This window comes from Falcatimonas sp. MSJ-15, from assembly GCF_018918265.1.
Taxonomy (GTDB): Bacteria; Bacillota; Clostridia; order Lachnospirales; family Lachnospiraceae; genus Falcatimonas.
The window spans coordinates 1-57,671 of record NZ_JAHLQC010000008.1 but is presented as its reverse complement, the minus strand read 5'-3'; the positions used below and the strand labels follow the sequence as shown (position 1 = coordinate 57,671).

The window sequence follows — 57,671 nt, the reverse complement described above, 5'->3', positions numbered from 1 at the left end:
ACCTTCAATCTCGCCCATCTCCATTGCTTTTGCAGTACCAATGGCATGTGATGCAGAACCGATTGCAAGCCCTTTGGCAACAGGTTCGTGTATCTTAAATATTTTACATATAATCTCTGCAAATATATTACCAAGAACACCTGTAATTATAATTACAGCAACTGTTATAGTTACATATCCACCAAGTTCTTCAGATACACCCATTCCAATTGCAGTGGTTATTGATTTTGGTAAAAGTGTTACATATTCTTCATGTGATAATCCCATAACAGATGACAATGCAAGCACTGTTACAAGGCTTGTTATAACACCGGCAAGTATTCCCGAAAATACTGCTTTAAAATTACTCTTTAACAGTTCAAACTGTTCATACAATGGAATTGCAAGACATACAGTTGCAGGTGTTAGAAGCCAGCTTAGATACTTAGCTCCTTCGTTATAAGTATCATAATCAACATGTGCAACAGCAAGAACCACTATTGTTGCAATTATTGATACAAGAAGTGGATTAAAAAGTCCAAGCTTCAATTTTTTCTTAAGATATACACCTGCCATATAAGCCATAAGGCTGATTGTTACTCCTGCAAACGCAGAAGTTTCAAAGAATTCTTTCATAATTACATCTGCTCCTTATTTTTTCCTTTTTTAATAATAATCTGTGCTACATGACCACTGACTATCATTACTGTTACAATTGTAAGACATGTTATTATACTCACCGGAATCAGAAGAGGTTTTAATACATTCCATGAAGCTATAAGCCCAACACCGGCAGGAATGAACATAACAGGCATAATCTCTATAAGCAACTTTCCTGTCTCTCTAACTGAATCAAGCTTTATAATGCCACTTAACAGACATACAAACAAAATTACCATACCATATATACTGGCTGGAACTGGTAATGGAAGTAATTCTTTTAAAATCTCACCAATAAATGAAATAGTAAGAATTATCAAAAACTGCTTTAAATATTTCATCATATCTCCTCTTTCTATATAAATATATAAATTGGTACTACCAATACACCATTATAATATAATGAAAAAATTTGTCAATGTTTTAGAATTTAGGATTGTATTTTTTTTCTCATAAGTGTATACTAAACCCGCAGAAGAAAAAATGCAATAAAATTTATTTAACGAATTAACCAGGTAAAGGAGGATACTTATATGGACAGTTGTGATGGTTCTGGTAATGGGCATATTATAGGCAGACAAACATCAGATATATGTGCTGTAGATAGTGTATATCCTCCGCCCTGGAGTCTATAGATTATATACAGTTTGTTTTTGTTTGCCACTTTTTCAAAAAAAAGTGGCATTTTTTATGCAGACAATGTGTTAAAATCCATGCCCTTATAAAATAATATATAACACTTACTGCACTGATAATATTGTTATCAGTAATATGATGTCAGGGGCAAAAGCTCCGACTTTGATACCTACGAATTGCGCCGTGCTACGCACTTCCACAATTCTATTAGATATCTTAATATTATATTATCAGAATTACAGATGCCACAGAAAGCGTGGATGAATATGAGAGACGAAATCAGAAAGATTATTGAGAGCGGTCTTAGAGATACTGAACTAAGAGAGGCTCTTAAAAAATATCATGAGAATGATATTGCTGAGATATTTGTAACACTTGACAAGGACACAAGAATACATCTGTATAATGCTCTTGGTCCGGAGATGATGGCTGAGATATTTGCATATATTGAAGATCCATCTGAGCTTTTAGAAGAGATGGGCATTGAAAAAGCTGCCGATGTCATCGAGCAGATGGATGCTGATGATGCAGTTGATGTATTAGAGAATGTTGATGAAGATGTAAGAGATCAGATTATGTCTGAGATAGAAGCTGATTCTAAAGATGACATTAATCTTATATCATCATATGAAGATAATCAGATTGGTAGCCGAATGACAACTAATTTTATAATTATCTCACAGGGAAGCACTGTTAAGATGGCTATGAGAGAGCTTATCTCACAAGCCAAAGATAATGATAACATCAATACAATCTATGTAAAAGACAGTAATGACAGATATTATGGTGCAATAGATCTAAAGGATCTGATACTTGCCAGAGAGCATGATGATCTTGAGAAGATTATAAGTACTTCATATCCTTATGTTATGGCTGATGAGATCGTAAGTGATACACTTGATATGCTTCGTTCTTATGAAGAAGATTCAATTCCTGTTCTTGATGATGACAAGCATATAATCGGTGCAATTACAATGTCAGATATTGTTGAAGCTATTGATGATGAGATGGGTGATGACTATGCAAAACTTGCCGGTCTTACTGCAGAAGCTGATCTTAAAGAGAATATCTTTGAGAGTATGAAAAAAAGACTTCCTTGGCTTATATTACTGCTTTTCCTTGGAATAGGTGTATCTTCGGTTGTAGGTGTCTTTGAAAAACTTGTTTCAAAGGTTGCACTTATTGTATGTTTCCAATCATTAATACTTGATATGGCAGGCAATGTCGGAACACAGTCACTTGCTGTTACTATCAGAGTATTAATGGATGAGAATATATCTGCCAAAGAAAAATTTGGTTTTGTATTAAAAGAGATGAAAATCGGCTTTGTCAATGGCTTGCTTCTTGGCACTTTGTCATTTGCATTTATAGGTCTGTTTATATTCTTTATAAAAGGAAAGACTTTCACTTATGCATTTGCAATATCTGCATGTGTTGGAATATCTTTAATAGCAGCTATGGTTATATCAAGCCTTGTCGGAACATTAATACCAATGTTCTTCCATAAGATCAAAGTAGATCCTGCAGTTGCATCAGGTCCACTTATCACAACAATCAATGATCTTGTAGCTGTCATAACATATTACGGACTTTCCGGAATGGTCTTACTTAAGATATTCAAGATAGCATAATTATACTCAAGCGAAACTCTAGCAAGGTTATCTAAGCTTGTCAGAGTATGAATAACATCAACAAAAACACGCTCTCGCTAAGTGTACATCGTAACGGTACTAAGTTTGTTACACACCTATGGTGTATAACGCACTAAGTGCCGACGATTACCACATTGTTTTCTTATGATGTTATTCATACTCTGACAAGCTATTTTACGTTTTCTTAGAGTTTCGCAGGTACACTTTCGCATAAATTTTATAAGTTTCTGATTTTTTATCTTTGTTCTAAAATAATAATATTTTCATAACAAAATGCAATATTGAACATCCTAAAAAATATTCAAATAAGCACTTGGATACGAATTAGAAAAGAGAAACATTACATATTGTATATCGTAAGCCAATAATCCATTTAAAAATCTCTTAAAAACGTAAATTAGCTCCGGCAGGCTTAATATATATCAAAAGAAAACAATGTGGTAATCGTCGGCACTTAGTAAGCTACACGTCTATGACGTGTGGCGAACTTAGTACCGCTACGATGTACACTTAGCGAAAGCGTGTTTTTGTTGATATATATTAAGCCTGCCGGAGCCTAGATAATCTTCCTTATGAGATTTTTAAATGCATTGTCACCTATATTTATTCGTTTCTGAGAGCTGTGACAGGATCACTTTTGGCTGCTTTTTTTGATGGGATAAGACCACCTATAAAAGTAAGGATTATGCTTAATATGATAAGGATAAATGCCGGTAATACCGGTAATACTGCATTAATTGTATCAATACCTGCAAGGTGATGTATAAGTGCATTGATTGGTAATATGAATAGGATTGTAAGTCCGATACCAATAAATCCGGCACATAGGCCGATTATACAAGTCTCAGCATTAAATACTTCAGATATATTACGTTTTGATGCTCCGATTGCTCTTAATATACCAATCTCTTTGCGTCGTTCAAGAACACTTATATAAGTTATAACACCAATCATAATCGATGATACAACAAGTGATATTGCTACGAATGCAATAAGAACATAGCTTATTACATTAACAATATCTGTTACAGATGACATAAGAGTTCCAACAACATCCGTATAAGCTATTACTTGTTCTTCATTACCACTTTCCTCCATCTTATCATTATAAGCATCGAGAATCTTAATTATCTCATCTTTACTCTCAAAGTCTTTAGGATATATATCAATCTCAGAAGGAACTAATATATCTGCATAACCAAGTTTTTTCATATTATTATCATACGAAGTAGCATTATTGCCTAGTAAAGACATCATAAGTTCTGAAAGTTCATTAGGATCCATATTAATCTGAACTGCCTGTGCAAAGACTTCAGGATCTATTGATAATGCACCTGCAAAACTCTCACCAAGCGAACCCATCGATGAGGACATAGTTCCTGCCATCTGAGTCATTATCTGGGTGATTGCGCTTGTCATACTGCTTCTTATAACGTCAGTTAGTTGTTCTGACATAGTCTGCATACCTGCTGCTATCTGTTCTTCAATCTGACTGGCTACAGATTCCATATATACATTCATGATATTAGTAAGTTGTGACTCAAGATTATTAGCTGTAACTATCTGAGACATAGCATTGGCAATGCGTCTTTTGCCATCTTCTGACTGTAGATATTCCAGAAAATAATCCGACATATTCTCTGGATTAGGATAACCATTCTTCGCTGCAAAATCCGGATATGAAGCCATTATATTCTGAGACAGAATCTTCTTCATATCCTCTCTTGATATATTAATCTTAACACCGTCTTTAACAATCTTTGTTGCATCATCTACAATCAGCTGCCTAATCTCAGGTTGGCTTAAAAATGCTGCCAGTGTCTCTTCATTGCCTGATGTAATATTGTTATCTTTAAGATACTTGGTATACATATTACTAATCTTGGCAACTTCAGCGAGTACCTGTTCTTGTGATATATCAACAGTTATACCATTCTTAACAGCATCTTCAATCTGCTTCATCATAGCAGATGCAACTTCGTCTGATGTAAGATAAGCACTTATGCCCTCTCCAAGTCTTGTAATATCCGCCTGTGGATTATCTTTGATACTCTCAAAATATCCATTAAGAATATCTGTTGCTATCTTCTCCATCTGCTCAGATGATATAGAAAAATTAATCTGTTTAAGAATCTCATTCATATCCGGCAGTTTTGATGTATCAATAGAAAAATTATTCATATTAAACATATTCTCAAAATCAAAACTATTAGAAAGTGCCGACATATCAATATTTAACATATCAGGATTGATTGATGACATATCAATATTAATTGCATTCTCATCAATCTTAAATGCCTGTGAGAGTGTTTCTGTATCAATTTTAAACATTGATGCAAGATCTAACTTACTCTCAGAACTTTCTTTTCCAAATTCTTTACCTGTAAAAACATTAATATTCTTAGATGCCAGCTGTTTTTTTACAATATCACTGTTAGAAGCATATTCCATAATATGTGTTGTGAGATCTCTTGTATACCATATACCAGAACGGAGCATAGTAGCTGTCGCATCTTCTACAGGCTTTACAATACCTACAATCTTAAGAGCATCACCCTTTTTTACAAGTTCATTCACATATTCTTCATTATCAGACTTATCTTTCCATACATTATAAGTAGAATCATATTCATACATATCAGAACTATTAACTACTCTAAATGTCGTTCCAAGTATATCATCATACGAATATTGGGCAGTATCATCATTGACTGTTACATTCTCTTCTGCCATAAACTGAGATATCATCTTCTCAAGTTCAGAACTATCTTTTAATCCTAATGTATATTGTAAAAAATCACTTATATTCCCCTGAGAAGTAAGAACAAGTACACATTCATTATAATTATCAGGCCATCTTCCGGCTTTTATATCATATTGATCTTCATATAAAGCTTCATTACCAGGCAGTTCATAGAATACATCTGTACTCATCATTGATGACATAACACTTTGAGTTGTAGCACCTGAACCAAGTCCCATTGCTGCAAATGTATTATCAGGATTAACTTTTTTTACTTTATCATTATTAATACTATATATCTGCGGTGTAACTGAATATTGATATTCTACAGAAGTTGCATAATCATTAATATTGTCACCATCAGTCTCAAGATAATTCTTAAGTGATGCCAAATCATTGCTGTTTAACTGTGAGAACATTCCTGTAATCATTGGTGTGACACCTATATCTTTTTGCCTGTCACTCTTTTTCTCTCCTGCTGCAGTCATTCCAACCATCATTGATGTAAGATCTAAGCCGGTGCTTTGAATCTGAAGCGGATATTCCGACAGAGTATCTCTTTCCATATATTTAATATATTCATTAACACCGGTTGATATTGACAAAATAAGTGCGATTCCTATAATACCGATAGAACCGGCAAATGATGTTAATAAAGTTCTTGCTTTTTTAGTTCTTAGATTTTGAAAACTTAAAGCTGTAGCAGTAATAAAAGACATAGATGATTTTCCCATATTCTTATGTACAGGCTTTACAATGTCTTTTTTATCCGGCTCATAAGGATCTGAATCTGCTAAAAGATGTCCATCTTTAACTTCAACAATTCTTGTAGCATATAATTTGGCAAGTTCAGGGTTATGAGTTACCATTACAACAAGTCTGTCTTTTGATACTTCTTTTAATAATTCCATAACCTGAACGCTTGTATCACTATCAAGTGCACCTGTCGGTTCGTCCGCAAGCAGAATATCAGGATTATTAACTAATGCTCTTGCTATGGCAACTCGTTGCATCTGACCACCTGACATCTGGCTTGGTCTTTTATTCAGCTGATTACCTAGTCCTACTTTTTCAAGTGCTTCTTTTGCACGTTTTTTTCGTTCACTTTTACTAATTCCTGATATTGTAAGTGCAAGTTCAACATTAGCAAGAACTGTCTGGTGTGGAATAAGATTATAACTTTGAAATACAAAACCAATAGTATGATTTCTATATGAATCCCAATCTCTGTCAGTATAATTCTGAGTTGATATGCCATTGATTATAAGATCTCCACTTGTATACCGGTCAAGTCCTCCTATTATATTAAGAAGTGTAGTCTTTCCAGAACCACTCGGTCCTAAAATTGCCACAAATTCATTATCACGCAGATTAAGACTTACATCATCAAGTGCTGTCTGCTTAAATTTGTCAATTGAATATTCTTTGTATATATGTTTTATCTGAAGCATATTTTTATTATAACTCTCCTATTCCCTTTACATTAGTATCTATGATAGTATCTGACTTTATACTAGATATTGTATAATTAATTATCTAATCTTATTAAAGCTGATTTATATAAGTTAATTCATTTAAGTTAATTACATCAAGACATATAATCTAATTGAATATATGTCTTGATGTAATATTGACTAACTATATCTTCTTTTTATTCTTATCCAGAGGATTATATCTGATAATCCACTATATACAAGTCCTATTCCAACAATTCTCAAAAGAAGAACTATGCTTTTAAATGGATTAAATACAATTAAAAGGCCTATAATTATCCCTAATGCTGCAAGTATCATAGGAATTGTCTGATTACCACCGGCTTTTTTTATTATACTTGCATCCTGAAATTTGCTAAGACAACTTATAAGTATAAATATTCCAAACAGCAGCGGTATTATTGATATTATAGATTGTTTAAAAGTAAACATCAAAAGTGCAATTATACACAAAATAAGTCCCGGAAGATGATTGACTGGTGATGTATCTGCTCCATGATGTAATACATCAAGTTCCGTAAATGCTCCTATTATCAATATTACAAGTGCTGCAATTGTCGCAACAATATCTAATGTTGATGTTGGTCGTAATAACAATATTATTCCAAAAAATAATGTGAATATAGCTGACCATATTTTGTTGATTGAAAAAATCTTCATAGATAATTCCTCCTATTATTTTGTTATATTTATGTTTTTTAAAGATAGAATCCTTTTATTGTCTCATCTTTGATATCATCATTAATTCCAATGTATCTTAAAGTAATGCTTGGAGATGAATGATTAAATATCTCTTGTAAGATGGCAACATCTTTATTCTGTTTATAATGCCAATATCCGAACGTCTTACGCATAGTATGTGTTCCAATCTCGTCAAGTCCTAATAATGCTGCTGCCTGATTAAGCACTCTGTATGCCTGAACCCTTGAAACAGGCTTATTATCACCTTTTCTTGACTGAATAAGATACTTATCTTCTGATAATTCATTCTTCTTAATATACTCACTTACTTCTGCCTGAAGCTTGTCATTGATAAGAAATCTCTTATTCTTGCGTGTCTTTTGTTCAACGATTACAATATGTCTTTTTTTATAGATATCACTCACTTTAAGTGTCAAGATATCTGATACTCGAAGTCCGGTATTAATTCCAAGAACAAACATTATATAATACTTCTCATCTATCTTTTTTAGTTCTTCTTTTATTTCGGCTATTTGTTTCTGTGAACGTATCGGTTGAACTGTATTCATATAATTCTCACCTGTCTTTCGTATATATTACATAGAATTTCTACGTTATCATTACTTTAATAGTTAAAACGGTCAACTTGCGATCCCGTATACATTACATAGAGTTCTATATCATCACTTATGTTACTGATTATTATATTGTGTTACATTGAAAAAATCAAGAAAATAAATACCTCTTAGTATGGTAATAAAAATTCTAATACAAATTCTTCCATATTAAGAGGTATCTATTAATTATCTTATATACTATTATGTGAATGTTTTCTACTATCAATCTTAGCATAATATGCTGTTATCTTAGTGATTGCGTCATCTATACTTGTATCAACATCAAATACAGTAATTGCTTTTTTCTCGAATTGTTTTTGTGCCTGAAAACCTATTTTTTTACATACAACACACCTACAATCTTCTATAAGCGTTACTCCGGGAATTATTGATTGTGAACCACATCCATTACCATTACCACAACATCTATTATGACTGCTGCCATTAGTGCAGGCATTATTAGTATTATTGGACTCATTAGTACTATTGGTATTAGTATTATCTGAGTTATTAGTACTATTGGTATTAGTATTATCAGCTTTGACACTATTAACTTTACGCTTCTCGATAAGACGTATCTCATCTGTTATCTCATATATGAGGAATTCACTTACCTCACCGAATTTTAAATCTACATTAATTCCATCCAAAGAACCAACTGCAATCTTATATGCCATATCTCTCTCCCTCGTATATAAAAGTAGTAATATATATACCTTCTTAAAGGTCTGTATATTCATTATCAGAGTTATTATAGACTATATCAGTTAAATCTAGAAACTGCAACTGTATATATATCTTCAATCAGTCGTATTCCACCTGCATATCCGGCATAGAAACTGTCAAAAACCACTTTATCCTGTACCGGCCATGAGATATTAAGAAAGTTACCTTTTAACTCTTCTGTAAGCTCTTTCTCATAATATCCTCCAAGAATTAATGGATATCCATGATAATCATGTTCTCTGATTGCTTCGTGAATCTTATAAGTATCTGTTTCAAAAGAGACATCTGCTGCCAGACCATAATTCAACTTATTAAATTCTTTTACGATATCATCTCTCATATTCTTAGGTGTATCATCAGTAATAAACTGTTTCGCAGGAACAAGTCCTAAATCATTAACAAGAAATCTTGTAATTGCTAATGCATAATGTGCATCTGCTACTACTGAAAACTGTTTGTTTATTACTCGGTTTTCAAGAAAAAGATCTGCATATCGTTCTATTAGATAATAATAATAATCTTCATGTTCCTTTATCACAGATTCTACTTTTTCATTGCTGACTCCTGCGAATTCTCCAACTGTACGTAAAAATCTACTTGTTTCTGTTGCACCAATTGGCAAAGTCTTATAATGCAGATAAGGTATTCCTAACTTTTTCTCCATCTTCTTCATATTATTAATACCTACCCATGGCGATACGAGTAGATTATATTTTGCATGTGGAATCTTATTGATATTATCAATCCCACGTCTATAACCAAAGATAGTATTCGGAGTAAGCCCAAGTTCTTTTATCAATCTTTCAAGTTCTCTTATATTACCAAGCCAGAAAAGATCCTGATATGGAACGTCTGCAAAAATATTGATAAGTCCGTCCTGTTTATCATCTGATGGCGTGAGATACTGATCAATTATAGCATCTATTACTTGTTCATGTCCTTTGTAATTATTGCCTTTAAATCCGGCTGTTGGTGCATATATTACCGGTTTATCTGCATCATTAAAACGTGATACGACTTCGCCTGTATCATCACCTACAATCTCAGGAATACAGCCTGTAAGCACTACATACATATCCGCATCTATTACTTTTAATGAATTAGCTATAGTTGAATCTAATTTTTTGACTCCACCAAATACTACATCTTTCTCATTGATACTGGTACATGGGAAAATATTAGGTGAGAAATATCCTGAACTTCCGGTGCTATCTGAAAGTTTCTGTGCACATCCTGGTCCTGAATTAAGTACCGGAAGTGCTCGTTCAATCGCCTGTACTGTCTGCATTGCACCAAGTGCACATTTATATCTCTGTCTGTCAAGAAGTTTTGCCATATTATTTTGCCTCCTCTAAAAATGTATCTACCTGTTGTGTATACCACCAGTCTGTATATGGAAGTTTGGAACGTTTTGCCAGATTCTCTTCAAAACTTCTGTTACGGATTGTATCAAGAATTGTTCTTGCAAATTCTAAAGTATGCTTATATCCAAATATCATATATTCATCTGCAACATATACAGCAGGTGTTCCATTCTTAATTGCCCATACAGTTGAACCCGGATGTCTTGACAGGTACATATCAGGTTTGTATCTGTTAAGGACGTTCATCACTTCATAGTTCTGCTGATCTGCAACACTTGTCTCAAAATCGATATCATTGTCAAGAAGATATTTCATTGATGGCGGAACATCTCCATTTTCATATTTTTTATCATAATGCCATGCTAATGCCCATACAACCTTAATTCCAAGCTCATTAAGAACTCTTGAGACTTCAAATGTATAACCAGGTCCCATTCCAAGTACTGCTGTAAGTCCATTAAGTTCTTTCTTAACTTCCTCAATCTGTGGAATATAGATAGCTCTCTGCTCACTGATATAGCGTTCAACAAGCTCTGTTCTGTCTGTAATTCTTCCTATCTCTCTTAACCATGTCTCAAAGCCTGTAATACCGCACTGATTAATACTTCTTATGTATGGAACATTATATTTTTCTTCAAGTGCATTACCAATATAATTGCCAAGTGTACCACATATACAGGTTGTCGCAAGACTCTCTGACAGATGCGACAACTCTTCGATTGTAGAATTACAATACAAAAATACTGGTTCTAAATCGAAATTCTTAAAAATATCAATAATCTCTGTTCTGGCACTTTCAAAGAAATTCTTAAAATTAATCTTGTTACTCTTAATGCCTTCTCTTGGTGGCTTAACAATCTTTTGCATAATTGCATGGTCTGATATATCAAAGCCTGTTGCCCATATTCTTGATTTGAAGCCCTCACAATGTACAGCTACTACCGGAACATCTATCTCATAACTTACTTCATCAACTATACTGTCGATATCTTCACCGATTATTCCGGTTGCACATGAACTTGATACGAATATCGCATCAGGCTTATATCTGTCATTAACAGTGAGAATAATGTTCCTTAACTTTTCTGTTGAACCGAATATGGTATCTTTTTCATTCATATCTGTTCCAACATAGACTGTATTACTTGTAACATTTCTCTTTTTTGCCATAACTTTTGACATATAATAAGCATTGGCACTTGTAACTGAACATCCTGCCGGACCATGATGAATTATAGCGACATTACGGATTGCTGCAAGCTGTGATAATCCACACATTGACAGACATGTACTTGACTGTGAGAAACATCTTGAACATCCTTTTAGCGTTCCACACTCACTTTTAGTTGCTAAATCTTTTAATGTTCCAACATAGCCTGTAATAGAACCGATTCTGTTCTCTCTTGTAGCAATGTTCGAACTTGTTAGATTGATTGACATATTTATTCACTCCTGACTTATATTACTTTACATAAAATCTAATATTTACACAAAAACCAGAGGTTGTTAATTTACCTCTGGTTTTCCAGTCAGCAGCTCTGATTAATTATGTGTTAGAATAATAACACATCGTTATCTATTTGACTAATTGTTATCATTTATCATCTGTGATAAGTTATTCTTATCTCAGGCTATTAATAGCCTTTTTGATATTACTCTTTATATCGATTGAGTTCTTCGATATATCTTTTGCCTATGTCACTAAGTTCATGATTTTTTCTCATTATATAACCTATTGTAAGTGGATCTTCTTCTCTTAACTTTATTGTTACAAAACCATCCTTTAATGTGACACTCTCTGTCATAATTCCTGTTCCTATTGAATATCCATTGAGTTTTGCCATAATCTCTGATGATGTTGCTCTGTCGTTAGATTTTATAAGTTTATCAAACTCATAGTTACCAAGTGCTTCTTCTGACAGATAGAAGTCGTTGTCACTGCTCTGGTCAAAACTTACACATGGATAATCTCTCAATTCTTCAAGAGATATCTCTGCCCGGTCTGCTAACGGATGATCTTTCCATACATACGCAAATGTATTCTTGACCATTAATGGATAGAATTCAAGATTATATTCTTTAAACAGTTTTTTAAAAATATTCTTGTTGCTCTTTGAATATGCAATTATTCCTATCTCACTTGTCAGATCTCTTACATTACTAAGAACTTCATCTGTTCTCGTCTCATGCACTGAGTATACATATCTGTCTGAATCAAACTGTTTAACTGTATTAACAAATGCATGAACTGCAAATACATAGTGCTGCATCGACACTGAAAAGTGTTTCTTATCTCTGTTTTTGGCAATATATCTATCTTCAATAAGTTCATATTGACTGACTGCCTGTTTGGCATACGTAAGAAATTCTCTTCCGGGTTCAGAAAGTGTAATTCCCTTGTTAGTTCTCTTAAATAGCTTGATTCCAAGTTCCTCTTCAAGTTCACGTATCGCAGCTGAAAGTGCAGGTTGTGATATAAAGAGCTTTCCGGCCGCTTCTCGTATTGAAGATGAACCTGCAATAGCAAGAACATACTTAAGTTGTGATATTGTCATAATTAACGCCTCATTTCCTACTGGTATGATAGGATATATTTTATCTGTTTAACGTAAGTATGTCAACTCTGTTTTTGTAATTGAGTTGTTCTTTTCCTAGTTTTTCTTAAATCTGGCTATAAGTGCTGTTACGAATGATGTAATGAGAAGTGTCAGGTATATTACGGCTGATGTGTTTCTTGTGTCACTTGTCTGTGGTGCTATTATAGTACTATTCTTATTGCTATCTGTACTCTTGACATTTTTATTATCTGTTGATACTTTATCTGGTTTAATTACAGGATCTTGTGTTATTGTACTATTTTCTGTATTATCTGTCTGGTTATTACTAGTCTTATCAGCAGCAGTTACTTTATTATTTCCTGAATCTTCTGCATTGTTATCCTTATTATTAGAGTCGGCTGTATTATTGTCTTTATTATTAGAATCACCTGTATTGCTATCGTTATTAGAGTCATCTGTATTATTGTTATTATCTTTACTATCATCTTTATTATCGTTACTCTTATCAACTGTAAATTCCGTAGTTGCATGTCCATCTGTCCATATCATCTCAAATGAATGATTACCATCTGATATACTCTCAAGATAATCCGGTTTTAATGTAATGATAGTTGAGCCTTCTCTTACAGTATAATTGCTCTTATCAACAATCTTGCCATCAACTTTTATATTCTTAAAGTTAGCATATGAACCTGCTCCTCTAATTGATAATCCTTCTTCATTATCAGAAGATGCATTATATGTCCATTTGCTATCAGCTCCATCAAGAATATCATATACTTTAGCTTCAGTCTCAGGTTCAGTCGGCTTTGGTGTTGGCTTAGTCTCAGGTTCATTATCTGGTTCTGTTGGTGTTGGGGCTGGTGTTGGTGTTGGCTTAGTCTCTGATTCTTCAGAGATTTTCTTATATGTTGCTTTTAGTGTATGATCTGTCTGTACATTTGTAAATGTATAGACATCAGTTAATGCAACAGGCTCTCCATCAATACTAAGTGATTCCATAATATATCCATCTGACGGATATAATTTAAAAGTTACATCGTCCCCTGCTAATACTGTAGTAGTCTTAGTTTTAGGATCATAATTAGTATTGATTGTTAATGTTCCACCTCTACCAATATCAAGTTTTATCTTATATATTGATTGAGTATTATCTGTTTTTCTAAAAGTTACTTTTAATTTATGATTCTCATAAATTGGTTCAAATGTATAATTAAATTGTTTTCTATTATCTATCTCAACCGGCTTTTCATCAACATATAAAGAATCAATCTCATATCCTTTATCTGGAATTATTGATAAAGTTGGTTCATTACCCATATATACATAAGCATAATCGTCATATATATATGCATATTCTGCTTTTACAGTTCCACCAGTGCCAATATCAAGTTCTATTCCATATTCAGGTGTTGGTGGTGTATAATATTCTACTCTTAAAGTTGCAGAATCACTCTCAACACTTCCTGCACTGTTAGTTACAACACAGCGATACTTCCAATCGTTCATTGCATAATATACTGATGAAATCGTTAAAGTATTTTCATTTGCTCCTGTATATATAATGTCATTTCCTTCATAATCTTTATCACTACCTGTACAATTTTCAAAGTCATTAACACCATTTTTATTAACTTGCCACTGATAAGTAAGATTTTCTCCGCTTGCTTCAATGCTAAATGTAGCAGATTCTCCATAATATATCCATTGATTATTTGGCTGTGTAATGATCTTAGGTAATTCTTCTTTAGGTAATTCTTCTTTATCTATTCTAACATCAATATAAGTATCAACTGTTCTTGAAACATTTTCTACATAATCAGGTAATTCTACAATTCCTTTTAGCTTAAAATTCTGCTCTGTTGTAATATTTGGATCATATAAAGCTTCTATATTAGATGTATCCCATTTAACCGGCAATCGCTCATAATTATATGACCCATAATTTACACTTACATTCTTTGGAAAATCGCTATAATTCCTAATAGTATCATAGGATGTTCCGAATGGAAATTCAAATATCTCACAAGACTTGACAATATACTCAAATTTAGCTTTTGGTATAACATAAGAGATTCTAACATATTGTGTTTTATAAGTACTATCTTCGTATCTATCTGCTTTAATACCATTTATCATAACTTTTGTCTTGTAATCAATTGCATAACCTATTGCTGCTGAAATTCCAAAATCTAAAGTATAAGTAGTATCATATTTAAAACATCCATTTTTATCCAGCGAAGGGGTCCATTCTTTAGTATGATTCATAATATTAATCCCTTCTGTTGAACATCTAAATATAATATTATTAGGTGTAATACCAGCTTCTGGTTCATTTATAGTTAGTTCGATTGTGTCTATATATTTATCAGTACTACCTTCGTTACTACCATCTTCTGCCCAAGCCACAATCTCACGTCCATTAACCTGCATCATAACAAGTGTCATTGCGATCGCCACCACTACTGCGATACATTTTCTGATAATATCTCTCTTACTCATAAGAAAACCCCCATTTCTTTAAAAATGTATTGATATCACTTACATCTGACATCTGACATATTACATATTACAACATACTGTTATGTTAACTTTTATTATTAATTATAAATCGTACCTTAAGGTACGAGTCAAGTATTGTCGAATAAATAAATAGATTTTCAAAAACAATACTACAATTATAAAAGGTGTGGTGTAATAATGAAAAAACAAAGCGAAAACTTATTTAAGATAGGTGAAATATCAAAGACTCTTGGTGTCACACGAAAAGCTATTCTTCTGTATGAAGAGATGGGGCTGATCACTCCTGCATTTAAAGATAACGAGAGTGGCTACCGTTATTATACAGCTGACAATATGACTCAGATTCGTTCGATACGTTCATTGCAAAAGCTAGGGCTATCTCTTAATGAGATAAAAGAATATTATTCCGATACAAGCAACATTGAAAGACTTATGGAATTCCGTAAGACTTTGGATCAGAATATCCAGATGTTACAGCTTTGTTCTATAAAAGCCGGTGATTCAACTATTCACAGGATATATCTGTCTCATCAGGTATGCTATTGTCACAGATATCAATGTCTTGATACAGTTAAAGCAGCTGATCTGCTTCGTGATACTTATATAGCAGCTGTAAAAACAGGATATATGCTTATGGATTCTAAGATATTCACTGTTCGTATAACTGATAGCAATGAAAAGTATTCTTCGAATATTATTCATACAACTGATATTAGTGAAAAAGATTCTTCGGATATTATTCATACAACTGATACTGGTGAAAAAGATTCTTCGGATATTATTCATACAACTGATACTGGTGAAAAAGTTTCCTCGGATATTACAGATGCTGACAATATATATGCTAATGTTCCATTTACCAGTAAATTGGAAATTGTTAATAATGATACTTCTGATTCTATCCTTAATCTGATGGGTTGTATACCTGTAAGAGCTGACTATAATGGACCTGGCAGAGTTGAATTTGCTGAGACACAGGCATTATGTATATATCATCGTGGACCATACGATAAGATAGCTGAAGTTATTCAAATACTCACTAAATATATAAAAGAACATCATATTAAAAAAATGGGTGACTTTCGTTCTACATACCTTCAGGGACCTCCAAATTGTGGTGCTAATTCTGCTGATTATATAACGCAGGTTGCTGTTCCTGTAGAATTTCCAATAGAATTCTAACAACTTCAATATTATTTTTTAATAAAAGTAATACCCCGTCATGTAGAGAATTGTCTGTTCTGACAGATTATAGACTTCTCTTCTCTATGACGGGGTATTGTATTACATGTTATTGTAATTCACATATTGCATATCTCTCTTAATCGCTTATATAGATAGCATGGTCAGCTTAATTAGCATCGTTCTGTTTTTTCAACATAGCCATAATTGCCGCTATTGCAGATATAAGAAGAAGTGTTATATATAATATAGCTGATGTATTTCTTATATCACCTGTCTTTGGTGCTGTAAATATGTTATTTTTTGCATTATTAGCACTTTTAACATTCTTATTACCTTCTGTTGATACTTTATCAGGCTTGATTACAGGTTCGGTAGTCTGAGTATTATTATCATTTGATTTGTTATCAGATGACTGATTGTTGTCAGTGGTATTAGTGTTGTTGCTATTTTTGTTATTATCTGTCTGATTATTGTTGGCTTTGCTGCTATCATCTTTATTGTCTTTCTTATCGTCTTTGTTACTATTATCTTTATTGTCTTTTTGATTATTGTCGTCTTTGTTGCTATCATCTTTATTGTCTTTCTTATCGTCTTTATTAGTATCATCTTTGTTATCATCACTACTCTTAGCGATTGTGAATTCTGTAGCTGCATGTCCGTCTGTCCATATCATCTCAAATGAATGATCACCATCAGCGATAGTCTCAAGATAATCTGGTGTTAATGTGATGATAGTTGAACCCTCTTTTACAGTATAATAACGTTTATTAACAATCTTACCATCAACTTTGATATTCTTGAATTTGGCATACGATCCGGCACCTCGAATTGATAAGCCTTCTTTATTATCATCAGATGGATTATATACCCATTTACTGTCTGCACCATCAAGAATCTCATAAGTCTTAGCTGTTGTCTCTGGTTCTGTGTCAGGTTCAGGCTCTGGTGTTGGAATTGGAGTCGGTGTTGGCGTAGGAGTCGGTGTTGATGATGCTTTCTTAAAGATTACTTTTAATGTATGGTTAGTTGTAACATTTGCAAATGTATAACTACTAGTCTCATCAACTGATTCACCATCTATAATCAAAGATTCAATTACATATCCTTCATTAGGTGTAATTGTAAATGTCTGAGTATCATTCAATGATATATATAAATAATTGCCAAGATTGCTCTTAGGTGATACATCGCCACCATCGCCAATGTCTAAGTCTATTCTATATTTTTTGCTGCTATAACTATAATCATAAGTCACTGTTCCGTATTCACTATATACATAACCATTACTATTACTTACTTTACAACGGTATTTCCAACCATTCATACAGGAACAGCCTCTGACTATAGTTAGCGTATCTGTATTTTCACCACCATATGTAATATGTCCACTAGCACAATCTACATAATCTCTTCCGTATGAACTGATCTGCCACTGATAAGTAAGATTATCGCCTTTTGCTTCGACATGTAATGTAATGCCCTCATTATAATTAATCATATTTGTCTTACTAGGATTTTTAGTAATAACAGGAAGTTCTTCTTTTGTTTCTTCTTTGAATGTTACTTCTACTGTATGTTCTGAATCAATATTAGAAAAAGTATAAACTGTACTATTAATTAGCACTCCGTCAACTTTTAACGCATCAACTGTATAACCATTATCTGGCTGACATTCAATTGTTACTTCGTCACCTTCTAAAGCAGTGATAATACCATTAACAGGCTCTTTTGTAGCTTTAATACTTCCACCATTATTGCAAGTAATATTTATTCTATATGCTTTTTTACTGTAACATATCTTTACTGGATTACTTGTATTATTACCTGCGTCATTACTTACTATACAGTGATATTTCCAGCCAACCATCTTGTCTAAGACATTAGAAATAATCAAAGTATCTCTTGCCTCACCTTGGTATGTTGCTTCATTATCACTTATACAATCTACAAATCCATTTCCATCATTTTTATCAACCTGCCATTTATAAGTAAGATTATCTCCAATTGCTACAATGTCAAATGTGACTGTTTTTTTGTCTGAAGTGATGGTTTGATCTTCTGGTTGAGCTGTGATTATTGGTTTTACTACGTGCGTTTTATCATCCACTGTAATATATACATTTGCCAAAACATTTTCGATATTATTTTTAGTCATATATTCATCGGTATTAGTATTAGTCAATTCCAATTCTCCATATATATAAAAAGTTTGAAGTTCACTAACATTTGGATCGTATCCATCTGAAATTCCATTTTTAGGTATTGGAATCCAAGTGACAGGAACATATTCTGAATTGCTAACATTTTTATATCTAACCTTTATAGTACCAGGTAATTTCTTGATTATTTCATCAAGAGGTGTCCCGTTTTTTAAATATTGAGGTTCCGGATTCACTATTTCATCAAGTATACGTTCAGATGTATTACTAGTATCATCCTCTGCCCAAGCCACAATCTCACGTCCACTAGCCGGTATCATTACAAGTGTCATTACTATCGCAACTACTACTGCGATACATTTTCTAATAGCATATCTCTTACTCATAAGAAAAACCCCCATTTCTCTAATTGTATTCATATTGCTTGTACATTCTTACTCTTGCTGTCTAATAGTGTGAATTTAATCAATAGCAGGCTCTCAATATAATTCTCACTTGATATTATTTGATATCTGCTACTTCACTCTTACTATCTCTTTCTTTTTAATTATTATAAATCGTACCTTAAGGTACGAGTCAAGCATTATCTGTAAAATAGGTATATTTTTCAAAGTAAGTAATACAATTACAATTTGAATAAGTAATTTTAGTAAAACATAACTACAAGAATCTTATTGCAAAGCATATTATAGTTATATCGAATATCATAAAAACCTTTCTATCTTTTTTCTTACTTTAGACTTAACCTTTTTTTAGACTAATTACTTGCTTTTTTTACTTCCATCTCATCCAATACTCTTTTTCTTATGTAATACATAGCATTTTTAGGATGTTTTTTACCTTTTTGATAACGTCCTCTGTATGACGTTTTTATCTATCTCAACCTGTAATTATACCTTTTGTACTTCTAATCTTCGCATTCTGGTGATGCATCTGGGTATTATGGCTTTTGGTATATCATATTTTGCTTTTTCTCCCGTTGTTTTTATGATATATTTTGCAATGTAAAGCCGTCTAAGCCCGCATAAATACTGGGTTTGTGGGCTTTTAGATGCTTTTTTATCTAATGTAACACAATACATATTGTGTTACATTCAGCACCTTTTATGGCTCAAAAACCTATTTTTTATACATACTTTACATTTTTGACTTTGTATGATAGAATTTTTGTATTACATTGTAATACATTGTATTTGTAATACATATCTTGTATGACATGATTATATATTACAAAGGTATAATAAGTCACTATAAAATACAAAAAAAGCATACAGAAGCATACAAAAAATGGTATAATTACATTGAATATTGGTAAGTGCTGTGTAACTACCTTTCGCAATAGCGATAGCTCGCATAAAAAGTGATATGCAAGTTCAGTAAGCATATACCATCTAAGTAACTATGCATATTGATATACAGAGCATAAATGTGATATCAAAAGTATGAATGTGATGCTAAAAGCATGAATGCGATACCAAAAGTATATATGTAATACTAAAAGCATGAATATGATGCTAAAAGTATGAATGTGATCTTAAAAGTATGAATGTAACACTAAAAGCATGAATGTGATATCAAAAACATGAATGTGATACCAAAACATACCATATAGAAAGGATATTTAATATGAGTGAAAAAATAGAAGAACAGGAAACAAAAGTAAAATCATTTAGAATAACAGATGATACAGCTGAGAAATTCAAAGAAATCGCTGCTACAATAGGTGGCAACCAGCAAGAAACTCTCGCAAAGCTTATTGAGAATTATGAGATGCAGGCAGGCAAAGCTGCATTTACTGATACAAGAGCTGAGATTGAACAATTCGAAGGTTATACAATAGCATTAAACAGAATGTTTATGACTGCTATTGAAAGCCAACAGAATATGAAGAATCTGGTGAAAGCTGAATTTGACGCACAATTAAAATCCAAAGATGCAATAATAATTGATTTGCAAAAACAAATAGAAGTTCTTGATGCAAAATCTAAAGAAATTGCTATAAAAGAAAAGGAATCTCTTGAGATTGTAAATAATATAAAGAAAGAGGCTGATGATGCAAAAAGCAACTATGAAGCATCAATAAAAGTTCTTAAAGATAAATTAGATGCCAAAGAACAGCTTAATACAGCTCTTTCTGATTCATTAGATTCATTAAAGTTAAAATGCAATGACTTACAAGCCACATGTAATTCACTTACTAATGCCAAGGAACAGTATAATGAAGATATTAAACAGCTTACTTCAAAAAATGATGAATATCAAAAAGAACTTGCCAATATACATCATGAAAACGAGATGTTAAAGTTACAATTAGATAACAACAATAAAACATCCGAATTCAACCTCCAAAAAGCAGTTATGGAAACAGAACGTGAATATGGCGAGAAATTAGACGAATTAAAAAAAATATGCGAAGAAAAGCTCGAACGTGCAGAAAGCAAAACAAGTGAATACCAGAATAAATATATTGCAGCAGTTGAAAAGGTTCAGTCACTTATCTCTAAAGCGGACTCTGGTATTGATGAAGGTATAGAGCTTGTCAAGAATATAATAAACGAATATATAAAGGAAGGTAAAATAAATGAACTCGATAAGATAACTACTATGTCCCGTAATGAGATCTATTCATACAAAAAATAGTTTCATCATCACTATAGGCATCAAAGTCGATGATTTCTCTGTTATTATTATTAACATTGCTTTGTTTCTTTAGATTTCAAAGAACTCCTTTTTCGACAAAAAAGTTGCTTTTTATACGTTTTTCTGATATGATTTTAAGTATAAAAAGCGATTTTTGATATATAAATATTGCGACTTGTTACTTGAATTAACAATATGCGATTTTCTTATATTTTCAATAACCGGTTGCATATACGAAGGGGGATATTTCATATATGAAGAAACTTTCAAAGCTTAAATTATCAGAGACAGTAAGCAGTCTAAGAAGAAAATTGAATATGACTCAACAACAGCTGTCTGAAAAAACCAAAATCAACAGAGCTATAATCTCAAGAATAGAACAACAGGATTTTATGCCGTCAATAGAACAACTAGAAAGTCTTAGTGAAGTTCTTGGCTTTGACATAACAGAACTTTTTATTGATACTTCAGACACACACTTGCCACCTGTCTCACCACTCAATATTGCTGTTGCAGGGGCAGGTTATGTCGGACTTTCAATGGCACTGCTTCTCTCACGCTATAATCATGTAACTGCTGTAGATATTAATGAAGAAAGAGTTAATCTTATTAACCAAAGAAAGTCTCCTATAAAAGATGACTATATAGAACTTTTTTTCAAAAATGAACAGTTAGATCTCACAGCCACCTGTGATGCTGTTAGTGCATACAAAGATGCTGATTATGTCATAATTGCAACTCCTACTAATTATGATAGTAAAAAAAATTATTTTGACACTTCAGCTGTTGAAGATGTAATCAAACAGGTTATAGACATTAATCCTAATGCAATAATGGTAATAAAATCAACTATTCCAGTAGGATATACCGAATTGGTAAGAGCCAGATATAACTCTGCGAAGATAATATTCAGTCCGGAATTTTTAAGAGAATCAAAAGCATTATATGATAATCTCTATCCATCAAGAATAATCGTTGGAACTGATTCAAGCAGTATTGAGACTTCTACTATGTCTCACAACTTTGCTGCACTTTTACAGGAAGCTGCACTAAAAGAAGATATTCCAACATTATTTATGGGCTTTACTGAAGCGGAAGCTGTAAAACTGTTTTCGAACACTTATCTCGCTCTGCGAATTTCATATTTTAATGAACTTGATACCTATGCTGAGATAAAAAATCTTAATACCAAAGACATTATAGCCGGTGTATGCTTAGATCCAAGAATAGGTATGTTCTACAACAATCCATCATTTGGATATGGCGGTTATTGTCTTCCAAAAGATACCAAACAGCTTCTCGCCAATTATGACAGTGTTCCGCAGAATATGATCAGTGCTATTGTTGAGAGTAATCGTACAAGAAAAGACTTCATAGCTGATCGTGTTCTTGAAAAAGCAGGTGCATACAGTGCTAACAGTACATGGAATATCAATAGTGAAAAAGAAGTTATTATTGGTGTATACAGGCTTACAATGAAGAGTAATTCAGATAATTTCAGACATAGCAGTATTCAAGGCGTTATGAAACGAATAAAAGCAAAAGGTGCAAAAGTTATAGTCTATGAACCAACACTTGCAGACGGAACAACTTTCTTTGGAAGTGAAGTTGTTAATAATCTTGAACATTTTAAATCAATAAGTCAGTGTATTATTGCAAACAGGTACGATTCCTGTCTTGATGATGTATATGACAAAGTATATACAAGAGATCTTTTTTATAAAGACTAGTTGGCTATTTGTTCTGATAGTAACACATACAAAAATATCAATAAAAGCCAAGTAGTTAAAAAACTTGAGAAACGCAAACGTAGGTTACAACTCAGAGTTTCTCGTAAATATGAGCAAAATAAAGAGAAAGGAAAATACTGTAAAACTTATAATATAGTTAAAAACGAAAAACTTTTACTTAAAGTAAATCATAGATTAACAAAGAACTTATGAGTAGTATCTGTTTCGACAGTACAAAAGCTACTCTTGAAGCAGGAATGAAGCATAAAAGTTATAAGTTTTATAAGTTTTATAAGTTTTATAAGTTTTATAAGTTTTCAGTAACGGATGATTATATAATGAAACAACAAAATGTTAATTTAGCAAATAGCAAAGTTCTTATTACCGGTGCAGCAGGATTTATAGGTTCTAATCTTGTACTCAAATTACTAAGAACTGTTGACAACATAGAGATTCTTGGAATTGATAATATGAATGATTATTATGATATATCAATTAAAGAATATCGTCTTAAAAAGATTGAAGAAGAGGTTGTAAAACATTCTAGCTCTAATTGGACTTTTATCAAAGATTCAATCGCTAACAAAAATATTATAGATAGAATATTCTCAGAATTCAAGCCTGATATAGTTGTTAATCTTGCAGCTCAGGCAGGTGTAAGATATTCTATAACCAATCCAGATGTATATATAGAATCTAATATCATTGGTTTTTATAATATTCTTGAAGCCTGCCGCCATTCTTATGATAATTATAGTGGTGTAAAACATCTAGTATATGCGTCATCTTCATCTGTATATGGAAGTAACAAAAAAATTCCATATTCAACAGATGATAAAGTTGATAATCCTGTATCTCTATATGCTGCCACTAAAAAATCTAATGAGCTTATGGCACATGCATATAGTAAATTATATAATATTCCATCTACAGGATTACGCTTTTTCACTGTATATGGTCCGGCAGGAAGACCTGATATGGCATATTTTGGATTCACTAACAAACTTCGTGAAGGTAAGACTATCGAGATATTCAACTATGGAAAATGTAAACGTGACTTTACTTATGTTGATGATATTGTTGAAGGCGTCAAAAGAGTAATGCAAGCTGCTCCAGAACGTGCCAATGGTGAAGATGGACTTCCACTTCCACCTTATGCAGTATATAATATAGGCAATAATCATCCTGAGAATCTTCTTGACTTTGTTAACATATTAAGTGAAGAACTTGTAAATGCAGGTATCCTTCCAACTGATTATAACTTCGATGAACATAAAAAACTTGTACCAATGCAGCCAGGTGATGTTCCTGTAACTTATGCAGACACTACTGCTTTTGAAAGAGACTTTGGCTTTAAACCAAACACTTCACTAAGAGACGGACTACATGAATTTGCTAAGTGGTATAAAGATTTTTATATAATTTAATTCTTATATCTAATGCTTAGATATAAGAATTAATGCAATTAGGCATAAAAACTAATGCAATTAGGTATAAGAACCACTGCAATTAGGCATACGAACTAATGCAATTAGGTATAAGAACTAATTCAATTAATAGTAATATATTTTTAAATTAATCTTTTAATTAAATAATTTTCAAAACAAAAAGACTTCTTTCAAACTACCATCAAGTAGCTATAAGAAGTCTTTTTAATATTTCTTTATGTTAGTCTGATTCTTTTTTAGACTATTTTTTCAGAATATACTTTTAGCATATTTTCAAGAATATTCTTTTTAGCTCATTTTTAGTATATTCCTTTTAGCATATTTTAATATATTCTTTTTAGCTCATTTTTAGTATATTCTTTTTAGCCTAATTTCTAATATATTCTTTTAGTCTATTAATCAATCGATTTATAATACTTATGCCTGAACGCCGAACATTTCTCTCACTGTTCTCCATCCGAGTAAAGCACATTTTACTCTTGCAGGCATATGAGATATATCTCTAAGTGCACCTGCCTCTTCAAGTTCATCTATCTCATCTTCGCTCGCTTCACCTTTTATCATCTTGAAGAAAAGGTCTGCTAGATGTAATGCTTCATCCTTATCTCTGCCAATAAGCATACTAAGCATAATATCTGCTGAAGCCTGTGATATTGCACATCCACTTCCTGTGAATGCACCATCTGTAATTACATTATTATCATCAACTTTTAAAGATACAATTATGTCATCACCACAACTTGGATTAACGCCTTCTAACACAAGATTAGCTCCCTCTATCTCTCTTTTATTCTCAGGGAACATATTATGTTCTGTGAGGATCTCATTATAAAATAATTTATTTTCCATATCCCATCTGACTCCTAACATTTCTAATACTATCTACAAATCGCATTACATCTTCTTCTGTATTATAAAAAGCAAAACTTGCTCTTGCTGAAGACATAACTCCAAGATGTTTTAAAAGTGGTTGTGCACAATGATGTCCAGCTCTTATAAATACATTCTGTGTATCAAGAATTGATGCAATATCATGTGGATGTACACCATCAACTGTAAAACTGATAATTCCCATGTGTTCCTCGGCTGTCTTACCACCAATTATATGAACTTCCGGTAATTTTGACAGTTCATCAAAACACATCTTAGTAAGCATCTCTTCCTGTTTTACAATATAATCAAAACCAACACTGTTCATATAATCTATAGCAGCTCCAAGTGATACTGCACCACCTGCATTAACTGTACCTGCTTCAAACTTATGAGGAAGTTCAGCATAAGTTGCTGATTCTCTTGTAACATATTCTATCATCTCGCCACCTGATAAGAAAGGTTGCATATTCTCAAGAATACTCTCTTTGCCATATAGGCAGCCTATTCCCATCGCTGCCATCATCTTGTGTCCTGAAAAAGCAACAAAATCAGCCTCTGTCTTTTGAACATCAACTGGCATGTGAGGAACTCCCTGTGCTCCGTCAAGAACAACAATTCCACCAACTTTGTGAACAAGTTCAATAATCAGATCATATTCATGTTCACGTCCTGTAACATTAGATACCATCTCAATAGCAGCAATCTTAGTCTTGTCATTGATAATATCTCTAATCTTATCTTTATCAAAACTTCCATCTGATTCACAATCAATAAATCTTAATACTGCACCTGTCTGTCTTGCAACCATCTGCCATGGTAAGAGATTACTGTGATGTGCTGTAATTGATACGACAATCTCATCACCGGCTTTAAGATTATTAAGTCCATAGCTATAAGCAACAAGATTAAGAGCCTCTGTTGCATTTCTTGTAAATATAATCTCTTTTATACTCTTTGCATTTATGAAATTTTTAACTTTTTCACGAGCTTCTTCATACGCATCCGTTGCAGCTATTGCAAGACTGTAAAGACCTCTTAATGGATTGGCATTAGCAGTCTCATAAAACTTTTTTTCAGCTTCAAGAACACATAATGGTCGCTGTGTAGTTGCTGCATTATCAAGATATGTCATGTCTATATTTGAAAAAATAGGAAAATCTTTCTTATAGTTCATCTAAATCCTTCCTTCCATATATGTTGTAATCTGATCTCTAATCTCGTCTGAAGGGAATTTGTCGCATACAGCTTTAATTCTCGCTTTTGCCATCATTCGTTCAGCTTCTTTTCTTGATATTCCTCTACTTCCAAGGTAGAATATAACTTCGTCATCTATCTTACCAATAGTTGCACCATGATTACCTTCTACATCTTCTTCATCACAGAGAATAAGAGGAATAGTCTGATTAACATTATTATCTGACAGAAGAAGGACATCTTCTCTCTCGTTGCCTTTTGCACCACTACATCCCTTTACAAAGTCAATAGTTCCTCTGAATATCTTCTTCGCATCATCATCAAGAACACCTGTTGCACTCATATCACAATTAGTCTTTCTTCCGGTATGCTTTGCAACATAATTCATATCAAGTATCTGTTCTTTATTGGCATAATAAGCAATATCAGATAAGAATGATGAATTCTTGCCTTCAAGCTTAGTATATCCACCATAATATGTCTTCTCGCTTCCTGTTATTACCTGTACTAATGAAAAAGTTGCATTATCTGCACATCTTGCGCCACAATTATGTAATGTGACATAACCATCTGCTAAAAGATTAGCTGTATATATATTAAGATTAGCATTTTCTTTTACAATTGATTTAATCTCATGTACAGATACACCGGCTGTACTATTCTCTGCTTCAAATAATACAATTACATCAAGACTTGAATTTTGGTTTGATACAAAAAATAATCTGTTGGCACATTTTGTATTATCATTATACTTATATTTTATTATAAGAGGCTTATCAGCCTTAATATTATCTTTAATCACGATCAATTCGTTATCAGCATCAATATCTTCAAGAGAATTACCAATTCCAGTTGTAACTTCCGAAAAATCAGCTAATTTAGAATTATCTACATTACTGTAGAATTCAATATCTCCTTTAAAATCTTCTCTATTCATTGATACAACTGCACTTTTATCAACTTCTATATGTTCAACCTTCGATTCATTCATGCGAAGAAAATTCCATGTCTTGACAGGAAGGCTATTTACAGTAATATTATTTAATTCCTGCATCATCTCACGTCCTTTCTTATGATTAACCAATACTTCCTGACATCTCAAGCTTAATCAGGTTATTCATCTCCATTGCATATTCAAGAGGAAGTTCCTTTGAAACATTATCTGCAAATCCACTTACAATCATAGCTTTTGCATTCTCTTCACTTATACCTCTTGACATAAGATAGAACACTGCATCATCGCTAATTCTTCCTATCTTAGCTTCATGTCCGACATCTGCATCTGCTGTTCTGATATCCATTGCCGGAATTGTATCTGACCTTGAGATATCATCAAGCATAAGAGATTCACATGATACAGAAGCCTTACTATGTTTTGCATTTTTATTAATAACGACTGAACTTCTAAACGTACTACATCCGCCACTCTTTGAGATTGACTTCGTATTGATATATGATGATGTATCAGGAGCTGCATGTACAACTTTTGCACCTGTATCAAGATTCTGTCCTTTACCTGCGAATGTAACACCTGTGAATTCCATCTTAGAACCTTTTCCTTTTAAGATACTCATTGGATACAGATAAGATACATGTGAACCGAATGAACCTGATACCCATTCAACTGTACCACCCTCTTCAACAATTGCTCTCTTTGTATTAAGATTGTACATATTCTTTGACCAGTTCTCAATAGTTGAATATCTTAACTTGGCATTCTTACCTACATATAATTCAACACAACCTGCATGAAGGTTGGCAACATTATATTTAGGTGCTGAACATCCTTCAATAAAATGAAGATATGAATCTTCTTCAAGTATTATTAATGTATGTTCAAACTGACCTGCTCCTGCTGCATTTAATCTAAAATATGACTGAAGTGGAATCTCAAGTTTTACTCCCTTTGGAACATATACAAAAGAACCACCTGACCATACTGCACCATGAAGTGCTGCAAATTTATGATCTGTCGGAGGTACAAGATGCATAAAATGTTCTTTTATCATATCTGCATACTCACCTTTTAGAGCACTCTCAATATCTGTATATACAACACCAAGTTCTTCAACTTCTTTTTGTACATTATGATATACCATCTCTGAATCATACTGAGCACCAACACCTGCAAGTGATGTTCTCTCTGCCTGTGGAATTCCAAGTTTATCAAACGTATCTTTTATCTCATCAGGAACATCTTCCCAGCTTTCTTTCATACCAGACTTTTTAGTAACATAAGTTGCAATATTATCAATATTAAGTTCTGATATATCAGGTCCCCACTCCGGAACCTGTAATCTGTTATATACTTCAAGTGACTTTAATCTGAACTCTCTCATCCATTCAGGGTCATCTTTTTCATTTGAAATCTGTTCAACTATATCTGCAGTAAGACCGGCAGATATTCTATAAGCATCTTTATCTTCATTACGGAAGTCATACATACTTCTGTCTATATCTTCTACATATGTTTTTTCACTCATACTTAATCCTTTCCTTTACTCGTTATTTGTATTCTATTATTATTTTCTTTCTTCAAGGAAAGATTCATATCCGCCTTCATTAATCTTCTCAACAAGTGAACCATCACCAGTTTCGATAATATGTCCATTAACACATACATGAGTATAGTCAACGTTAAGATTATCAAGAATTCTTGTACTATGTGTAATAATAAGAAGTGATCCATTAGTCTCTCTCATATATTCTTCAATACCTTTTGATACAATTCTTACAGCATCAACATCAAGTCCTGAATCAGTCTCATCTAATATTGCAAGATCTGGTTTTAACATAAGTAACTGTAATATCTCAGCTTTCTTCTTCTCGCCACCTGAGAAACCAACATTAAGATTTCTCTTTCCGTATGACTCATTCATTGAGAGCACATCCATTGCTTTTTTTAATTCCTTTTTAAAATCCCATATTCTGACTCTCTCGCCAGTCTTCTGTTCAAGCGCATTCTTGATAAAACCATCAAGTGGAAGTCCTGGTACTTCAAGTGGTTCCTGGAATGATAGGAATATGCCGGCTTTTGCACGTTTATCTGCTGAATATTCTGTAACATCTTCACCATTAAATATAATATTACCACCTGTTACCTGATATCTTGGATTACCCATTATTACGTTACCAATTGTTGATTTACCTGCACCATTTGGTCCCATAAGAACATGTACTTCACCTTTTTTTATAGTAAAATTAACATCATGAAGAATCTCTCTTTCTTCTATTCCTGCAGACAGGTTTTTGACTTCCAATACGTTGTTGCTCATTTTATTTCCTCCTAATTATATAAATGTAACTATCTTAATTCCTCATAGTTACTATATCCTACCATTTTAGTATACTTTATTTGTAAAAAAATATGTGCATTTTATTTTTTTAATATGCAGCTGCACGAACTGCTTGCTTCACCATTACATACATTGTAATTACCACCGGATATGCTAAACTGCTTACCATTAACTATACAGTCGGCAATCTTGAATCTCGCACGTTCATAAATCTCGGTTACGGTTGTTCTCGATATATTCATCTGTTCTGCACACTGGGCCTGAGTCATATTAAGATAATCAATCAGTCTGATTGTCTCATATTCATCAACTGTTAATATCTCTGACTTTGCATCTGTCATTCCCACTGGCTTAAATATCCTGTGCGCCGGTTCGGCACATACTCGCCTGCTTCGCTGAGGTCTTGACATTTTAACACTCCTTTCCGTCATATGTCGGATTTAATTGTAAAACATACTAAAGTATATGTCAATAAAAAATATTATTAAAAAGCAGAATTTCAACATTTTTTTACATTTTGCCGAAATTCTGCTTTATAATATTAAATTGCACTGTTAAGATTCTGCCTGCATTGTATGTAGCGTCTTATTATCTATGCCTTATATATGTTTTTATACATAGTGTTAACTATATAATCGCATTCTAAGTTATTCTATATAATTATACTCTTAGTTGCTCTGTATAATCCTGTTCTAAGCTACCCTATATCAGTTTTTTCTGTTATTTTGAGAAACCACATCCAGGAACTGTATCATCTGGAATCTCTGAGATATAATGTGCTGTATATTCTGCATTCACTTCTGCTATTTCTTTTTTACCATCAATATAATCTCTAAAATATTCCAAAAGATCCATTCCGCAATTTTCACAGCCTTCTTCTTCTTCCCACTGTTTTACAAGCTCAATTCTCTCCATCTTGGTTGTATCTTTTATTAATGTACTCTTCATTATTTTTCTCTCACTTTCTTTAAATATGTGTCTTTCAATTCATTTTTCTCTTCTAATACTCTTATCTGTTTCTTAAGGCTGTCTATATATTCATTAGTAGCCTTTACACCACATCTTACAGCAATATCATCATGCTTGCTCATATCATCAAGCCATTGTTTTACTGATTTGCCAAGGATATCATTGTATGTATTATCTTCTTTAAAAAACACTTAAATCACCACCATCTTTTAATTATAGATCCAATACTCTGTATTGTCCTTTATCACTGAAGTGAACTACCCATCACCTAAAGGTAGTGGGTAGTTCACAATAATTTATCTACCGCAATTTATGATATCACATTTTAACTTGTGAGTCTATCATAATAGTTTTTGATATCACATCTTAGCTTGTGAGCCTGCCATAATAGTTCTTGATATCTTATTGCGAGCCAAAAAAGAGACCTACTAAGCAGGTCCCTTTTTTTGGCAGTGTTCAAATGAAATTATATTGCAAGGAAAAAATATATTAAAAGATAAAGAACCACTGCATACTGTAAATATAGATTAAATTATTTTCTGGCGAAATCGTTACCAGTTAATAATTTGTAAGCTTCTTTATATTTTGCAATAGTCTTATCAATTACATCCTGTGGAAGTAATAAATCATTGTCAGGGTTAGCTTTTAACCAGTCTCTTACAAACTGTTTATCAAATGATGGCTGTCCTTTGCCTGGAACATATCCTTCAAGTGGCCAGAATCTTGAACTGTCAGGTGTAAGCATCTCATCGCCGATAACAATCTCACCATTCTCATCAAGACCGAATTCAAACTTTGTATCAGCAATTATGATACCTTTTGAAAGTGCATATTCAGCACATTTTTTGTAAAGAGTGATTGTATAATCTCTAAGTTTTGTAGCATATTCTTCACCTTTTCCAGGGAACTGCTTTTCAAGAACTTCGATACTTCTCTCAAATGAGATATTCTCATCGTGATCACCTATCTCTGCCTTTGTACTTGGTGTATATATTGGCTCAGGAAGTTTATCTGATTCTACAAGACCTTCAGGTAATTTAATACCACATACTGTACCATTTTCTTTATAGCTTGCCCAACCACTTCCTGTTATATATCCTCTTACGATACATTCAATTGGAAGCATCTTTAATTTTTTAACTTTCATGCTGTTACCTGTATATTCATCTTTGTGGAAGAATTCAGGCATATCTTTAACATCTACTGAAAGCATATGATTAGGTACGATATTCTTTGTATAGTCAAACCAGAACTTTGACATCTGTGTTAATACAGCGCCCTTATCTGTAATTTTATTTTTTAAAATGTGGTCGAATGCTGATATACGGTCTGTAGCAACCATAATGATACTGTCTCCGTTATCATAAACTTCTCTTACTTTTCCTTCGTAAAGTAATTTTAACTCTGCCATAATCTTATCCTCTTTCCTTAAAATACATTTTATCATTTAATAAATTATTGCAAGCATCTTCGAACCATAAGTACAATGTATTATAACTACCAGCAGTTATCGAATCAGCTTTTTAAATCTAAGGAAAGTATATATCATATTTACTTATAAATCAACCTATTTTATCAACTCTTTTATTAAAAATACTTATCAATAATATAACTTGTAAAAATAAAAGTCGGATATCATAATATCAGCTAGTAACAAGATAGTACAAAAATACCGCTCTCTAATAGCTAACATTTTATCTCCGACTTTTTATTTAAAAATATTTACTCTCAAATTCTTTAACTGATATCGGTTTTGAATAATAATATCCCTGGAACATATCACATCCCATTTTTGTAAGCATATCCACCTGAGACTTATTCTCAACGCCTTCTGTAATTGAATGCATTCCAAGTTCTTTTATCAGATTGATTGTATTAGCAAGTATTATACGACTTCTCTCACCATTCTCGGTTTCTTTTAAGAATCCCATATCAATCTTAACTACATCAGCATGAATATCCTTTAACATATTAAGAGAAGAAAATCCGCTTCCAAAATCATCTATCTCTATCTCAAAGCCTTTATTTTTCAGTTTATCAAGTATCTCAATACTCTTGTCAACATCATTCATGAATACACTTTCTGTAATCTCAATCTTAAGATTATGTGGATTAATGTCATATTTTTGAATCAGATTTATAAATATTGAATATATATCACAATAATAAAAATCTTTAGTTGATATGTTAACTGATATACAATAATCCTCTTTACCAATAGCTTTCCACTTAGCTAGTGTCTTTGCTGCTTCTTCCCACATATATTGATCAAGCTGATATATAAGTCCCGCATTCTCAAATGCTTCAATAAAACTTATAGGTGGTATAATTCCATGTTCCGGATGAATCCAGCGAACAAGAGCTTCTGAACCTTTTAGTGTTCCACTGGTGTCAAACTGTGGCTGAAGATACATCTTAAATTCATTATTAGCAAGAGCGTTGTCAAATTCACCACACATGCGTTCCCACAATAATGTCTTCTCCATAAGTTCTTCACCAAAATATGCGACTATCTTATCATAATCACCCCATATCGAAGAAATTGCAAGAGTTGCTTTGTCAATCATACTTGAGATCTCTTCATTAATATCTGTTATCTCATATACTCCCATATAGATATGCATACGGTATACATCACTTGTATATTTGTTACGAAGTTCTTTTATACAATCTGTAAAATCTTCTTCCCTGTACTTGGATTTTGGCATACATATAGCAAATCTATCAGCACTAAGCCTTCCATAAGTAACATTTTTTCCTAATCTTTGTCTAAGAATATCAGCTTCTGCAATAAGAACTTCATTACCACTTTCAAATCCAAACAGATTATTAACAAGCTTAAAATCTTTGATGTCCGAACATAGCATATAATATGTTATATCCGGATTATTTTTTAACATCTTTGCTGTTTTCTCAAAAAAGTAATCGCGATTATATAATCCTGTAAGATTATCATGACGGGCATTGTAACACTCTTTTATATATGCAAGAGTGGAATCGGTTGTATCATTAAGAACAAAATAATATCCTATCTGTCTCCCTTTTTCATCTTTCATATTATGGTATTCCATATCAAAATACAATGTTTCACCATTCTCACGTATCTCTTTGGAATGCCAGATATTATCCACCTTGATATCATCTTTATGCTTCTTAAACCACTTGGCAAATGCATAATCTATATGTTCTTTGTCCTGAAGTTTGAATACATCTTTCGCATTATTATTATAATATATACACTCTTTGTTTTCATCAAAACATATCATAGCCGAACTCATATCCTGTATTGATAGTGATAATATCTTGGCTATTACTGTATTTGGCACATGATACAGACTAAAATAGCTAAGAAACATTGCTATTATGCCATAGAACACAAGTGATACATTAACCGGATATGCAAGGAAAAGACAAAAAGCATCACTTACAATCAACATACAAAAGCTCGCTAATATAGACGTATATCTATTGCGATAAGAGCTTGCTGCTTTTAGTATCTTATATAATAATACAAGCATTATAAGTACAACAAGCCCATAGCAATATATCAAATGTATGTAATAAAATACTGTAAAGCCTGTAACATACCAATATTCACCACATTCTGTAAATACTACTGTATCAAGTCTAAACATATGATGTAATACATTATTAAGGATAATTGATGTATTAGATAGTACAGTCAAAATATTAAAAAGCATCTCTGTTTTCTTAAGCAGCTTATTGTTCGTAAAAAGGCATGTATATACAAGAGTGTATCTAAGAAAATACAATAGCAGCCATTCAAGCATACATATAAATAATCCATAAAAAAATGTTGCCATTGCGAGTTCATTACACATAAGAAAAATTGAATATAAAATTATCGAAAATGCTCCTGCATATAAAAAATTACGGCAATATGCAGCAACACTGCCTTCTTTTTTTGAAATATATACTGCATTAACAATCATGGCTACGCATATCATTACAAGTATTAAAACAAATGCTATTTTCACAACTCTTTCCCCATTTCGATATATAACTTTAATTAAAATATGATGCACAATATGCACAATCAATTTTAATTATATACAACTTTTGTTTTTTTAACAAGTTAAATATAGAGACTTTATTATTCAAATTCTTAATATTGTCAATATTTGTTAAAATATTAACTTTCATTTTTTCAATAAGTGTCTTAGATTCAATATGATAATGTCTTGTTAGATTGTTTTATATTATGTAAGCAACATTGTGTTCATATAAGAAGAGAAGATATATAACTGGAATAAAATTATATATCTTCTCTTATCTTATAAATGCTTATTACTCTGCTTTTGTCTCTGATGCTGCTTCTGAAGGAACTTCCGCAGTTGTCTCTTCCGTAGTTGTAACTTCTTCGGTTGTCTCTTCCACAGTTGTCTCTTCCTCGGTTGTAACTTCTTCGGTTGTCTCTTGTGGTACTGTCTCTGTAACTGCTTCTGTTACAGCTTCTGTAGCTTGTTGTGTATATGTCTCTGTCTCAACTACCTGTGTCTCTTCTGTATTAGCTTCTGTTGATTCTTTTTGATACTTACCATTATAATCTGAACCATCTCCGGAATCATTATTGTGTTTTTCTACTTTATAATCGTTAGAATAGCTTACAGCCATATCTGCAGTTACACCTGTATCTGATACAATAGCTTTACTTATCTTAACTACCTGATTAGATGGCTTATAATTATCATCATCAAATAGGAATTTGTGAAGTGCTGTTACATTATCTGATAGTGTTGCAGGTATTACAACTGAACCTTTACTTCCAAGTGTCTCTGTATACATAGCAAATGGGAAACCAGAAGTATCACCAAGTTTGTAATCCATAAGTGCTGAGATAAGTTTTAAAATCTCTGTTTTTGAGAAGTTAGTATATACTTCATCAAGAACTGTATCAACTATCTTATTAAGAGTAAGTATATCGCTTTTCTTAACTTTATCAAATATCTTCTCAAGAACAAGTCTCTGTCTCTCTGTTCGTTTGAAGTCTGAACCTGCTGTATATCTTATTCGGCAATATGCTGTTGCCTGGACACCATTGAGTGTAACCGGGCCATATATCTCGATTACATCTGACTTTTTGCCTGTAACATTGGTAATCTCTTCTGCATATCCATTTATCAATACTTCTTCTTCTTCTGTAATATCAAGATCAATTCCTCCAAGTGCATCAACGATATCTATAAGTGCATTAAAGTCAACTGATACATAGTTGCTTATATTAAGATCAAGATTACGGTTTAGCATATTAACTGCCTGCTTTACTCCACCTTTTTCATAAGCAGCATTACATTTTTGTAATGTCATATCTCCATCGGTATCAAGATATGAATCTCTATATACAGACAGAAGCTTTATCTCTTTGGTATCATTGTTAATACTTGCAACAATCATTGTATCGCTTCGTCCGGTGTTAAGATCACCATTACTTCTGTTATCAAGTCCAAAAAGAGCTACATTAGTATATCCACTCAGTTTTTTCTCAGTTTCTTTATCCATATCATTAGTAACTACTTCATTCTCTGGAAGATCGTTAGTATAATGAATCTTGGAAAGTTTTGCATTAACCACTATTGCACCGGCTGCTATAAGTGTAATAAGTCCTGCAGCCACTCCTATTATGATTTTTTTTGCTTTCATTACATTCGCCTCTTTATCTTTTTTTAGTTTATTTGGACATTCTCTTAGCTTACACCCCATTTACATCTATATACCAGATAATTATGAGAATATATCATTATAAAATATCTATTTCTTTTTAGTTTTCACAATTATCTAATTTATATAAGTAAGAGTATGTCATATTGCTTTCGTTTTGATATTGACTTTGGTATCATATAATATTAACAAGGCAAAGTCAAGGAAGAAGACCTTAAGAAATATTAGTTTTTTCTTACAATTTTCATTTTGTGTATAAAAACTAAAATACCATTTCTGTTACATTCCTATAATCAAGGACATGATAGTAACAAAAATGGTATTTATTCAATGCTATTATTGAATTATTAAAACTATGTCAAAGCATTTTTAACAATTCAAATTTTTTAAGCCAAGTTATTCAAACTAAAGTTTTAGTTAGTTTTTTAGTTATATCTTAGATTGCTTCAAGTGCCTGTGCAATATCTGCAATTAAGTCATTTTTATCTTCAAGTCCACATGATATTCTTATAAGTCCGGCTGGTACACCTGCTGCTCTTAACTGTTCATCATTCATCTGACGATGTGTTGATGTTGCAGGGTTAAGGCAACATGTTCTCGCATCTGCAACATGTGTCTCGATTGCTGCAAGTTTTAATGCTTTCATAAACTTCTCTGCAGCAGCTCTTCCACCTTTTAATTCAAAAGATACTACACCACATCCACCATTTGGCATATATTTTTTAGCAATCTCATAATACTTATTAGATGGAAGTGATGGGTAATTAACATACGCAACTTTATCATGTGCTTCTAAGAATTCAGCTACTGCCTGTCCGTTCTCAACATGTCTAGGCATTCTCACATGTAATGATTCGAGTCCAAGATTAAGTATGAATGCACTTTGTGGTGACTGAGTACAACCAAAATCTCTCATAAGCTGTGCTGTGCATTTAGTTATAAAAGCACCTTCTTTGCCAAATTTCTCAGCATATGTAATTCCATGATATGAATCATCAGGAGTACAAAGTCCAGGGAATTTGTCAGCATGAGCCATCCAGTCAAACTTACCTCCGTCAATAATTGCACCACCTACAGCAGAACCATGACCATCCATATATTTTGTTGTAGAATGAGTTACAATATCTGCTCCCCATTCAAGTGGTCTTAAGTTAACAGGTGTTGGAAATGTATTATCAACTACAAGTGGTACGCCATGTGCATGTGCAGCATTAGCGAATTTCTCTATATCAAGAACTGTAAGTGCAGGATTAGCTATTGATTCTCCGAATACAACTTTTGTATTCTCTTTAAATGCAGCATTTAACTCATCTTCTGTGCAGTCAGGATCAACAAATGTTACATCTATTCCCATCTTCTTCATTGTTACTGATATAAGATTGAAAGTTCCACCATATATTGATGAAGATGCTACAATATGGCTTCCTGCTTCACATATATTGAATAATGCGAAGAAATTAGCTGCCTGTCCTGATGATGTAAGCATACCTGCTGTACCACCTTCAAGTTCTGTAATCTTAGCTGCCACAAGATCATTAGTAGGATTCTGAAGTCTTGAATAGAAATATCCACTCGCTTCAAGGTCAAAAAGTTTTCCCATATCTTCGCTTGTATTATATTTGAATGTTGTTGACTGATAGATTGGTATCTGTCTTGGTTCTCCATTGCCAGGTGTATATCCACCTTGTACACATTTTGTATTGATTGAATAGTTTTTCATATCAGTTATTGCCTCCATATATTTATTGTCGCTTTATATCTGCGACACTTTATAATAGTAATACATCTAGTTTATATTCAAATAGTCAAAATGTAAAGTACTTCTTACATTTTAACCTGCAATTTTTAATATATATTTTTTTAGTACACATATATATATGAATCTTAGTCAAACAGTGCATCTACCATCTGTGGTGTATATATTACACTCTTTTTGTGATATGCTTCTATCTGATAGAGTGCATTAGCTACAATATGTTCTGCTACCTGTTCAAGATCCCTGATACCGGATGTATTCTTCATGTGTTCAATAACGCAGTCAACTGCTTCATCAGTAACTATACATTCTTCCGGCTTAACACTCATTCTTTTTAGTACCTTCTTTAATGCATATTTTGAAAAGATCACTTTCTTCTCTTCTAAAGTATAATCCGGAAGTTCAATTACTGCAAATCTTGACATCAAAGGTGCACTTATCATACTCTTATCATTAGCTGTTGCAATTGGATATACACCATTAGTTGGTACCATACATTCAAGATAATTATCTGTAAATCCAATATTATCAAGCAGAGTAAGAAGAACATCTGCAGGATTACCATTACCTTTTCCTGATGATGCTTTATCAAGCTCATTAATGATAAATACAAGATTAGACTGACCTGCCACAGAGAATGCATCTATTATAATTCCCGGCTTTGCATTAGAATAGATTCTTGAACTTCCTGTAAGCTGTTCCGGATCGTTAATTGAGCTCATATCAAGAGTTGTCCATGGTAGCTTTAATATCTTTGCAACTGCATATGCCACTTGGGATTTACCAGTTCCTGCCGGACCTATAAGAAGTATTCCGTATGCCGGAAGTGTATGTGTGCGATTTATCTGAACTATTGTCTCTATAATACGCTGCTTGACTTTTTCCATTCCATATAATTCTTCATCAAGAATTCTCCTGGCTTCATCTATATCTATTGGTTCAAAGTAATCACTTTTCCATTTTATATTCATCATTACAGAAAGTGCATGTTGTGCATGTCTTCTCTCTTCTTGTGATACTTCATTAGATTTTGCAACTGCAAGATTACGTCTTGCCCACAATCTTATATTATCAGGCAGTGTCTTGCCTGCACAATTTATAAAATCTGTTATGCTCTGAAGACTTGTAAGCTTCATGTCATCACAGGATTCATCATTCTCATATTCTTCATCTACATCAGATGGTGCATCACTCTCGAACAGTCTTTCTATCATAAATTGCAAAAAGCCATCTTCTGCAGATAATTTTGTTCCACCACCAAAAGCAACTTCTCTTATCTTGTATACAGCATATCCATCTTCACGATTTTCGCCGGAAAGCTGTACATTTATATGATTTTCGCCAAGCCATTTAAGAAGATTTACAAATCTTGCATCTATCTTAAGAATATCAGCTTTGAGCGTTTTGCCTTCATTATCTTTTTCATCACGAAATTCGAAAGTTGTTCTCTTTACCGGATTAGTAAAGATTCCTGATGAATGATGTTCCCATCTCTTATATGTATTATCAATAAGAAGAATTGGCTGTTGTGGTGTTGCTGTCTGTGCATTAGTATAAAAAACTTCATAAGTGCATTCTGCTTCTTTTTTATCAGATGCACTTGAATTAAAATCAAATACTGGCATTATTATCTCCGTTCCGAAGGAACTCCCATGATATTCTAAATATCATTTCCTTCTACTTTTATTTATTATTATTAATTATAATGTATTTATATTCACTTTTTTATACTACATCCAAATTTATAATTCGTCAACCTACATAGTTATTTTCGCATATACTATTCATAATCATCTTCACATATACTATTCACAATCATTTTCGCCTTCATTAACTTCTTCTATATTAACAGCTTCTTTTACTATTACTGCATCTGTATATATTACTCTTATAACAGCCTGTGACCAGTTAAGGCTTATATATGGCTCTTTTTTTCTCTCCTCGCCAGCTTTTTTTAATGTATCAACAATCTCTTTCAAGACTTCCTTTGTAAGATATCCACCACGCCAGTTAAAAGTAAGTATCTTTCCTTTTTTGGCTGCCTGTGTAGCTCTGTTTAGCACTTCATCCATCTTTGTAAAAGATAATTTTTTCTCTTTATAATAATAATGATTTGCGTCATTACACTTTGGTGCAGATGCTATAAGCGGTTCGTGATCTCTAAATATTGCTTTATCATCAAGATTAAAATAATCATATCTTATAAGCGAATTAGCTTCACTTTTTTTATTTTTATTATTAACTGATTTCATACTGCTACTGTTAAGTTCAAGATAATGGTTAGAATTTCTTCCAACAGTATTATCGAATGTGGCATCAAGATGGTAATATATATTATTAATCTTTACAATATTCCATGTATGTCTGTATTTTATTCCTTTTTGGGGATTATTGCCACAGATTGCAATTACACACCAGATTCCAAGTGCATCACAAAGTGCTTTTACTGATTTGGCAATTCCTTCACATACTCCAACGCCATGTCCTAATGGTCCTATTATTTCGTGAGAATATGGCTTTTTTAGTTTATCATAGGTAATATTTTCACATATAAAATCATGTATAAAAAGTTCTTTTTCAAGTTCCGTTTTGCACTCGTTTTTAGCTTTTAATGCAAGCTTATCAATTCGTGCTTTTAAAGCCTTCTGATGCTCTTTTATCTTAGCTTTTTCAAACAGATATTCCGGCGTGAATATTATATTTGGTGAATCTCTATAATAACTATATTTAAAACCTGTTACATAAAAAATCTCCGGATGATCAAGTCTCATAAGAAAGAACACATTCTGGACATCTTTTATATCAAGTGCCGGCAATAATATTGATGTATCATAATTAGTAACACCATTCATTATTCCATAATATACTTCCTGCTCTGTCTTAGTCATATGATTATAATAGTATTGTTCCATTATATATTTTTCTCCATTCATATCAAAAAACAGAACACCTGCGTTCATAATTATTTTACGAAGCAGATATTCTGTTTTTATCTTAATTCTACTTATTTTTATTGTATTCTCTCTACTTTAATTATTCGCTATTGCTAACAATAGTCAACATCAAAAACTTATTGCTTATTACTGCCAATAGCAAGAAGTGCATCTTTAAATCTATTCATTCCATCTTCAAGGACCGAACGTGGACATGCTGTATTAAGTCTTAAGAAGCACTTACCACATTCACCAAACTGTCTTCCTGCTGACAGATAGAGTCCATTATATTCTCTTATCTGATCTGCGAATACAGTAGCATCATCTGTCACATTGCTGCAATCAAGCCACAAAAGATAAGTTGCCTTAGATGGTGTAAGATTAAGCATTGGAAGTTCACGCTCAATGAACTCTCTTACATAAGCCTTATTATCTGTAATATATCTCTTAAGTTCGTTAAGCCATTCTCCACCTTCATTAAAAGCTGCTACTGTTGCAGCTACCGCAAATGCGTTTGGTTCTGCTACTTCATCTGTATTAAGGCCTCTCCATACTTTATGATGAAGATTCTTATTAGGAATTACAACAGCTGCTGTCTGAAGCCCGGCAATATTAAATGCTTTGGTTGGTGCTACACATGTTATAGAATTGTTCTTACATATATCTGATACAGATGCAAAAGGTACATAATTACTGTCTGGATCTGTTATATCACAATGTATCTCATCTGATAATACGACAACATTATGCTTATAACAAAGTTCACCAATCTTACTAAGTGTATCCTTATCCCATATCTTTCCAACAGGATTGTGTGGATTGCATAGAATCATAAGGTTTGTCTGTGGATCGGCAAGTTTCTCTTCAAGATCTTCAAAATCTATATGATAATCTTTGCCATCATATACAAGTTCACTTTCAATTACATTTCTTCCGTTATTAAGAATTGAATTAAAAAAGATATTATATACAGGTGTCTGTATAAGAACCTTTTCTGCTGGTGTTGTTATCTTACGGACAATACTTGATATTGCAGGCACAACTCCTGTACAGAATGTAAGCCACTCTGGCTCAATCTCAAAATTGTGTCTGTCTCTCCACCATGTAATATATGCATCTTCCCATTCTTTTGGAAGAATTGAATATCCAAATACTCCATGTTCTACTCTCTTTTTTAAAGCATCTATTATCTCAGGTGCAGTCTCAAAGTCCATATCAGCAACCCACATAGGAAGTTCATTGTAGGCAACATCCCATTTTAGTGAACCAGTATTATGTCTGTCTATAATTTTGTCAAAATCATATTTCATATATCAATCACACTCACCTTTCGCATTAATGCATATTAATAATTGTAGTCTTTGATGGATCTATCTTATCTTTATCTAATATAAGTTCTTTAATAAAATCTGCTTTAATTGTTCCTTCTTTTGGATTCATAACGCTATCTATTCCACCTATAATACTGACATCAACGCTTGAATATTCAAAAGCAAGTGTTGTATTAACAAGTCTACAATCCTTCATAACAAGATTCTCTATATAGCACATTCCCTGCAGACTTTCGATCGTACAATTAATAAGTGTAAGATTCTTAGCATTCCATCCAAGGTATTCTCCTGATATAACTGAATCATATACTGTTACATTATCTGTATTCCAGAATGCATCTTTTGACATAAGTTTTGAATTATGAATCTCTACATTCTTACAGCCGTCAAATGAATAATTGCCAACAAGCTGGAAGTTATTAAGTTTCATATTCTCACTGTTCATCGCAAAATAATTACCTCTTGCTGTTACATTATTCATCTCTACATTCTTACAGCTCCATAATGTCTCTTCGGCATTAGTAAGTGTTACATTATCGAATACAAGTCCATCGCATCTTCTAAAATTCTTAGGTGCTTCAATAAGTGCATTCTTAACAGTCATATTGTCTGTATACCATACACCGGCTCTTGCCATATCAAACCAGCTGCAATTCTCTGTATATATATTTTTTGAATACCAAAGAGGATATTTCCATTTGAACATACTTCCATATAATGATATATCGTGACTTTCCTTAAGTGGTGATTCTCCGTCATCAAAAATAGTATCATATATATTCAGATTATTTCCCTGGAATAATGCTCTCTCTCCTGTTAAATATTCCTGATGAATTTCTTTTCTTTCCATTTTGCATATCTCCTTATGTGAATTATTAAATGTAGGCAATCGCAAAAATTCTTATTTTAAGTTCAACAATCGCCTAATCAAAAACATACTCTTCATTATAACATGTGTAAGCAATAAATCATATAAGTTTTCAAAAATTTAATAAAATATAATTTTGCACAATGTATTTTATGATGTCAAAAACTTATTTGACGTCACTTATAAGATTATGACGCTCTTTTACAAACAGATATGCAATGCCAATGCACATTACGATTGTACATTCAATACTTCCTTCTATTCCAAATATTCCACCTGTTATAATTTTTCTAGAAGATTTAGCTGACATAAGGAACTTTAATATGCTGGCACCTGAATTGATACCACTCACGCTAAGTCCATATAGATTACCTTGCACAAAATTCCACATTCCATGAAATGCACCAATTCCAAACAGACTTCCTTCATGATAATAATATAATGCTGCAAATATTCCAAATAATGTAAGATTTATAAAAGCAAGAAGTGTAATTCCATTATTGCCAAGATGTAGAATTGCAAAAAATAAAGAACTCATAATAATGGCTTTTAAAATTCCTTTTTTTGAGGCAATAGTTGGCATAAGTGTTCCTCTTACCATAATCTCTTCACTCATTCCCTGTATAAGAAAACCAACAAACATAATAAGAAGATATGTCTCATGTCCTTTATAATGTTTGCCAACATATATTGCCGAGTGTGTAAGATAAGCTATTATCATACATGCCGAGAACATAATCATTCCTATAATAAGTCCTTTTATATAACCTAGTCCACTCTTTGCATTACATTCAACACCAGTACCTCTTATACTTCTTTTTTCTACTTTGCGACAATAGATAATAAGTACTACTATCATTCCTAATGTTGAAAACAACTGAATAGGCATACTATATAACATTTTACTTTCATCATTTCCTATTCCTGCTAACATTACAAAAACTTTAATAAGCAGATTTTGTGCAACTATTCCAAGTAATATGAATGCCAGACAATTAGCCGGACTGCTTTTTTCTGTATATTCTATAAAGTCTTTTTTTCTAAAATCCATACCCATCATATTTTTTCCTATTCAATTATCTTAAGAATTGCATACTGACCTATTGCTGTTGGTACGCTTATTATTATATATACTCCATCTTCATCCTGATATGAATATGTATAAGGAGTCTGTCTGTCATCATCAAAATCCATATTATTAAGTTCTGATGCCAGCATAGACATATCATATTCTCTAAGATAATCTTCAACAGCTTCTTTTATATCAGTTTCATCACTACATACTTCATAATCTTTGCCGACTTCAAAATGTTCAGTTATCTGCGACAGTTTGTCATCACTAATTGGTTTAAATCGTGTTCCAGAATATACATTAACATTAGATGTATATTCTAGAACTGATGGATGTGCTGCGTTACTATACATAGCATCACCGCTGAACTTTACAGATATATTGCCATCACCATCTATAAATATACTATAATCTACGTTAACTGAATCTGTTCCATCATTAATACTATAATTAGTAAGAATTGACAAAGCATCATCTTTAATAATCTCATTAATTGCATGTATACTGGTATATGCAACTTGCTCCTGTCCTTCCACTAATATTACCGGATACTTAATATTCACTGTTCCAAGTTCATACTGTGCCGACTCATATATGAACTTAGCATCAGATGGCAGTTCATCTTCATATATATAATCATCACTAACTGAATTATCGCTATCGACAGTATTATCTGTTACATTCTCTGTTACATTCTCAGACACATTCTCTGCTGCTTCGGTAATAGCGACATCATTGGCAGCAGAATTACTATCATCTTTACTCTCACCACTTTTACACGCATATAGTACCGTAGACAATATACATACTCCCATCATTATGCAGAAATTTTTTCTCCTCATACCTTTTCCCTCTTTTCTAAAATAATTAGACTATTGCAAAATTCACATCTATCATCAGTTGTATATAGAAATATAATTTTCCAATTGCCTATAAGATAATCTTAATATCCCACTTATAATACCATAACATTTTAATTAGCACAACATTTTATAATATATTACTATGACATTTTAATTAAGCATAGTATTTTATGATCTATTACTATCTCCAATAAGCAATATATGTTTTTTATAGGTATGATTTTTATAATTTTTATGATTGTTGTGCTAAACAGATATGTGACACCAAAATAATTATGGAAATCTTATTATATATGTGATACATTAATTAGAGGCATGGTATATGCACTAATATTTAACACAAGGAGATTTATACAATATGAATACTGAATGGTCATTAGATATCTTTTACAAAGGTTTTGATGATGAAAACTTTGCAAAAGATTTTGAAAAAGCAAAATATGCTATCGAAGATTATAATAATGCTGTTAAAGCAATCGACAATACTAATCCATTAAAATCAATGGAAGATGTTATTGTTGTAAAAGAAAAGATTGAACTCTTAGTATCCAAATTATACCAGTTCTGTTCTCTTACACAGTCTACAGATACTTCTAATCCAAACTGTGCAACTTACATCAACAAACTTATGCAATTATTAAATAATATAACTATTGCACAGACACAGTTTGAACGATTCGTTGCTTCAATCGATGATATAGACAGTCTCATCAAAGACAGTGATATATTAAAAGATTATAGTTTTCTTCTTAACTCAATAAAAGAGAATTCCAAACATCTTCTAAGTGATGAAGTTGAAGATCTTGCTGACAAGCTTGACATAACAGGTGGAAGTTCATGGGCTGATCTTCAAAGTTATCTTACTTCAAGAGTAAAAGTTGACTATAAAGGCGATGTTACTAACTTATCAGCTATTCGTAATATAGCTTACAGCCCTGATGCTACTGAGAGAAAAGAAGCTTATGAAGCTGAACTTGCATGTTATGACAAGATTAAAGATTCTATCGCATTTGCTCTTAATAATATCAAAGGTCAGGTTAATACTATGAGCAAACTAAGAGGCTTTGAATCACCTCTTATGCAGGCACTTTCTAAATCAAGAATGAAAAAAGGAACTCTTGATGCTATGTTTGCTGCAATTGATGAATCACTTCCAAAATTCCATGCATATCTTAGAAGAAAAGGCGAATTATTAGGACATAAAAATGGACTTCCTTGGTATGATCTCTTTGCACCAATGGGTAAACTTGAGAAAAAATATACTATAGAAGAAGCTAAAGAATATCTCTTAGAACACTTTAGACCATTTAATCCGGAGCTTGCTGACATGATCGAACGTGCTTTTGATGAGAGTTGGATAGATTTTTATCCACATGATGGTAAAGTCGGTGGAGCATTCTGCAGCAATATACCATATTTCAAGCAGAGTCGTGTCTTAACTAACTATGATGGACAACTTGGTGATATCGTAACTCTTGCTCATGAACTTGGACATGCTTATCATGGACAGCAAATTGAGACACATAGAATTCTTAACCAGGATTATACAATGCCTGTTGCTGAGACAGCTTCAACTTTTAATGAAGTTGTAATTATGAATGCTGCTATTAATGAAGCCGAAGGTGAAGAAAAGCTTGCTCTTATAGAAAGTCGTCTTCAAGACGATACACAGATTATCTGTGATATCTATTCAAGATATTTATTCGAATCTGCTGTATTTGCTAAAAGAGAAGATTCTTTCATGTTTGCTGACGAATTAGAACAGATGATGCTCGATTCACAGAAAAAAGCATACGGTACAGGTCTTGATCCTGAATATCTTCATCCATATATGTGGGTATGTAAAGGACACTACTATTCATCAGGATTAAGTTTCTATAACTTCCCTTATGCATTCGGTGGTCTGTTCGCAAGAGGATTATATGCCAGATACTTAGAAGAAGGTTCAGCATTTATACCAAAATATAATGCACTCCTTCATGCGACAACAGTTTCAACAGTTGAAGACGTTGCTAAGATGGCAGATATCGATCTTACAGATAAATCATTCTGGAAACAGAGTCTTAAGACAATTGAAGAATCTATTGATAAGTTCCTTGAACTTACAAAATAGTTAAAAGCACTGTCTAAGATTAATCTATAATAGAACTCGTATTACAATAGGTAATATACTATATACTATAAAATAATATAATAAATAGTATATTAGATAATACCAAACTGATTGTTCTCATTTGGAATATCATGAAGTCTGATTATAATTTGTATATAATCAGACTTCATAATCTATTACCATCTCAAATAAGCAATATGTGATTTTTATAGGTATGATTTTTATAATTTTTATCACAGTTGGTTAATACGACTTATTATTACTTAATATGACTTATTATTACTTATTATAGATATCAGTTTTAATATAGATGCCAATAAATTTTTAATGTATTTAACTTTAAAATTACTAAATCTTTCTTAATATATGGAGGAGTATTATGCACAAAGACGGTATACGTTCAGGTTATCTTAATTCAGATTTTAGGCTTTTTCATCTTAAAGATAAGACAAAAAAAGAATTTGACTATCATTATCATGAATTCAATAAGATAATTATATTCTTATCAGGTAATGTAACTTATATTATAGAAGGTCGAACATATCACTTAAAGCCTTATGATATTCTTCTGGTTAATAATCATGATATTCACAAACCTATAATAGATTCCAATTCAACTTATGAACGAATTGTTATATGGGCTGATACTAATTTTGTAAAAGAACATAGTGACGATAATTGTAATCTTGAAGAATGTTTTAAATATGCTATTAAAAATGATATTAATCTAATACGTTTAAAACCAGATCTTCAAAACGAATTAATATCACTATTAACCAAACTTGAAGCTTCAATTAATTCACAGGAATTTGGCAGCAGGATTCTAAGCAATGCTTATCTTATAGAATTTCTTGTATATATTAACAGACTTATTCTTGGCAACAACAATATCATTGAAGCTAACGAATGTGATAGTATATATGATAATCAGATAAATGAGATTCTAAAATATATCAATGCCAATCTTAATGAGCCTTTGACAGTTGATGATATTGCAAACAGATTCTATATTAGCAGATATTATCTAATGCATCGTTTTAAAGAACAAACAGGATATACTCTTCATAATTATATATCTCAAAAGAGACTTATTCTTGCAAAAGAATTACTTTTAAATAATGAAAGTGTAATGAAAGTCTCTGAAAAATGTGGTTTTATCGATTACTCAAGTTTTCTAAGAAGTTTTAGAAAAATGTATGGCACAACACCTAAAGACTTCAGCAAAAAAGCCAAAAGTGACGAACCCGAATAAAAAACTCCACTTACTACATAATGTAGTATATGGAGTTTCATTTTATTTTACTTTACTTATTACTTATGCTTTTATTCTTAATTCAATAATACTTATAATCTTAATCACTTTCAAACTTCTATATTTCTTCTATCATCTTCTCTATATCGAGTTCATCGTACATACCCGTTAAATAGTCAAATGAATTAAATGATGGAATGAAGTCAAATGAGTTAAAATCATAAGATGAGAATGTTCCAAATTCTACATCAAGATTAATAGCCTCTTCTTCTACAGAATCCTTCTCCCAATGCTTATCTTCTTCTGTATGTAATTCATGTTGTTTACGAACATATTCTTTATCAGCATTATATTCTGCTTTTTTCTTATTGATGTAGTTATAATCTTCTTTTTGTTGCTTGTTAACATAATTATAATCTTCTTTTCGAGTCTTATTAACATAGTTATAATCTTCTTTATAATCTTTGTTAACATAATTGTAAGTCTCATTCGGCTCTTTATTGATATATTCATATCTGTCTTCATCAACAGTCTGACTCTTTTTATTCAAAGCAACTGTATTCGCAGAATTATATATAATCTGACGATTTTTGATGTCTACTTTTATGTCTTTAAAATATCCCATCTGTTGATATTTTTTGATATCCTTAATAACTCTGCTCTCTGATACATTAAGTAATGCTGCTATATCTCTTATCTCGGTATATTTGTATGTCTTAAAACAATTTTCATAATCTTTAGCTCTATTTTTATTATCATCATTGTTTTTAGATGCATACATTGTCATATTATTATCATACTTACTATTAGATGATACACTGGTTGTTCTACTTACAGTTCGTGTAGTACTCTGGTTATTAACTGTTCCCATAGTAGTAGTTGTAGTATACTTTCCTGCCTTGTTACCTGTTGTATTATTCACAGAATTATTATTAAAAGCTGAATTATTCTTATTAATATTCTGCTTCTGGTTAGATTCAACCTGAACCTTTTCTTTACTTCTCTTTATAACAAAACCTACAATAATTAAAAAAATTATAAATTCCATTTATCTTCCCCCTTGTCATATAAATAATATTCTTATTCTATTCTTAATTATCGGCTTCTCTTAGTTGATTAAGATATGCAATATCTTTTTTATCAAGAATAGCATCCTTTAATAGTTCTGGTCTTCTCTCATAAGTTCTCTTAAGTGATTCCTCACGTCTCCATTTTTCAATGTTCTTATGATGTCCTGTAAGAAGTACCGGTGGAACATGCCTTCCTTCAAATACTTCTGGTCTTGTATACTGTGGATGTTCAAGAAGATTATTATTAAATGATTCATATTCAGCTGAATCTTCATTATTGAGAACACCTTTTACAAGTCTTGATATCGAATCAATCATTACCATAGCCGGAAGTTCGCCACCGGTTAATACATAATCACCAATTGATACATTATCTGTTACAATCATATCAAGAACACGTTCATCAATTCCTTCATAATGTCCACACAAAAATACCAGATCTTCTTCTTTTGCAAAATCTTCTGCCATACTCTGATTAAAGACTTTTCCCTGTGGTGTAAGATATATAACTCTTGGTTTTTTATTAATTCTCTCTTCTATACTCTTATAAGCAAGATATACCGGTTCTGCCTGCATAACCATACCTGCTCCGCCACCATATGGATAATCATCCACCTTCATATGTTTATTAGTTGCAAAATCTCTTATATTGATTGCCTCAAGCGATATAAGTGATTTATTCATAGCCCTGCCTATGATACTTGTATTAAGTCCATCCATTATCATCTCTGGAAATAATGTTAAAACATGATAATTCATTAGTCTAATAATCCTTCCATTATATGTACTGTAACTGTTCCTTCATTAAGATCTACATTAAGAACACACTCATCAATTGCCGGAAACAATGCTTCTTTGCCATTAGCCATCTTGACAACATATACATCATTAGCTCCTGTCTGTAACACATCGCTAAGTGTTCCAAGTTCTTCGCCTTCATCACTTACGACCTTAAGTCCTATCATATCAGTAATAAAATATTCACCTTCTGCAAGTGGTACTGCATTCTCACGAGTTACCAGTAAATCCTTATTCTTGTAGATCTCTACATCATTAATATTATTATATTCCTTAAATTTCAAAATTACAAATTGTTTAAAGAACTTAACTGACTCTATATGAAGTGTTAACTGTTCCTTGCCTGTGTCAAGAATTACTTCTTTCAATTTTTTAAATCGATTAGCATCATCTGTTGTTGGAAATACCTTTACTTCTCCTCGTATTCCATGTGTTGATGATATAACACCAACTCTTAATAAATTCTCCATGTATACCTCCATCCATATTCTACGAATAATCAAGTATTTATCTAGCATATTATAGCAAAAAAAAAGCGAATATACAAGTTTTTGTACACTCACAATTAGCCCAAAGAGCCATTAAAAAACCGCCAATACCATATATGGTATGACGGTTCGTTTTGAAAAATTATAATTAAACAATCTCAACAATGACTTTCTTGTCATCCTTTGAAGCTGCGGCTTTAACAACGGAACGAATTGCTTTTGCAATTCTTCCCTGTTTGCCTATAACTTTTCCCATATCTGACGGAGCAACTTTTAATTCGATAACAGTGGCATCGTCCTTCGTAGTTTCTGTAACTTGAACTTCATTTGGACAATCAACTAATGATTTTGCAATTACCTCAACTAGTTCTTTCATTAAAATCCACCTCCACCAGTTTAATTATTTTTCGATTCCAGCAAGTTTGAAAATCTTACTAACAACTTCTGTTGGCTGAGCACCATTAGCTAACCATTTTTTAGCTAATTCCTCGTTGATTTTGTAAGTACTTGGATCTGTGTTTGGGTCATATGTTCCGATTTCCTCGATAAATCTACCATCTCTTGGAGATCTAGAATCAGCAACTATTACTCTATAGAAAGGAGCTTTTTTCTGTCCCATTCTTCTTAATCTAATCTTTACTGCCATTACAATTTCACCTCCTTAGTGATTTTAAAAAAATTATATGTTAAAAAGGAAGTTTAAACTTACCTCTTTTACCAACTTTACCTGACATAAGTGATGACATCTGCTTCATCATCTTCTTCTGTTGGTCAAACTGTTTTACCAATCTGTTAACTTCACTTATATCAACACCTGCACCCTTCGCAATTCTTGTCTTTCTTGAAGGATTAAGTATATCAGGTCTCTTTCTCTCTTCAGGTGTCATTGAGAGAATTATTGCTTCGATTCGACCTATTCGGCTCTCATCTACCTGAGCATCTACATTCTTCATGTTAATACCCATTCCAGGAAGCATTCCCATAATCTCGTTAATGCCACCCATATTCTTAACCTGGTTCATACTCTCAAGGAAATCATTAAAATCAAATTCAGCTTTTTTGATTTTTTTCTCCATCTCCTTGGCTTTATCAGCATCAATCTGTGCTTCAGCTTTCTCAATGAGTGTAAGTACATCACCCATACCTAGAATTCTTGATGCCATACGGTCTGGATAGAACTGTTCCAAATCAGAAAGTTTCTCACCCATACCTACATATAATATAGGCTTACCAGTTACAGCCCTGATTGAAAGTGCTGCACCACCTCTAGTGTCACCATCAAGTTTTGTAAGAATAACACCATCAATACCTATTTTATCATTAAACATTGTAGCTACATTGACTGCATCCTGACCTGTCATTGAATCAACTGTAAGAATTGTCTGGAATACATCCACATTTTCTTTAATCTCTACAAGCTCATTCATCATATCTTCATCTACATGAAGACGACCAGCAGTATCAAGTATTACAACGTTATTATCATTCTTCTGTGCATGCTCAATAGCAGCTTTTGCAATATCAACAGGTCTATTATTAGTTCCCATGCTAAATACTGGAACATCCTGTTTTTTACCATTAACCTGAAGCTGTTCAACAGCAGCAGGTCTATATACGTCACAGGCAACAAGAAGTGGTCTCTTACCTTTTGACTTTAACTTACCAGCAATCTTTGCTGTAGTAGTTGTCTTACCAGCACCTTGAAGACCTACCATCATAATAACAGTAATCTCATTACCAGGTTTGAAAGCAAGCTCAGTTGTCTCAGAACCCATGAGCTTTACCATCTCTTCGTTTACAATCTTTATTACCATCTGTCCTGGGGTAAGACTCTGCATAACATCCTGTCCAACCGCTCTCTCAGTAACAGAATTAATAAACTGTTTTACAACTTTAAAGCTAACATCTGCCTCAAGAAGTGCCATCTTAACTTCTTTAAGTGCTGTTTTTACATCTGCCTCAGTCAGACGTCCCTTACTTCTAAGGTTTTTAAAAACGTTTTGCAATTTATCTGCCAAGCTGTCAAATGCCATCTTATAACCTCCACGTTCTATAATTCTTCAAGTATCTCATTCGATATGTTCTGTATCTGACCAATCAGTTCTATATCTCTATTATCGATATAGTCATGTGTTAATGTATTAATCTTATCAACTTTGTCTTTGATATGAAGAAACTTCTCTACAAGGTGTAGCTTTCCTTCATATTCTTCAAGTATCTTATTGCATCGCTTTATCAAATCATGAACACCTTGTCTACTGATTCCTTCATCTTTGGCTACTTCACTTATTGAATAGTCGTTAAAAATGACCTCTTCATATATTGACTTTTGATGTTCAGTAAGCAGTTCACCATAGAAATCATAAAGCAATGACTGCCAAACTATTTTTTCCATAATCAAGTCACCTCTGCTATTCTATAATAGCTTTCAATGTTTGTCAAGTACTTTTTATTGACAAATTTTATTTAAATTATTCGTACTTAAGAAAATACAATCAAAGGGCTTTATCAAAGTATCTGGTCTATTACCAACAAGTTATCAAATTATTTCTTCTTTTCCATCAATTTAATTGCTTCATCAACAGATACACATGTAACAAATCTATCTGGCCACATCATATCATTGTAATATTTATAGGTTACTTCTCCAGTCATATAGTCATTATCAAACGTTGAATTTGTACCTTGTGGAACAATAACTTTATATCCTCTTTCAAACGCAGATTTCACAGTTGCGTCTATACAGAAGTTTGTCTGTAGCCCAACTAGCATTAATGTATTTTCATCTTTAACATAATCTGTAAAATCCTTATTTCCAAAACAACTATTGATATTTTTTATAAATATCTTTTCATCTTCCCTTGGAGTCACCTGTTCTGCAATCTCGAATTCTTCATCGCCGATTGAAAATCCCGTTCCCGGTCCATCATCATGCTGAAAATATATAACCTCTATTTGATTATCTCTAGCTGCTTGTATAATTCTTGTAGTATTTTTAATAAATTCATCAAAATTAAAAAGTCTACTATCTGTTATTCCTTTTTGTATATCTATGACAATTAATTTCATTCGTTTTCTCCTATCTTAAAAGCCAAAATAATTGGTAGCAAAGGCCAAGAAAATCCTCTCTTGTCTGTATGTTTCTCGTCCGTATGTTAATACTTACTATCAGCTATTCTTTCTACGTTTTTTCCTTGCAGGTAATTAAGAAATGCACACATGTTATCCGATAAGTTATCTCTGTCCCTAGCAATATCAACGATATCAGGGAGCTTTTTTATAACATAACACTTTCTTAACCAAAAAGTTTTTTAAAGTCTTAAAACATTAATTATGTTGTTTGAAAAGAGACCTTTTTATATAATTACTTGCAACGATTAGTTCTTCTTTGACACTTCGTTGTAATAGTCTTCTATATATTTGCCTGCTGTTTCTGAAGAAATTTCAAATGTTTGAGAAATTTCCCTGATTATATCTTCATTTTTAAAATTAAGTCTGTGTAAAAGAAAGATGGTTTTTCGAATATTCTTGATGCGTTCCTCTTCACGTCCTTCTTCACGCCCTAAAGTAAGTCCTTCCTCACGTCCCAAATTGCGTCCTTCTTCTAATCCCAAAGTACGTCATTCTTCACGAGCCTCCTGTCTTAACTCTGCTTCATATATCTTTTCATCAAATTCTGTTATACACACACTAAACACCTCCGCCTTATGCTTTATCAAAAATTCTCTCATAATATTTTCTTCTATGCAGTAATCTATTGCCTTGGTTATTGCTGTCTTGATATCTATGCCTTTGTCATCTGAGTATTCTCTTACTTTATTTATAAATATCATATATTCCTTAAGTGGTCTACATTTTTCTAACAGTTCATCATTTTTACCGGTATTAAGATTATATACCATTGCTGTCCATTCAAAATCTCCACTGTCATCTTTATTTATAAATGCATCAGATAACCTCAGTTTAACTCTTGCTTCATATTCTTCTATTCCATTATAAAAAACTACATACTGTGGTGTTGGAATAGGTATTAACTTCTTATTATATATTCCATAACGTTCTGTCTTAATATACTGGCTTAAAAGATTCGCATAATACATAAGTCCTCTTGCCGGCATATTAGGGTTAATCGAACTCTGCTGTTCCCACAAGACCATGTTGCTGTCTAGAAGAATTGATATATCATTCTTCATCTTCATGTATATTACATCATCAAGTGTTGTTATCCTGATATCTTCTGTGTTGTTGTATTCTGTTCCGTTAAGTGCATTATAAAGTGATAACATATCCTCTTTATACTCTTCGGAACCGAATTTTAATCTGAAAAGTCTGTCCTTGTAAGTACGGTTTGTTGTGGTCAACACTTTGAATTACTTCTGTCTAATCCTTTAAGTGCTTTATCAAAGTATCTATCAATTACTTTTATCTAATCCTTTAAGAACTTTATCAAAGTATCTATCAATCTCCAAAGGTGTAAGCTCAAACTTCTCTGAAATCTGCTGGGCTATCGTGCTGTCATCTAGTCCAAGTCCTCTTAATATTGATATCGTTGTTAAGATATTCTTTTCTCGTTCTTCTTCTCGGACCTCTTGCTTTAACTCTGCTTCATATATCTTTTCATCAAATTCTGTTATACACACACTAAACACCTCCGCCTTATGCTTTATCAAAAATTCTCTCATAATATTTTCTTCTATGCAGTAATCTATTGCCTTGGTTATTGCTGTCTTGATATCTACGCCTTTGTCATCTGAGTATTCTCTTACTTTATTTATAAATATCATATATTCCTTAAGTGGTCTACACTTTTCTAACAGTTCATCATTCTTACCGGTATTAAGATTATATACCATTGCTGTCCATTCAAAATCCCCACTGTCATCTTTATTTATAAATGCATCGGATAATCTCAGCTTAACTCTTGCTTCATATTCTTCTGTTCCATTATAAAAAACTACATACTGTGGTGTCGGAATAGGTATTAACTTCTTATTATATATTCCATAACGTTCTGTCTTAATATACTGGCTTAAAAGATTCGCATAATACATAAGTCCTCTTGCCGGCATATTCGGATTAATCGAACTCTGCTGTTCCCACAAGACCATGTTGCTGTCTAGAAGAATTGATATATCATTCTTCATCTTCATGTATATTACATCATCAAGTGTTGTTATCCTGATATCTTCTGTGTTGCTGTAATCAGTTCCGTTAAGTGCATTATAAAGTGATAACATATCCTCTTTATACTCTTCGGAACCGAATCTTAATCTGAAAAGTCTGTCCTTGTAAGTACGGTTAATACCTACGTTTTCATTAGTTGATGCCATTAAAAATCCTCTCTTAACTGTATGTTTCTTGTCAGTATGTTAATACTTGCTATCAGCCATTACTGTATATGATATACTAATAGTACTAATAACACTATTAGCTATTACTAGTACTATTAGTATATCATATACAATAATAAAACGCAAACATATTTTCGCTTTTTCAATTTCTACTTTACTCTTTTTACTTTACTTTCCTCATATGGTGGTCAAATGTATTTTTTAATTCTACCTTGCAAGAGTTAATTCCATATCTATAGAATTAACTCTTGTATAGATTTTAGTCTTCATTTTCTTAATGCACTTGCTCCTAGGTCTGTTGTTGTTGCACTTACTAGGCTGTTTATTTTTTCCTGTGTGTTTGTTGTGTTATCCACTTGGAACTCCACTTGCCCCACTAATTGATAATGGTGTTATTCCGTTTACTCCGTATAATGGTTGTGTACTCTCATCTTCCGGTGCGTATAAACCCTGTCCTGTATAAACTAGGCTTATCTTCCAACCACCACCACTACGCTGTACACTGTTACCACTAGCAGTGCCTTGTCCACTTCCAGACGCACCACTATTATGTCCGATATCATCACTAGAACCATTAGCTCCACCACTAGCAGCATATACACTTGTTTTGCTTAGTGTTCCTACTGCACTTAAGGAACTAATCGCCATTACTGTAGCTACTGCTGTAACTATTAAAGATTTAATTCTTTTTCTCATAGTATCTTCTCTCTCCTTTCCTCGCTGTTTACTATTTTTTGTTTATTAAATAAATTTTTATAAACTGTGTTTATAACAACTTATAGTATGTATTTTAGCTAAGGAGGAGATATTTTAGGTTTCTTATGTAAACTATTATTTGAAATCGAGTAGGAGGGAAAATTAAATAAATTTTCCCGACCTCTCACACCACCGTACGTACGGTTCCGTATACGGCGGTTCAATCAACTTAACAAGTAACACACCTTTCGGTGTAGTAATCTATCATTGAGACT

Annotated in this window: 48 protein-coding genes (1 of these 48 running past the window's edge); 7 read left to right on the top strand and 41 right to left on the bottom strand. The window is 32.6% G+C overall.

The genetic code is table 11. The annotated features are described in order from the left end of the window. Together KQI85_RS07760 and KQI85_RS07755 are read right to left on the bottom strand one after the other, a co-directional pair. A protein-coding gene (locus tag KQI85_RS07760) for an LrgB family protein (RefSeq protein ID WP_216575522.1) crosses the window boundary here: on the bottom strand, nucleotides 1-615 show its 5' portion. The gene continues 78 nt to the left of window position 1, outside the view; 615 of the gene's 693 nt are visible here — the first part of the coding sequence; the start codon lies at nucleotides 613-615; the stop codon falls past the left edge of the window. 2 nt (nucleotides 616-617) lie between these two features. Continuing rightward, on the bottom strand, nucleotides 618-983 hold the full coding sequence (locus KQI85_RS07755) for a CidA/LrgA family protein (protein ID WP_371820568.1): 366 nt from the start codon (nucleotides 981-983) through the stop codon (nucleotides 618-620). Between the two features lie 534 nt (nucleotides 984-1,517). On the opposite strand from KQI85_RS07755, the gene mgtE reads away from it, so the two are divergent. Next, nucleotides 1,518-2,906, top strand: coding sequence for a magnesium transporter (mgtE, locus tag KQI85_RS07750; protein WP_253293789.1), 1,389 nt, complete (start codon nucleotides 1,518-1,520; stop codon nucleotides 2,904-2,906). 624 nt (nucleotides 2,907-3,530) lie between these two features. Here mgtE and KQI85_RS07745 read toward each other — a convergent pair. The 8 genes from KQI85_RS07745 to KQI85_RS07710 form a co-directional block, all read right to left on the bottom strand. Then, nucleotides 3,531-7,121, bottom strand: a complete 3,591-nt coding sequence (locus KQI85_RS07745; protein WP_216575521.1) for an ABC transporter ATP-binding protein/permease — start codon at nucleotides 7,119-7,121, stop codon at nucleotides 3,531-3,533. 183 nt (nucleotides 7,122-7,304) lie between these two features. Then, nucleotides 7,305-7,823, bottom strand: coding sequence for an HdeD family acid-resistance protein (locus tag KQI85_RS07740; RefSeq protein WP_216575520.1), 519 nt, complete (start codon nucleotides 7,821-7,823; stop codon nucleotides 7,305-7,307). Nucleotides 7,824-7,861: 38 nt separating this feature from the next. Continuing rightward, complete coding sequence (locus KQI85_RS07735; RefSeq protein ID WP_216575519.1) at nucleotides 7,862-8,413, bottom strand: site-specific integrase; 552 nt, start codon at nucleotides 8,411-8,413, stop codon at nucleotides 7,862-7,864. Between the two features lie 239 nt (nucleotides 8,414-8,652). Continuing rightward, nucleotides 8,653-9,138 (bottom strand): NifB/NifX family molybdenum-iron cluster-binding protein, encoded by a 486-nt coding sequence (locus tag KQI85_RS07730; protein ID WP_216575518.1) that lies wholly within the window; start codon nucleotides 9,136-9,138, stop codon nucleotides 8,653-8,655. An 86-nt stretch (nucleotides 9,139-9,224) separates the two neighbouring features. Then, the gene (locus KQI85_RS07725; RefSeq protein WP_216575517.1) at nucleotides 9,225-10,523 is read right to left on the bottom strand and encodes a nitrogenase component 1; all 1,299 of its coding nucleotides are present in this window, start codon (nucleotides 10,521-10,523) and stop codon (nucleotides 9,225-9,227) included. Nucleotide 10,524: 1 nt separating this feature from the next. Beyond that, entirely contained in the window at nucleotides 10,525-11,991 is a 1,467-nt protein-coding gene (locus KQI85_RS07720; RefSeq protein ID WP_216575516.1) for a nitrogenase component 1, read from the bottom strand. A gap of 212 nt (nucleotides 11,992-12,203) precedes the next feature. Further along, on the bottom strand, nucleotides 12,204-13,106 hold the full coding sequence (locus KQI85_RS07715) for a LysR family transcriptional regulator (protein WP_216575515.1): 903 nt from the start codon (nucleotides 13,104-13,106) through the stop codon (nucleotides 12,204-12,206). A gap of 96 nt (nucleotides 13,107-13,202) precedes the next feature. Continuing rightward, complete coding sequence (locus KQI85_RS07710; RefSeq protein ID WP_216575514.1) at nucleotides 13,203-15,611, bottom strand: hypothetical protein; 2,409 nt, start codon at nucleotides 15,609-15,611, stop codon at nucleotides 13,203-13,205. A gap of 198 nt (nucleotides 15,612-15,809) precedes the next feature. Here KQI85_RS07710 and KQI85_RS07705 point away from each other — a divergent pair, with 198 nt between their 5' ends. Continuing rightward, on the top strand, nucleotides 15,810-16,814 hold the full coding sequence (locus KQI85_RS07705) for a MerR family transcriptional regulator (protein ID WP_216575513.1): 1,005 nt from the start codon (nucleotides 15,810-15,812) through the stop codon (nucleotides 16,812-16,814). Nucleotides 16,815-16,983: 169 nt separating this feature from the next. Here the strand turns inward: KQI85_RS07705 and KQI85_RS07700 are convergent, their stop codons facing one another. Then, on the bottom strand, nucleotides 16,984-19,362 hold the full coding sequence (locus KQI85_RS07700) for a hypothetical protein (protein WP_216575512.1): 2,379 nt from the start codon (nucleotides 19,360-19,362) through the stop codon (nucleotides 16,984-16,986). Nucleotides 19,363-20,602: 1,240 nt separating this feature from the next. On the opposite strand from KQI85_RS07700, the gene KQI85_RS07695 reads away from it, so the two are divergent. The 3 genes from KQI85_RS07695 to KQI85_RS07685 all read left to right on the top strand — a co-directional run bounded on the left by KQI85_RS07695 (nucleotide 20,603) and on the right by KQI85_RS07685 (nucleotide 24,773). Then, nucleotides 20,603-21,616 carry a hypothetical protein gene (locus KQI85_RS07695; protein ID WP_216575511.1) on the top strand — a complete coding sequence of 338 codons (1,014 nt, stop codon included), beginning with the start codon at nucleotides 20,603-20,605 and terminating at the stop codon, nucleotides 21,614-21,616. 254 nt (nucleotides 21,617-21,870) lie between these two features. Beyond that, nucleotides 21,871-23,346 (top strand): nucleotide sugar dehydrogenase, encoded by a 1,476-nt coding sequence (locus KQI85_RS07690; protein WP_216575510.1) that lies wholly within the window; start codon nucleotides 21,871-21,873, stop codon nucleotides 23,344-23,346. A gap of 338 nt (nucleotides 23,347-23,684) precedes the next feature. Further along, nucleotides 23,685-24,773, top strand: a complete 1,089-nt coding sequence (locus KQI85_RS07685; protein WP_216575509.1) for an NAD-dependent epimerase/dehydratase family protein — start codon at nucleotides 23,685-23,687, stop codon at nucleotides 24,771-24,773. A gap of 438 nt (nucleotides 24,774-25,211) precedes the next feature. Here the strand turns inward: KQI85_RS07685 and sufU are convergent, their stop codons facing one another. The 18 genes from sufU to KQI85_RS07595 all read right to left on the bottom strand — a co-directional run bounded on the left by sufU (nucleotide 25,212) and on the right by KQI85_RS07595 (nucleotide 45,607). After that, complete coding sequence (gene sufU / locus KQI85_RS07680; protein ID WP_216575508.1) at nucleotides 25,212-25,643, bottom strand: Fe-S cluster assembly sulfur transfer protein SufU; 432 nt, start codon at nucleotides 25,641-25,643, stop codon at nucleotides 25,212-25,214. Next, a complete protein-coding gene (locus tag KQI85_RS07675; protein ID WP_216575507.1) occupies nucleotides 25,633-26,841 on the bottom strand; it encodes a SufS family cysteine desulfurase in 1,209 nt (402 codons plus the stop codon). The genes sufU and KQI85_RS07675 overlap by 11 nt, the downstream gene beginning before the upstream one ends. Further along, nucleotides 26,842-27,945: a SufD family Fe-S cluster assembly protein gene (locus KQI85_RS07670; protein ID WP_216575506.1), complete on the bottom strand. Its 1,104-nt coding sequence runs from the start codon at nucleotides 27,943-27,945 to the stop codon at nucleotides 26,842-26,844. After that, nucleotides 27,938-29,344: a Fe-S cluster assembly protein SufB gene (gene sufB / locus KQI85_RS07665; protein WP_216575505.1), complete on the bottom strand. Its 1,407-nt coding sequence runs from the start codon at nucleotides 29,342-29,344 to the stop codon at nucleotides 27,938-27,940. The genes KQI85_RS07670 and sufB overlap by 8 nt, the downstream gene beginning before the upstream one ends. A 39-nt stretch (nucleotides 29,345-29,383) precedes the next feature. Beyond that, complete coding sequence (sufC, locus tag KQI85_RS07660) at nucleotides 29,384-30,136, bottom strand: Fe-S cluster assembly ATPase SufC (protein WP_216575504.1); 753 nt, start codon at nucleotides 30,134-30,136, stop codon at nucleotides 29,384-29,386. Between the two features lie 101 nt (nucleotides 30,137-30,237). Continuing rightward, nucleotides 30,238-30,567 (bottom strand): DUF134 domain-containing protein, encoded by a 330-nt coding sequence (locus KQI85_RS07655; RefSeq protein ID WP_216575503.1) that lies wholly within the window; start codon nucleotides 30,565-30,567, stop codon nucleotides 30,238-30,240. Nucleotides 30,568-30,877: 310 nt separating this feature from the next. Beyond that, entirely contained in the window at nucleotides 30,878-31,105 is a 228-nt protein-coding gene (locus KQI85_RS07650) for a hypothetical protein (protein WP_216575502.1), read from the bottom strand. After that, complete coding sequence (locus KQI85_RS07645; RefSeq protein WP_216575501.1) at nucleotides 31,105-31,317, bottom strand: hypothetical protein; 213 nt, start codon at nucleotides 31,315-31,317, stop codon at nucleotides 31,105-31,107. The genes KQI85_RS07650 and KQI85_RS07645 overlap by 1 nt, the downstream gene beginning before the upstream one ends. Nucleotides 31,318-31,658: 341 nt before the next feature. Beyond that, nucleotides 31,659-32,537: a phosphoribosylaminoimidazolesuccinocarboxamide synthase gene (locus KQI85_RS07640; RefSeq protein ID WP_216575500.1), complete on the bottom strand. Its 879-nt coding sequence runs from the start codon at nucleotides 32,535-32,537 to the stop codon at nucleotides 31,659-31,661. Nucleotides 32,538-32,838: 301 nt separating this feature from the next. Beyond that, nucleotides 32,839-35,124, bottom strand: a complete 2,286-nt coding sequence (locus KQI85_RS07635) for a GGDEF and EAL domain-containing protein (protein WP_216575499.1) — start codon at nucleotides 35,122-35,124, stop codon at nucleotides 32,839-32,841. 310 nt (nucleotides 35,125-35,434) lie between these two features. Next, entirely contained in the window at nucleotides 35,435-36,787 is a 1,353-nt protein-coding gene (locus KQI85_RS07630) for an LCP family protein (protein ID WP_216575498.1), read from the bottom strand. Nucleotides 36,788-37,241: 454 nt separating this feature from the next. Next, a complete protein-coding gene (locus KQI85_RS07625; RefSeq protein ID WP_216575497.1) occupies nucleotides 37,242-38,525 on the bottom strand; it encodes an O-acetylhomoserine aminocarboxypropyltransferase/cysteine synthase family protein in 1,284 nt (427 codons plus the stop codon). A 164-nt stretch (nucleotides 38,526-38,689) separates the two neighbouring features. After that, complete coding sequence (locus KQI85_RS07620; protein ID WP_216575496.1) at nucleotides 38,690-40,186, bottom strand: AAA family ATPase; 1,497 nt, start codon at nucleotides 40,184-40,186, stop codon at nucleotides 38,690-38,692. A gap of 180 nt (nucleotides 40,187-40,366) precedes the next feature. Next, the gene (locus tag KQI85_RS07615; RefSeq protein ID WP_216575495.1) at nucleotides 40,367-41,473 is read right to left on the bottom strand and encodes a transglutaminase domain-containing protein; all 1,107 of its coding nucleotides are present in this window, start codon (nucleotides 41,471-41,473) and stop codon (nucleotides 40,367-40,369) included. 158 nt (nucleotides 41,474-41,631) lie between these two features. Next, complete coding sequence (locus tag KQI85_RS07610; protein WP_216575494.1) at nucleotides 41,632-42,804, bottom strand: MalY/PatB family protein; 1,173 nt, start codon at nucleotides 42,802-42,804, stop codon at nucleotides 41,632-41,634. Nucleotides 42,805-42,829: 25 nt separating this feature from the next. Further along, nucleotides 42,830-43,675: a DUF3737 family protein gene (locus tag KQI85_RS07605; RefSeq protein ID WP_216575493.1), complete on the bottom strand. Its 846-nt coding sequence runs from the start codon at nucleotides 43,673-43,675 to the stop codon at nucleotides 42,830-42,832. Between the two features lie 184 nt (nucleotides 43,676-43,859). Continuing rightward, nucleotides 43,860-44,744 (bottom strand): CPBP family intramembrane glutamic endopeptidase, encoded by an 885-nt coding sequence (locus KQI85_RS07600; RefSeq protein ID WP_216575492.1) that lies wholly within the window; start codon nucleotides 44,742-44,744, stop codon nucleotides 43,860-43,862. 17 nt (nucleotides 44,745-44,761) lie between these two features. Further along, nucleotides 44,762-45,607, bottom strand: coding sequence for a hypothetical protein (locus KQI85_RS07595; RefSeq protein WP_216575491.1), 846 nt, complete (start codon nucleotides 45,605-45,607; stop codon nucleotides 44,762-44,764). A gap of 379 nt (nucleotides 45,608-45,986) precedes the next feature. Between KQI85_RS07595 and KQI85_RS07590 the strand changes: the two genes are divergently transcribed. Further along, a complete protein-coding gene (locus KQI85_RS07590; protein ID WP_216575490.1) occupies nucleotides 45,987-47,741 on the top strand; it encodes a M3 family oligoendopeptidase in 1,755 nt (584 codons plus the stop codon). Nucleotides 47,742-48,120: 379 nt separating this feature from the next. After that, nucleotides 48,121-48,993 carry an AraC family transcriptional regulator gene (locus tag KQI85_RS07585; RefSeq protein ID WP_216575489.1) on the top strand — a complete coding sequence of 291 codons (873 nt, stop codon included), beginning with the start codon at nucleotides 48,121-48,123 and terminating at the stop codon, nucleotides 48,991-48,993. Nucleotides 48,994-49,111: 118 nt separating this feature from the next. Here the strand turns inward: KQI85_RS07585 and KQI85_RS07580 are convergent, their stop codons facing one another. The 12 genes from KQI85_RS07580 to KQI85_RS07525 form a co-directional block, all read right to left on the bottom strand. Next, on the bottom strand, nucleotides 49,112-50,041 hold the full coding sequence (locus KQI85_RS07580) for a hypothetical protein (RefSeq protein ID WP_216575488.1): 930 nt from the start codon (nucleotides 50,039-50,041) through the stop codon (nucleotides 49,112-49,114). A 43-nt stretch (nucleotides 50,042-50,084) separates the two neighbouring features. After that, the gene (gene trmD, locus KQI85_RS07575; RefSeq protein ID WP_216575487.1) at nucleotides 50,085-50,822 is read right to left on the bottom strand and encodes a tRNA (guanosine(37)-N1)-methyltransferase TrmD; all 738 of its coding nucleotides are present in this window, start codon (nucleotides 50,820-50,822) and stop codon (nucleotides 50,085-50,087) included. Further along, on the bottom strand, nucleotides 50,822-51,331 hold the full coding sequence (gene rimM / locus KQI85_RS07570; RefSeq protein ID WP_216575486.1) for a ribosome maturation factor RimM: 510 nt from the start codon (nucleotides 51,329-51,331) through the stop codon (nucleotides 50,822-50,824). Before rimM ends, trmD begins: the two co-directional genes overlap by 1 nt. A gap of 166 nt (nucleotides 51,332-51,497) precedes the next feature. Next, the gene (locus KQI85_RS07565; RefSeq protein ID WP_216575485.1) at nucleotides 51,498-51,725 is read right to left on the bottom strand and encodes a KH domain-containing protein; all 228 of its coding nucleotides are present in this window, start codon (nucleotides 51,723-51,725) and stop codon (nucleotides 51,498-51,500) included. A gap of 24 nt (nucleotides 51,726-51,749) precedes the next feature. Then, nucleotides 51,750-51,995 (bottom strand): 30S ribosomal protein S16, encoded by a 246-nt coding sequence (rpsP, locus tag KQI85_RS07560; RefSeq protein ID WP_216575484.1) that lies wholly within the window; start codon nucleotides 51,993-51,995, stop codon nucleotides 51,750-51,752. Nucleotides 51,996-52,035: 40 nt separating this feature from the next. Beyond that, complete coding sequence (gene ffh, locus KQI85_RS07555) at nucleotides 52,036-53,382, bottom strand: signal recognition particle protein (RefSeq protein ID WP_216575483.1); 1,347 nt, start codon at nucleotides 53,380-53,382, stop codon at nucleotides 52,036-52,038. A 17-nt stretch (nucleotides 53,383-53,399) separates the two neighbouring features. Next, a complete protein-coding gene (ylxM, locus tag KQI85_RS07550) occupies nucleotides 53,400-53,744 on the bottom strand; it encodes a YlxM family DNA-binding protein (RefSeq protein ID WP_216575482.1) in 345 nt (114 codons plus the stop codon). 149 nt (nucleotides 53,745-53,893) lie between these two features. Further along, nucleotides 53,894-54,418, bottom strand: a complete 525-nt coding sequence (locus KQI85_RS07545) for an isochorismatase family protein (RefSeq protein ID WP_216575481.1) — start codon at nucleotides 54,416-54,418, stop codon at nucleotides 53,894-53,896. Nucleotides 54,419-54,726: 308 nt separating this feature from the next. Continuing rightward, nucleotides 54,727-54,963, bottom strand: a complete 237-nt coding sequence (locus tag KQI85_RS07540) for a hypothetical protein (protein WP_216575480.1) — start codon at nucleotides 54,961-54,963, stop codon at nucleotides 54,727-54,729. Between the two features lie 6 nt (nucleotides 54,964-54,969). After that, complete coding sequence (locus KQI85_RS07535) at nucleotides 54,970-55,713, bottom strand: hypothetical protein (protein WP_216575479.1); 744 nt, start codon at nucleotides 55,711-55,713, stop codon at nucleotides 54,970-54,972. Between the two features lie 48 nt (nucleotides 55,714-55,761). Further along, nucleotides 55,762-56,679 (bottom strand): hypothetical protein, encoded by a 918-nt coding sequence (locus KQI85_RS07530; RefSeq protein WP_216575478.1) that lies wholly within the window; start codon nucleotides 56,677-56,679, stop codon nucleotides 55,762-55,764. Nucleotides 56,680-57,048: 369 nt separating this feature from the next. Then, on the bottom strand, nucleotides 57,049-57,396 hold the full coding sequence (locus tag KQI85_RS07525; RefSeq protein ID WP_216575477.1) for a hypothetical protein: 348 nt from the start codon (nucleotides 57,394-57,396) through the stop codon (nucleotides 57,049-57,051). Nucleotides 57,397-57,671: the final 275 nt, after the last annotated feature.

What these genes read in the sequence shown, in the direction of transcription:
- KQI85_RS07755 (WP_371820568.1), bottom strand. Translation starts at nt 983, where the DNA reads ATGATGAAATATTTAAAGCAGTTTTTGATAATTCTTACTATTTCATTT.
- mgtE (WP_253293789.1), top strand. Translation starts at nt 1,518, where the DNA reads ATGCCACAGAAAGCGTGGATGAATATGAGAGACGAAATCAGAAAGATT.
- KQI85_RS07745 (WP_216575521.1), bottom strand. Translation starts at nt 7,121, where the DNA reads ATGCTTCAGATAAAACATATATACAAAGAATATTCAATTGACAAATTT.
- KQI85_RS07740 (WP_216575520.1), bottom strand. Translation starts at nt 7,823, where the DNA reads ATGAAGATTTTTTCAATCAACAAAATATGGTCAGCTATATTCACATTA.
- KQI85_RS07735 (WP_216575519.1), bottom strand. Translation starts at nt 8,413, where the DNA reads ATGAATACAGTTCAACCGATACGTTCACAGAAACAAATAGCCGAAATA.
- KQI85_RS07730 (WP_216575518.1), bottom strand. Translation starts at nt 9,138, where the DNA reads ATGGCATATAAGATTGCAGTTGGTTCTTTGGATGGAATTAATGTAGAT.
- KQI85_RS07725 (WP_216575517.1), bottom strand. Translation starts at nt 10,523, where the DNA reads ATGGCAAAACTTCTTGACAGACAGAGATATAAATGTGCACTTGGTGCA.
- KQI85_RS07720 (WP_216575516.1), bottom strand. Translation starts at nt 11,991, where the DNA reads ATGTCAATCAATCTAACAAGTTCGAACATTGCTACAAGAGAGAACAGA.
- KQI85_RS07715 (WP_216575515.1), bottom strand. Translation starts at nt 13,106, where the DNA reads ATGACAATATCACAACTTAAGTATGTTCTTGCTATTGCAGGTTCATCT.
- KQI85_RS07710 (WP_216575514.1), bottom strand. Translation starts at nt 15,611, where the DNA reads ATGAGTAAGAGAGATATTATCAGAAAATGTATCGCAGTAGTGGTGGCG.
- KQI85_RS07705 (WP_216575513.1), top strand. Translation starts at nt 15,810, where the DNA reads ATGAAAAAACAAAGCGAAAACTTATTTAAGATAGGTGAAATATCAAAG.
- KQI85_RS07700 (WP_216575512.1), bottom strand. Translation starts at nt 19,362, where the DNA reads ATGAGTAAGAGATATGCTATTAGAAAATGTATCGCAGTAGTAGTTGCG.
- KQI85_RS07695 (WP_216575511.1), top strand. Translation starts at nt 20,603, where the DNA reads ATGAGTGAAAAAATAGAAGAACAGGAAACAAAAGTAAAATCATTTAGA.
- KQI85_RS07690 (WP_216575510.1), top strand. Translation starts at nt 21,871, where the DNA reads ATGAAGAAACTTTCAAAGCTTAAATTATCAGAGACAGTAAGCAGTCTA.
- KQI85_RS07685 (WP_216575509.1), top strand. Translation starts at nt 23,685, where the DNA reads ATGAAACAACAAAATGTTAATTTAGCAAATAGCAAAGTTCTTATTACC.
- sufU (WP_216575508.1), bottom strand. Translation starts at nt 25,643, where the DNA reads ATGGAAAATAAATTATTTTATAATGAGATCCTCACAGAACATAATATG.
- KQI85_RS07675 (WP_216575507.1), bottom strand. Translation starts at nt 26,841, where the DNA reads ATGAACTATAAGAAAGATTTTCCTATTTTTTCAAATATAGACATGACA.
- sufB (WP_216575505.1), bottom strand. Translation starts at nt 29,344, where the DNA reads ATGAGTGAAAAAACATATGTAGAAGATATAGACAGAAGTATGTATGAC.
- sufC (WP_216575504.1), bottom strand. Translation starts at nt 30,136, where the DNA reads ATGAGCAACAACGTATTGGAAGTCAAAAACCTGTCTGCAGGAATAGAA.
- KQI85_RS07655 (WP_216575503.1), bottom strand. Translation starts at nt 30,567, where the DNA reads ATGTCAAGACCTCAGCGAAGCAGGCGAGTATGTGCCGAACCGGCGCAC.
- KQI85_RS07650 (WP_216575502.1), bottom strand. Translation starts at nt 31,105, where the DNA reads ATGAAGAGTACATTAATAAAAGATACAACCAAGATGGAGAGAATTGAG.
- KQI85_RS07640 (WP_216575500.1), bottom strand. Translation starts at nt 32,537, where the DNA reads ATGGCAGAGTTAAAATTACTTTACGAAGGAAAAGTAAGAGAAGTTTAT.
- KQI85_RS07630 (WP_216575498.1), bottom strand. Translation starts at nt 36,787, where the DNA reads ATGAAAGCAAAAAAAATCATAATAGGAGTGGCTGCAGGACTTATTACA.
- KQI85_RS07625 (WP_216575497.1), bottom strand. Translation starts at nt 38,525, where the DNA reads ATGAAAAACTATTCAATCAATACAAAATGTGTACAAGGTGGATATACA.
- KQI85_RS07620 (WP_216575496.1), bottom strand. Translation starts at nt 40,186, where the DNA reads ATGCCAGTATTTGATTTTAATTCAAGTGCATCTGATAAAAAAGAAGCA.
- KQI85_RS07615 (WP_216575495.1), bottom strand. Translation starts at nt 41,473, where the DNA reads ATGGAACAATACTATTATAATCATATGACTAAGACAGAGCAGGAAGTA.
- KQI85_RS07610 (WP_216575494.1), bottom strand. Translation starts at nt 42,804, where the DNA reads ATGAAATATGATTTTGACAAAATTATAGACAGACATAATACTGGTTCA.
- KQI85_RS07605 (WP_216575493.1), bottom strand. Translation starts at nt 43,675, where the DNA reads ATGGAAAGAAAAGAAATTCATCAGGAATATTTAACAGGAGAGAGAGCA.
- KQI85_RS07600 (WP_216575492.1), bottom strand. Translation starts at nt 44,744, where the DNA reads ATGGATTTTAGAAAAAAAGACTTTATAGAATATACAGAAAAAAGCAGT.
- KQI85_RS07595 (WP_216575491.1), bottom strand. Translation starts at nt 45,607, where the DNA reads ATGAGGAGAAAAAATTTCTGCATAATGATGGGAGTATGTATATTGTCT.
- KQI85_RS07590 (WP_216575490.1), top strand. Translation starts at nt 45,987, where the DNA reads ATGAATACTGAATGGTCATTAGATATCTTTTACAAAGGTTTTGATGAT.
- KQI85_RS07585 (WP_216575489.1), top strand. Translation starts at nt 48,121, where the DNA reads ATGCACAAAGACGGTATACGTTCAGGTTATCTTAATTCAGATTTTAGG.
- KQI85_RS07580 (WP_216575488.1), bottom strand. Translation starts at nt 50,041, where the DNA reads ATGGAATTTATAATTTTTTTAATTATTGTAGGTTTTGTTATAAAGAGA.
- trmD (WP_216575487.1), bottom strand. Translation starts at nt 50,822, where the DNA reads ATGAATTATCATGTTTTAACATTATTTCCAGAGATGATAATGGATGGA.
- rimM (WP_216575486.1), bottom strand. Translation starts at nt 51,331, where the DNA reads ATGGAGAATTTATTAAGAGTTGGTGTTATATCATCAACACATGGAATA.
- KQI85_RS07565 (WP_216575485.1), bottom strand. Translation starts at nt 51,725, where the DNA reads ATGAAAGAACTAGTTGAGGTAATTGCAAAATCATTAGTTGATTGTCCA.
- rpsP (WP_216575484.1), bottom strand. Translation starts at nt 51,995, where the DNA reads ATGGCAGTAAAGATTAGATTAAGAAGAATGGGACAGAAAAAAGCTCCT.
- ffh (WP_216575483.1), bottom strand. Translation starts at nt 53,382, where the DNA reads ATGGCATTTGACAGCTTGGCAGATAAATTGCAAAACGTTTTTAAAAAC.
- ylxM (WP_216575482.1), bottom strand. Translation starts at nt 53,744, where the DNA reads ATGGAAAAAATAGTTTGGCAGTCATTGCTTTATGATTTCTATGGTGAA.
- KQI85_RS07545 (WP_216575481.1), bottom strand. Translation starts at nt 54,418, where the DNA reads ATGAAATTAATTGTCATAGATATACAAAAAGGAATAACAGATAGTAGA.
- KQI85_RS07530 (WP_216575478.1), bottom strand. Translation starts at nt 56,679, where the DNA reads ATGGCATCAACTAATGAAAACGTAGGTATTAACCGTACTTACAAGGAC.
- KQI85_RS07525 (WP_216575477.1), bottom strand. Translation starts at nt 57,396, where the DNA reads ATGAGAAAAAGAATTAAATCTTTAATAGTTACAGCAGTAGCTACAGTA.